Here is a 50854-nt window from a genome sequence, read left to right as displayed (position 1 = left end):
GGGGTTAGGGGTTGTGGCTCCGCAACGCTGGCGCACGGAGGGTTAAATTTGCAGCCTTTGCTGCATTAAGCTTTGCAGTTTAAACTTTGGCTCAGCCATTCTGTTCGCTCAACACTTTTCTCATGTATCAACTCCTGATTGAGCAGGCGGAGTCCGTGCTGGGAGAATTTCAGCTCGCCAGGTCGGACTTGACGGCTGGCGCGGTCGGCTGTGCGTTGAGTACCGCCACCGGCCAGGTTTACACAGGCATCTGCCTGGATTTGGCGTGCGGCATTGGGTTTTGTGCAGAACACGCGGCGATCGCCGAAATGCTAAAAGCTCGCGAAACCGTTATCGACTCGATCGTTGCGGTGAGCGCTAAGGGAATTCTGATGCCCTGCGGCCGGTGTAGAGAATTGATGGTGCAGGTCGGCAGCGCAAACCTGAACACGAAGGTCGTCGTGGATCGGATGAATCACATCCGGTTGAGTGAACTCTTGCCCCGACACTGGATGTAAACCCCAGATAAGCCATCTAAAATCGCCAATCTAAAATCCAAAATCCAAAATCTCACGTCGCATAGCCAATCACCCGATAGACCTCCACAAGTTGCTGTTTGCCGCTGAGCGCTAATGGGCCCCAGGATTCCACCTGAAACTTGCCTTTGACATGCATTAGGGTTTCCTCGGCAATCAGCACGCGGCAGAGATCCACCTGGCGATCCTTGAGGCAGCTTTCCAGCCGCGATGCCGTGTTCACGCTGTCGCCAATCACGCCGTATTCCATTCGCTCCTTGCCGCCGAGGCTGCCCACCACCACGGGCCCGGTGAAAATGCCCACCCGCATTTGAATCGGCGGAAGACCGCGCTGTTGCCAGATCTGGTTCAGTTGCTCCAGCCGTTTGCCCATCGACAACGCACAGGCGATCGCCTGATAGGCATCCTCATCCACCTCGCGCTCCTCCAGGCGGGGCATGGGTACGCCAAAAATCGCCAGCAGCCCGTCGCCCGTAAACTTGTTGATAATGCCGTGGTGCTGCTGAATTTCGTGGGTCATGGCTTCCAGGTATTCGTTGAGCCATTCCAGCAGCGCCTCCGGCGGCATTTGCTCAGAAATGGTGCTGAACCCTTTGATATCGGTAAACAGCATCGTGGCGACGAGCCGCTGACCCGGCAGCTTGCCTGAGGCCAGCAGGCGATCGCGCGCATTCCACAGCGCGTCGGCAATTTCGGGCGAGGTGTTTTGCCCCAACAGCGTCATCACCATCTGCTGCTGGCGGTGCGACTGTTGCGCTCGGTAGGCGACGACCGTCCCCAGTGACATCATCGAGGCGATCGCCGGAGCCACCGTTGGAACCCAGCCCTGCTGCAAAAACAGCCCAAAGCCCGCGCCGCCAATCAAGCCCAGCAGTCCTACGCTGCTTAGCCCCAGCGCAATCGGATGGCGCACCGCCCAGGCCACTGCCCCGCTGACCGTTGCCCAGCCCCAGATCCACAGCGACTCCTGCCACTCTTGCCAAAACCAGAAGGGCGATCGCGCTCCGGTGGCAGCATCGAGAAACTGGCTTACCATCTGGGCATGAATCACCACACCGGGCATCTGGTGCGACACCTGCTCGCCCGCGCTAAAGGGCGTGTAGAACAGATCCTTGCCGCTGGGAGCCGTCATCCCAATCAGCACAATTTTGTCCTGCACCCACTCTGGCGAAATGTTTTGCGCCAAGACCTGACTCAAGCTGACGCGGCGAGCCGGATTTTGGCGGGCGCGATAGTTCAGCAGGGTTTGGTAGCCGCTGCTGTCGAGGCGCTGATAGGCTCCGGAGTTGGCTTGTAGCGGCACAAAGGCGGACGCGCCAAGCTGCAAATCGTCGGGATTGGCGGCGCTGGGGCGCGGGCGGATATCGTCTGGCTTGAGATATGCCAGCGCCAGCCGCAGCGACAGGGACGTGTGGGTTTCGGTGTCGGTGTGGGCATACAGCAGGCTGCGGCGAATTACGCCGTCCCGGTCAATTACAAAATCGTTGAAGCCCACTCGCTCTGGAGGGAATCCTGGCGGCGGCGGAATGCGATTGCCCGCCGATTCGCCCAGCTTGGCGATGGCAATTAGATTATCGGCTTGAAGCTGGGCCTGGAGTTGAGCATGACCCGGCTCTTGGGGTACGTCGCGGTGCAGGTCTAGCCCGATGACGCGGGGCTGGTATTGCTGAAGCTGGGCGATCGCCCTGGCCAGGGTTTCATCCGACGGTGTAGCCCGCTGGAGTGTTTGAATATCTGCTTCGGTGATTTCCACCACCAGCAGGCGTGGGTCGGGCGAATCGGGCGAATCGCCCAGCAATCCGTCCCGGAATCGCAGGCGCACCATCCGGTCATAAATCCGCAGTTCCAGCGGCTCCAGCCCGCCCACTTGCCGCAGCCCCAGCACTAGCCCAGTGATAGCAAGTCCGGTCACGGTTGCTGCTTTTAGCCCCGCCAGCAGGTTTGGCTGAAGCGTTTGCCAGGTTTTTGCAAAGGCGGAGAAGGGTGGAGTATTCACGGGTGGTTTAGGGCAAGACGGCTGAATCAACGTCAGGCTGAGTAAGCCTGGAGAATACCTAGGCCGCCGTGATGCTGCTTTAACTGACCCTCAGGTTATGTAGAGTCTTGCTGCCTAGCTAATCGACTGGCTTCCTAGCTTCCTAATTGTTGCAATTGTTGCACCCGTATCTGCTGCTGCCTGTTCAAGCGTCGTGATGGCGATTCATGATGGCGATTCATGATGGCTATTTTAGTCATCTTCAGTCATCGAGCTTGTTCAGTCATCGAGCTTGAGTGGTTGGGCAAAGCCTGCCTGCTCAAAAGGCGGGTCAGTGATCAAGGCTTCTGGAATGCCCAATCGCTGCATGATGACGCAGGATGACAAAAGACGTGCAAGCTACTTGCAGGCTACTTGCAGGCTACTTGCAGTCCCTTTGCAGTTGACTCGTGCCCCTTCATGACCACGCCTGATCAGGTCTATCTATTACAGAGTTCCCAGGCGATCGCATCTGTAATCGCGTCACGGTAAACTTCAACAAATGGGGTTGAACATGGGGCTGTCTAGTCGGACAGCGGTGTTAGGACTCGTCTGGGGCGATCGCCGCTCTGACCAAAATCACGGTGCAATCGCTGCTGCGGGCGATCGCCTCAGGGATGTTGCCTGTGAGCGCCTGTTGCAGCAGGCTTTCGCGGCTTGCCCCCAGCACAATCACGTCGCAGGGTTCCTGCCAGGCCAGCCGCAGGATCGCCCCCGGCACGGAATGTCCGCGGATTGGGCGCGTGGTAATGGAGCAGTTGACCCGCTGGCGCAGTTCGTCCATCGCCGCCGCCATCACAGACAAATCTGCCATCGGTTCCTCGACGGGCAACACCTGACAGAGCTTGATGCTGGGTTCGGGGCTGAGGCGGGTCAGCGCAGGCAGCAGCGTCAGGGCATATTGCGCGTTGGGCCCGCCCGACAGCGGCAGCAGCCAGTGATTGAATCGAGTCTCTTCGCCCAGCTTGACCAGCACCACGTCGCAGGGGGCCTGGCGAATCAGGGTGTCTACCGTTGTGCCAAATACGCGCCCTGGCGTGCTGGTGCTGCCTTTCCAGCCCATCAGCACCAGGTTAATATGCCGCGCCTTGATGGCCTCTAGCATGGCCTGGGCTGCGTCGTGGGCCACCCGAATCTGCGTATGCACAGGAACCTGCCAGTCTTGCCCCAAATGCTCAATCTGCCGCAGCAAGCGCCGCGCCTGGGTGGTGCGGACGGCGGTTTCTGAGGGTGGATGGGCCCGCGACACCAGGATGACGTGCAGCACCTCTAGCTCATAGCCCCGCTCCTGGGCGATCGCCCCCGCCAGTTTCACCAAAATCGGAGCCGTCTGGGGATTGCTGACGGGCAGCAGCAGCCGACCCCGACCCGTGGCGGGCGATCGCGTCCGATAAACTTCATAGGAGGGCGCGGGACGGGGCCCCAGTTGCAGCGACTCGCCCGTGAGCTGATCCGACTCGGCGCGAATAATGTCGGCGCGGGTGATAATGCCTACTAGCTTTGGTCCATCCGTGACGGGTAAGCGGCTGACCTTAAACCGATTCAGCAAAAACAGCACATGGGTCAGCGAGTCGGACGGGCGGACGGTTACGGGCTGGGCCGTCATCACGTCCGACAGGGTGGCAGCCGCAGGGTTGGACGGTTGCCGCTCTGGAGCCGACAGATCGCTCTGGGTGACGATGCCCACCAGCCGTCCGTTGTCTACAACCGGAAACCCGCGATGGTGCGATCGCGCAAAGGCCTGCTTCGCCTCATCCAGCGACAAACTGCTCGACAGCGTTTCCACCCGCCGCTGCATCACCGCTGCCGCCGTTAGCTTTTGCCAAGGCGCGGGCTGGGTTCCTGGCGACTGAATCTGGATGCCGTTCCACTCCAGCAGTCGAGTATAAAACGAACTGCCCACCAGCCGCTGCGCCACCAGATAGGCAATGCCTGAGCCAATCATCAGCGGCAGCACCAGGTTGAAATTGGCTGTAATCTCAAACACGATGACGATCGCTGTTACCGGGCCCCGCGTCACCGCGCTGAAAAATGCGCCCATCCCCGCCAGCGCATAGGTACTGGCCGGACTGACATGCGGCGCAAGCCCCAGCAGCGACTCCAGCCCGCTGCCCGTAATGCCCACCAGCGCTCCCAGCGCCGACCCCAAAATCAGCGACGGCGCAAAAATTCCCCCCGGCGCACCCGACCCGTAGGCCACCAGCGTCAGCAAAAACTTTGCGCCAAAGGCCAGCAGCAGCAAGTACCAGGCAGCATTGCCGCCGCTGAGCAGATCTTGCAGACCCGTGTTGTCCCGAAAGCTGTCGGGCAGTTGCGACACCACCAGCCCAGACAACAGCCCCGCCAGCCCAATCCGCCCCGGCAGCCCCAGCGGAAGCCGACGGTTGAGGGCCAGGCTGACGAAAATGCCCCGGCTAAACAGCGACCCCAGCAGCCCCGCCAGTAGCCCCAAAATCAGGAAGAGCGGCACATCGTAGAGCGAAAACGTGGCCTCGTAGGCGGTCATGCCCAGATCTAGGCTGAGGCTGCGGCCGCCCAGCACCCGCGACACGACTGCGCCTATGAAGGAAGCCAGAATCGCTGTGCCCAGCGTGATGCCAGAGAAATCTTGCAAAAACTCTTCCACCACGAACAAAACGCCCGCGATGGGGGCATTGAAGCCGGCCGCCAGTCCTGCCGCTGCGCCTGAAGCGATGAGCTGGCGACGATATTCTGGCGAGGTGGGAATCCACTGGCTGAGTTGGGCGGCCAAAGCCGCGCCAATTTGCACCGTCGGCCCCTGACGACCCAGGTTCAGGCCTGCGCCCAGAGTGAGAATAACGCTGACCAGTTTTACCAGGGCAACCCGCATATTGAGGGCGATCGCCACATTGGCCAGCGCCGCCTTCACCTGGGGAATGCCGCTGCCTGCCGCCTCCGGAGCCAGCCGCTCCACCAGGAACCCAGCCAGTCTGTAAACTGGTGCGACCATTGCACCCGCCACCCGCCCAGCCAGCCCACGCTCTGTTTGAGCATGACCGCTGCCAGCCCCGAAACCAGACCAATGACGCAGGCTTCCGCGATCGCAAACTGTTTGGAGCCATTGATCCAGCGCACATTGATCCAGTGCATTTGAAGAATTGGGAATGAGGGAGAGCGCAGAATAGCGGTGATAGCCGCCGGGCTACCCGTCCAACTGCTTCACCAAAAGCTGATTCGTCAGCTTCGGGTCGGCGCGGCCACCTGTTTGCTTCATAACCTGACCCACAAAAAAGCCCAGCATGTTCTTCTTGCCGCTGCGATATTTTTCCAGTTCGGCGGGATGAGCTTCCAGCACTTTGGCGATCGCCGCTTCGATTGCAGCCGGGTCGGAAATCTGAATCAGCCCCTTCTTTTCGACCAGTTCCTTGGCGGAGCCGCCTTGGGTCAGCAGCTCTGGCAGAATATCTTTGGCAATTTTGGTGCTGATGGTGTTGGACTCGATCAGCCTGATCATTTCCGCCAGGGTTTCGGGAGTCAGGGGCAGGTCAGCCAGGGTTTTCTTTTCGGTGTTGAGATAGCCGCTGATGTCGCCCATTAGCCAGTTGGCGGCCTGTTTGGCGGGTGCGCCTGCGGCCAGGGTCGCCTCAAAGTATTCCGCCATCGCGCGATCGTCCGTCAGCACGCGGGCATCGTAGGACGACAGCCCCAGGTCTTCTTCGTAGCGATGGCGCTTGGCAGCGGGCAGTTCCGGCAGTTCACGTTTCCATGCAGCAAGCTGTTCGGCAGAGACTTCGATGGGGCCGAGGTCGGGTTCGGGGAAATAGCGATAGTCGCTGGAGCCTTCCTTGACCCGCATACTGATGGTGCGCTGGCTGCCTTCTTCCCAGAGGCGCGTTTCTTGAACGAGGCGATCGCCCGCCTCCAGCACCTCAATCTGCCGCTCAATTTCGTAGTTAATTGCCCGCTCGATGGCATTGAAGGAATTCATGTTTTTGATTTCCACCTTCGTGCCAAATTTTTCTGATCCCACAGGACGGACAGAAATGTTCACATCGCAGCGCAGAGAACCCTCCTGCATGTTGCCATCCGACACCCCCAGATAGCGCATGATCCGGCGCAGTTCGCGGGCATATTCCGCTGCCTCTGCCCCAGAGCGCAGATCGGGTTCCGACACGATTTCAATCAGCGGCACGCCCGCCCGGTTATAGTCCACCAGCGAAAAGGTAGACCCAGAGAGGCGATCGCTCCCGCCATGCACCAGCTTGCCTGCATCTTCTTCCATGTGCAGCCGCGTAATGCCAATGCGCTTGCGAACGGGTTGCCCGTCTTCTTCTAGCTCGATTTCTAGCCAGCCATGCTCGGCGATTGGCAGGTCATACTGCGAAATTTGGTAGTTTTTCGGCAAATCAGGGTAGAAATACTGCTTGCGGTCAAACTTGCTGTAGGGTGCAATTTGACAGTTCAGCGCCAGCCCCGCCTTCACTGCGTATTCCAGCACCTTTTGATTCAGCACAGGCAGCGTCCCCGGCAGCCCCATACACACCGGGTCAATATTCGTGTTGGGGTCAGCGCCAAAAGCCGTCGAACTGCTGGAAAAAATCTTGGTTTCGGTGCTGAGCTGACAGTGTGTTTCCAGCCCGATGACGGCTTCGTATTGGGTCTTGGTGGCGGTGGTGGTCATAGAAAACTCTGGAAAGTCCAGTTCCAATCCTCTGATGCTTTATTGTATCGCTGCGCCTCGCGCTCTCAAGCCATTTCAGAAATCGGCACTCTGCGTGTACCGGGAAATCGTCCAACTGCGTGAATCCTAACTTCATCAGGCTTGAGGTTTGAGCCAAGGTCTGGTTGTATCCCTTGCAAAAGCCAGGAAAGGCGGGGCAGAATGCGGAATAGGAGGTGGGGGAGGCTATAAGGATGGTATATATTGTTGTCCAAGCTGATTTTGTCCGGGCTGATTTTATCCAAGCTGACTAGGCAAGGGGCTGGTCGTCTAAGCTGATTGTCCGAGCTTCAGCATTGTCCAAGCTTCAGGTTCAAGCTTCAGGTTCAAGCTTCAGGTTCAGGCTTCAGCGGCAAGTTAAATGGTCTTGGCAAATGGTTTTGGGTTTGTGGCGTGTGTTTGGAGAGGGGCGTGAGTACTGAATCGTCATCATTGGAATCGCTGGTGCGGGAAATTGGAGAAGCCGTCCTGGCAACGACGGAAACGGTTGATCAGCTAACGGGACACATGGATGCGTTGTCCAAGCAGGTGCAGCAGCAGGGCTACCAAATTTTCGCCCTGAGCGACACCGTACAGACTTTGGCAGAAAATCAGGATGCTACGCTAGAGCGCCTCGCTCAGTTGACGGACACGCTGCAACGGCTGGTGGCGGCGATTGAAGCCGATCCCGAATCTGCTTAAGAAGCTTTGCAGAATTGCGCTTTGCAGAATTGCGCTGGAACGCCAAAGGCATGTCAGGGATATGTCATAGGGATGTCAAAAACTTGGCAGAGATCCTGGAGGGCGATCGCCTAGGGTGAGTCCGGAGTACCTAGTTGGGTGATGACACTGACCCGACAAATATGAAATGGTTGCGAAAAGGTTGAATCGTCACACACCCGGTCGGCGGAGCCGATCGAACTACCCGGCAATCAGCGAGGGAGCGCAAGATATATGGTCAAAGCTAGTAGCATGGAAGCCAGCACCGAAGCTTGCACGAGAGCCAGCACTGAGGACTACATCGCTATGACGAGGGCTGAGTCGAGGTCGGAGGAACTAAAACGCGAGTGGCAGGCGCGGCTCCAGCAAGACCATCCCGGCCAGCCCGCAATGCTCCAGGAGGCAATCTTGCGCTGGCTGTTGGGCGACGAGCCGCAGCGCTTCGATGAGATGACCCCAGTGCAAGTTATGGTGGCGCAGCAGGCGATGGACTATCGCTATCGCATTTTGCAGCAGCGCTATTTAGGAGTCCGACCAGACCAAGCTTACAAAAACCTGCTACAGCGTCTCAGCAGTCTGTTCCTGATTCGCAGCAAAGTCCGAACCTGGGTGGCGCTATCGCGCGATCGCCATCGCAGCGTCATGGATGTGCTGCAAGAAGTGATTCAGGAACTCATTCAAAACGACTCCTATATTCGCCAGCAGGTGCAGTGGATCGCCTGCTGCACCAATCAGCCCCGCCTGCGGGACGGGCTAATGCTGGCCAGCATTGAGGAATACTGCCTGCGCCCCATCCGCAATCAGCCGCTGCTGGTCTATCGGTTTGTCAACTATCTGCGGCGCACCCAGCGCGGCGGCATGACTCAGGTTCCGACGGGCGAACTGATTCGGCTGGTATCGGAAGAAATTTCTCCTGACGATAGCGACAGCGCCATGAGCCTGCTCGATTCTCAGGCGCTGAGTCAGTACGAGCAGCAGCGCGATTGGGAGGAACAGCAGGCCCTGCGCGACGAGGTAAAGCAAACGTTTCTGGACTATCTCGCTCAGGAAGTAGACCCGCTGGCGGCGCAATGGCTCCGGCTGCATCTCCAAGGCAAGTCGCAGGAGGCGATCGCTACGGCGCTGGGGGTTCCGGTCAAGCAGGTTTATCGACTGCGGGAAAAAATTAGCTATCACGCCCTGCGTGTGTTTGCCATTAAGGCCGAGTCCGAATTGGTCATGACCTGGCTGGGCACCTCAGTAGACAATAACTTGGGGCTTGCGCCTGATCAGTGGGATGAGTTCTATAACGCCCTCAGTCCAGAACAGCAGCAGTTAGTGCAGGATTTCAAAACCTGGAAAACCGCCGAGGCGATCGCCCAGCATCGCAATGTCAAGGTGAATCAAATTACTGGAGAATGGGTCAAGGTCTACCTGTCTGCCCATAGCCTGCGAAACTCGTCCCAGTCTGACGACTCCGACAACTCAGAATCGGCCTGAGCCATCCGCCGCAAACGCAGGCAGGGCAGGCTGGCGGCTTGCGGATGGCGATTTGCAGCAAGACTGGGTATGCTTGAGTGAACAAACCGCCAAGGGTGCTGGAAGCGGCTTGCTTTCATCATGGTCAATCATGGTCAAACCCAAAGATTGAGAACGGTGCGATTTTATGACCTCCCCGCTCAACAAAAAAGTCGGGGCAACATCTGCCGACGCTCAGTATCGGTCGGTTTTGTCTCATTTTCCAGGCAGCCTCGCGCAGTCGCTAGACCTCCAGCAGATGTTTGTCTTGATTGACGGCATCTTGCCCTTTGAAGCGTGTTTGTATTATCAAGTGCTGCCGCTAAAGCTGGAAGACAACTGCCTGCTGCTGGGCATGGTCAACCCCGAAGACAGCCCGGCCGCAGACTATGTGCGCCGCATTATCGCCTACCACAACTACTATCCCAAGCCCCAGCCGATTTCGTCTGATGCGCTCCAGGCATCCCTTTCTGCCTATTTGCACTACACGGGCAGCCGCACCGCCCAGCCCAGCCCACCCGCTGGCGTAGAAGAGACAGACCGTTCGGGCGATCGCGCCAACACCAGGGATGAGGCCGAAGCCGATCGTCGTCCACGAGTTGCCCCCCGCATCCGTACCGAGCAAAAGCTAGACCGCAATACCCAGCCAACGCTGGTGGTTGATAGCCCAGAAGATTTGAGCCAGGAGCTTGCGCCGCCCCGGTTTCGTCCGATTTATGCGCCCTCGGACACGCCACCCGCCGCACCAGAGCCAGCGCCGGAACCTGCTCAGCCGGAACCCATTCAGCCGGAACCTGTTCAGCCTGCTCTGATGGCAGAGCCAGAGGGGCGATTGCCCGAAAATCCCTTTGAGCCATTTCCAGATCTGGACTCGCTTTCCGATGTAGCCAGTGCATCACGGGCTGACGCAAGACCAGAGCCAATTCACGGTGAACCCAAGGTGGCGCTGAGCCGCGATTCTGCCGAAGAGAATCCGGTTTCGTCCCCACCCACGGCAAAGCGGAGTGCCGAAGCCCCACCCTCGGAGGCAGTGTTTTTGGATGAAGACGAGCTAGCAGAATCCATCTCTGCGATTCAAAGGCAGGAAGAGCCGTTGCCCACCCCGGCGATTGCCCCGGATATTCCCCTGGAAACCCTGCAAGACTACCTCGCGACCTTCATCAACGTCGAGCAGCCGCCCCAAGTGCCGACGCAGTTAATGACACCGATTCCGCCGCTCGTCGTGCAGCTAAACCATCTCAGCCGTCCAGCAGAAACCCTGGCCACCCTGCCCCCCCCAGAATTGCTGCAAGAACTGCTGGGACGAGTCCTGATCGGCGGCATTGGGCGGCTCTATTTCGAGCATCAGCCCCGCTATGGGCGCATTCTCTGGAGCCAAAACGGGGTGCTGCAATCCGTCATCGATCGCCTGGATTTGCGCCATTTTCGAGGCATCATCGCCGAACTGAAGCAGCTTGCTGGGCTGCCGCTGGTGCCAGTCGAACAGCCCCGCCAGGTTGAAATCGAGCGATTGCACGAGCGGACAAGACTCCTCCTGCGCTTCCGCTTTATCCCCACCGAACAGGGCGAAGAGGCGACGCTACAAATTTTACGCGGAGCCGCGCTGAAGTTTTATCAGCAGCAGCAAATCGCTACGTTAGAGCGAGATGCCCTGCGAATTGCCCGACAACTCCAGACCAAGCTAAACGAAATCCGCGATCGCGCTCGTCTAGAGTCGGGCATGGTCGCCGCGAAGCTGGAGGTGTTGCCCGCCCTCAGCCAAATTATCAAAACCATTGAGGAACAGGTAGACAGCCTGAAACCGGAACCTGTTGATTCGCCAGAAGATGCACCCCCTTGAGTGGACGCAGGCATCAGCGAATGAAGCTAGGGCGTGCTTTAAAACCCTCTGATCTCCCCTTAGCCGCCCTTAAAAAGGGGGGAACCGAGCCAAACTGCCCCGGAAGTCCCCCTTAATACCCTTAATAAGGGGGATTTAAGGGGGATCGACTCAAGACAATTAACGATCTAGAGAGTTTTAAGACACTGCCTAGGGCGTAGATGCAGCAGAGCAAGAGGGCAAACGTTTGTGTTCTTTTTTCTCCTGTGCCCTTTTCTTCTACGCCCTCTTCTTCAAAGAGTCGCGATTACATCGCAATTATCCAGAAAGCAAATACAAGAAAGCAAAATGGGGCGAGTTGCTTCAACTCACCCCACTTTTTGACGGGCCAGGAGGGATTCGAACCCCCGACACCGTGGTCCGTAGCCACGTGCTCTAGTCCACTGAGCTACAGGCCCCTGTCAGAAACTCTATACTATCACACGACATCAACACAATTAGGCGCATGAACCAAAATTCTGCTGAAAAATCTCTGCCCAACCTGACCCATCTGGACGCAACCGGGCAGGCACACATGGTGGATGTGTCGGCTAAGGCGGCCACTGTGCGGACGGCGATCGCCCTGGGGCAAATTCAGATGCAGCCCGAAACCCTGGCGGCCATTGAAGCGGGCAATGCACCCAAGGGCGACGTGCTGGGCACGGCCAGGTTGGCGGGCATCATGGCAGCCAAGCAAACCGCTAACCTGATTCCCCTCTGTCACCCGCTCCCCCTGCAAAAAGTAGACGTTCAGATTACGCCAAATCCAGACCTGCCCGGTTACGACATCCGCGCTGAGGTGCGCCTCAAAGCCGAAACAGGGGTGGAAATGGAAGCGCTAACTGCCATTTCGGTCGCAGCACTGACGCTCTACGACATGGCCAAAGCCCTGGAAAAATCGATGAAAATTACGAACATTCGCCTGCTCAGCAAAACGGGCGGCAAGTCGGGCGATTATCTGGCCGCGCAATAGCGAATCCTGTGAAAAGTCAGCATGTTCTTGTGCTTGCTTCTTGTTCTCGCAGGGTGTGTACGCTGTGCTGAAAAGACAAGAATTTCGCCCCCCTCGCCTTGCTCACTTGCTTCAACAGACGGACACACTGTACGGTCGCGCTGTGCGGTTATTGGGCGGACACGCTGTGGAGTTACGCTGTGCGGTCACGGTGTACAGCCACACTGTGCGGTCACGTTGTGGAGTCATGGTGTATAACCGCACTGTGGGGTCACGCTGTGAGGCCACGCTGTACGATGTCACTCACACCGTACAATGAAAGCTGAATGGTCATCCCGACAGTTCATCCTGACAGTTCATCCCGGATAATAGTATGCCTCCCCGCTGGCCCCGCGAACCCGACCGCAACGACCCCGCCTTTCGCAAGCTAGACGACCGCATGACCTTTGCCACCCACGTTGCAGCGTTCATTGCGGTCAACTCTGGCGTGTGGTTCTTTCGACTTGTGCAAGCGCAGACCTGGCCCTGGACCGTGTGGTTTAGCGGGCTATGGCTGGCGGCCTTGGTGGCGCATGGGGTGTATATCTTTGCGATCGCCGACTATTCTGGCCCGGTTACCAAGCCCAACGCAAAATCCCCTTGAGGTGCGTCCTGAAACGGCAATTCTCGATAGATTGCAGCCCTACCTGACTGTTCATTCCACCCATTAATACGGCTTATTAACACGGCGTAACTATGGCATATTCCAATTCTTCCGAAGCCATCGAGGCCCTGGCCGCAGAACTGGGCAAAGAGGTGTATATCGACGTAGCCAAGTGGCATCTGTATCTCCGCGATGCTCACCTCAACACCCCCCTGGCAGAGCAGATCTATCCCTTGCTTGAAAAAGGCGTGCCGACCGAGGACGAGGTGCTGGGGATTCTGCGCGGCATTCCCGTCAAGCTAGGTGGCGGCAAGCACGAAGTCTCTCTGCTGGATCTACTGCCCGTGCAGTCCCAAATCCAATTGATGGACATTGTGGAAGCGTTTCAGCAAAAGCTCTGAATCATCTGAATAAACAGGCTGTAGGCTCTGCACCTTGCCCGTCCAGCACCTTACTTATTTATTTTTATTACCTGTCTACCTGTCTAAAGGTCTTGTCTAACAAGTCTTGTCCCGGTTCTATATCCGCCCGACTCGTAGAAAAATATCCCAGCAGACGGTCTTGGGCAGGGTCGGGTCGCCCCAGGCAGCCGAAAGGCGATCGCCCCACTCTTTCAATCCCTCCCAGCCCTCTGCGTCGGCATAGCGCTGTACCGCAGACCAGGTAGAAATGCAGCCCAAAATGATCTCCGGAGTCCACTGCACGGTCTGGCGAAAGGTGGGTGCAGGCAGTTCCTCAAACGGAAATGGAGCAGTCTGATAGTGGTCATGCACCAGTTGCACTTCGGGCGGCTGCATCGGCAGGATGAGCGAATAGAGTTCGTCGATCAGCGCGGCCACGGCGGGCGTGGCCTCGGCGACCCGGAATAAATCGCTGCACCAGGCCGCAATCACGCCGCCTGGCCGGCCCACGCGATTCACCTCGGCATAGAACCCGTCTAGCGGCAGCCAGTGCAGCGCCAGCCCGACCGTAATCAGGTCTACGCAGTGGTCGGGCAGACCGCTGGCCTCTGCGGGCGCAACCGAATACTGAATTCGCTCGTGGGGAAAGGCGTTGGCGATTTGGCTGGCGCTGGCATCCGTCGCGTAGATGGTTTCAAAATGGGGCACTAGCCCGATCGCAACTTGCCCGTTGCCTGTGGCGCAATCCCAGGCTGCGTCGTGTCTTGTTGCCGTTTTGACTAGGTAGGCGTACAGCTCGTCGGGATAGCCCGGACGATACTTGGCATAGCGGCTTGCCTGACGCGAGAAATAGTCTTTGAAAATAAGAGCCACGGAATAGGAGCCACGGGTAAATGGCAAAGGACCAGGAATTAGACCGACGGCGTTCAGCGAAGATCTAGAAGATCTGGTGGACGGGCGATCGCCCTAAGCCACGAACCAGCCCAATCTTAACCCCAAACCCCGGCTAGCGACGACGCAGTAGCGGGTTGCAGCGCTGACGGCTCACACCATCTCGCAACCCTTCGACCACGCTCTCAGCCCGACAGGCCTCCCAGGCGATTTGGTTGGCGTGGCGTTGGGGAAGCTGGTCTTCTTTTTCCAGCGCCCGCTGAAAGAACGCTAGGCTTTCATGATACTTCTCCTGGCGTACTAGAATCTGTGCCTTGAGATAGTAAAGATCGGGATTGTCAGGCGTTTCTGCGAGAGCCTGGTCAACCGCCGCCATCGCGGGTTCAAACTGTTCCAGATCCCGATAGCCGATGGCGATTCCCCGCTGTGCTAGGTATTCGGGCCCGGCGAAATTTTGCAGCTTTTCCAAAGCCTGTTCTGGGCTGCTGAAGGGCAGGTTTGTAGCCAGGAACAGTTCGATGTATCCCTTCACCAAATTTAGCTCTGGGTCGTCGGGGGCAATGCGTTCGGCCTCGCCCAAGGCGCTGAAGGCTCGCTGAAGTTCGCGGAGGACGGTGGGCATGGCGGCAACGGTGCTTTGGGTGGAGACGGCATACCCGCCTTCCAGGAAGTGTCCCACTGCTCGGTAAATGTTGCCCCGCAGCGGATCGCTTTGCATCAGCCGTTCTGCCGATCGCCGAGTTTGGGTAGCGCGATCGCGCAGGGTATCCCAATCCCGGTTCAGGTAGGCCAGCGACGCGGCCAGGGCGTGGGCCAGCGGCTCATTGCGCGAGGCGTTCTCTAAAAAGGCTGCCGCTTGAGCGTAGTTGCCTTCGGCAAACATGGCGGTGAAGGCGGCTTCGGTGGTGCGGTCGATGTTGCGGGGGTTGGCGCTGCGAAACGGATCGGCTAGGGCGGGCAGTGCCAGACTGTGAAGCGCGATCGCCAGTCCTCCAGCCACCGAACCGAGCGATCGCCAGAGTTGCTGGGCGGGCGATCGCCCCGTTTGGCGACCAGGCTGGGAATTGCGGACACCGCCACTCCGGCGCGAGACGAGAACCGCTGCAATCGACATAGCTCACCTATCTCCAGAAATTGTGAAAACCACGTGAAAACCACTAAGTGCAAAAGCTACTAGCGAAGATTACTTGCGAAAATTACTAGAGTGTTAAAACCACTACAGTCGAACCCTGCTCTAGTGTACGAACTGTTTTGGGTAGATGCCAGAGCGTTCCCTACTGCCCTACTCGCATGTCCTGAAAATAGAGGCTTGGATCTTGCGCGACCCAGCCCAGGTCAGAATTTGAGCGGACTTCAAACCGCAGCAGGGGTTCCTGATCAGGGGCGCTGCGACCAACCGTGCCGAGGCGATCGCCCGCCTGCACCCGCTGCCCCACCTGAACCTGAATCGTCCCCAACTGGGCGTATCGCGTTTGCAACCCTTCGGGATGATTGACGACGACTAGGTTGCCGTAGTTTCCCTGATTGGCCGCAAAGGCGACTGTGCCTTCGCCCGCTGACACCACCGGGTTTCCTTCGCTGGCTGCCAGGTCTACGCCGCTGTTAAACACGACCTGCCCCGATCGCGGATCGATTTGCCAGCCATAGCCCTTGATCACCAGCGCCGCCGTTGGGCTACCCAGGGGATGGGTTCTCAGAATCGCCGCCGCCCGATCGGGGCTGGTAATTCTGGGGCGAGCATTGGGGGCTGCGGCCGCCCCCAACGCTGTACCTCCGGCCGCTGGGTTTGTCGAAGATAGCGTTGCACCGGGGATGAACGCAACCCGACCCGGCGGGCGACAGCCGTTTGCCTCAAACAGCACATCTGCCCGCACGCGATATTGCTGCGCTAGGTCGCGCCAGGTGCGTCCGGCCGGAACCTCTACCCGCAGCCCGTTGATCGGCGGAATCAGCAGACTGGTTCCCACGGGCAGATTGCCCTGCCGCAGCACGGGGTTCATGCCGATCAGGGTTTCTGCCGTCAGGTTGTGGCGCTGGGCTAGGCTGGCGATCGTGTCTCCGGCGCGGGTCTGGTAGCGGGTCATCCGGGACAGCACGGGCGCAGGGCAGAGCGAGTCGGTGGGTGCATCGGCGGCCTGGGCAATCGATAGGGCACGGGCTGGGGACGGATCGGGCAGGCTGGCTTGGGCGATCGCCCCTTGACTTATACCTACGACCCCCAATCCCAGCAAAACCATCCCACCCAAATTAGCGCCCCGGCGCTTGCGATATGCCTGAAATTTCTCGCTCATGGATAACCCTTCTCTAACCAACGTTTCACCAAGATTTGCTCAAAAACTTGCTCAAATGTCTCCATCCTAGCCAGCCAAAAACCGCTCTTGTGAGAGATTTCCTGGATTCTTCCCTGCAAAAAAATCCAAGAAAGATTACGCTGGAAGCGATCGCCCTAATGAGCAAGACCGAAGCGCCTGTCTGACGGCTACTTTAGAATCGCTCTGTATCGTTAAATCTTTACGCAGTCACCCCACAGCATTCCGCCTAAATCTCTGCCCGCCCGATCCCCTCGTCACTGCTTCTCAACTCCGTCTCATGGTCAAATCTTTGAAATCTTGGGGCATGTATGCCGCCGTGCTGATGATGGGTGTGGGTCTGGGCATGGCCGGACACGCGACTTGGCAGTCGTTCAGCCCCGTCCGCACCCCTCAGTCTTTGCCCAATCGCAGCCCTGCCAACATGCCACCGTCCCTAGCCCCCGTGGCGAACGAATCGCCGCCTGCGCCGCCGAGTGTTCCCAATGCCCAACCCTATAACTTCATTGCGGCTGCCGCAGAGCGCGTTGGCCCGGCCGTGGTGCGGATTGATGCATCCCGCACCGTGAGCCGGGTTCCGCCAGGAGCCAGCCCCTTCTTTCGTCGATTTTTTGGCGAGGAGGGCCCGAGCGCCCCGGAGCGGCTGCGGCGGGGCACGGGGTCTGGCTTTGTGATTTCACCCAATGGGCAGATCATCACCAATGCCCATGTGGTGGAAGGAGCCGACACGGTGCGTGTAACGCTGAGGGACGGGCGCGAGTTTGAGGGCCGGGTGGTGGGTGCAGATGAGGTGACGGATGTGGCGGCGATCGCCATCGATGCGACCGATTTGCCAACTGTGACGCTGGGCGGCTCGACCAACTTGGTTCCGGGACAATGGGCGATCGCCATCGGCAATCCTTTGGGACTGGACAACACGGTGACGGCGGGCATCATCAGCGCTACGGGACGCTCCAGTTCCGAAGTCGGTAGCCCCGATCGGCGAGTTCGTTTCATCCAAACCGACGCAGCGATTAATCCCGGCAATTCCGGCGGCCCGCTGCTCAACGACCAAGGCGAGGTCATTGGCATGAACACGGCCATTCGCGCCAACGCGCAGGGGCTGGGTTTCGCCATCCCCATCGAAACCGCCAAGCGAATTGCCGACCAGCTTTTTGCCACGGGACAGGTCGCGCATCCGTTTTTGGGCATTCAAATGACCAACCTTACCCCGGCGCTCAAGGAAGAATTGCAGCAAAACGTCGAAGATCCGCCCTTCGATCCGTCAAAACTCGCGGTCGATCGGGGCGTTCTCATTCTCCAGGTATTGGAAAATACCCCCGCTGCCACGGCCGGACTTCAGCCCGGAGACGTGATTCTGAAGGTGGGTGGCGTTCCTGTTAACACTGCATCCGACGTGCAGGAGCAGGTGGATAGTAGCAAAATCGGCGATCTGCTGGCGCTAGAAATTAACCGGGAGGGTGAGGTTTTGGAAATTGGCGTGCGGCCCACAACCCTGCCGCGATCGCAGAATTAACCGCAGAATCGGCAGAATTAACCCCCAGAATCAACCCCCAGAATCAACCTACTGAGCAACATCACATGCTAGCTGCCAGACGACTCATCGCCGCTATCGCGAAACGAGCCAAACGCATCAGCCACGCTGACTTCTAGCTCCATGCGCTGCTCCATGCGCCGCAGGAAATAGCCCGTCATCATGGCAGAGGCGAGCAGCCCCGCCAGATTGTCGCGATCGGTTGTGATTTGCATCGTGAAGGCTTCTGAGGGCAGCATTCCCACTAAACCCTGCACGTTTTGCGAAATGATGTCTTTGATTTCTGGGCTGACAGACCGAGCTACTCGCGCCAGCACCTCTGGCGACTGGTGCTGGAGATACTTCAACAGTTCGTTGGCTTGCATCTCTTCGGCGCTACTGCCAAACAGTTCGGTGCTGTCGGGGTCAAAGTTCATAGGAACCCAGGAAGTCACGATAAGATTGAATCCTATTGTTACATTTATATTTGCGCCTGTGACAACGCTCCTTAAGGGAAATTACGGAACTTGATTAAACCATGACTCAGTATGACGCGCAGCCAAGTCGGGAATGGTGGGCCCAGCGCTGGGTTGATGTGCTGGAGTCGTTTGGCTGGGTGCGTCGTCTGGCCCGCGCCCGCAACTATGCCCGCGAAGGCAATGTGCTGTCGATCGAATTTCGCGGCGCGAAGGTTCATGCGCGGGTTCAGGGTACTGCGCCAGAGCCATACAAGGTCACGCTGTCCCTCGATCCGTTTGATGATGAGCAGTGGCAGTATGTGATTGAATCTCTGTCTCAGCAGGCGATTTTTTCTGCCAAACTGCTGGCGGGCGAGATGCCGCAGAATATTGAAGAAGTTTTCACGGCTAACGGACTGAGCCTGTTCCCGTTTACCAAGTTTGATATCCACAGCCGCTGTTCTTGCCCAGACCCAGCGAATCCCTGCAAGCACATTGGGGCGGTGTATTACGTGCTGGGCGATCGCTTTAGTGAAGATCCCTTCGTCCTGTTTCAGTTGCGGGGGCGCACCAAGGAGCAGATTATCAGCGAACTGCGTCGGCTCCGCAGCGCCAGTCCCGATGCGCCGCCGCCAGAAGAAACACCCAATCCGCTGACCGCTCCGCCAGTTTCCGCGTCTTCGGCGATCGCCCTGCAAACCTTCTGGCAGTATGACCAGCAGCTAGAGCCGTCGCTTGTGGTTATTGCGCCGCCGCCCAGTTCAGAAACTGTCCTCGATTTGCTGGGGCAGATGCCGCTGCGTTCCGAGGGCAGTACGTCGGGGTCGGTTTCTGCCCATGCGGTGAATGAGTATCTCCGCAGCCTCTACAGTCAGGTGGCGCAGCAGGCCGTGCTGTCTGCGATGACGGCCGGAACCCAGCCAGAAGAAAGCTGAGTCGGCAAGCTGAGTGAATGCTGGAGTATACGCTAAGTAAATGCTAGGTTAACGCTAGGCAACGGGTTCGGGGGTCTGGTTCAGGAACGCCTCGATGGTTTCCATGTAAGTTTCTGCGTCTTCCAGCATGGGGAAGTGTCCTGTCTCGGCGATGACGCGGTGGGTGATGCAATCGCTCAGGCTGGCGGCCTGCTGCCCCATCGAGGCAGGGATAATCTGGTCGTATTCGCCGGAAATGAGCAGTGTGGGAACCGTGAGGCGGGCAAATTCCTGCGGCATCACGTCCACGGCCTTTTTGCTGACGGCAGTGTAAATTGTGCCCAGGGCCGCCTCGTAGTCGGCATCGAGATAGTCGGCCAGAAACGCGCGGCGATCGCCCGCCGGAATCGAACGACGCAGGAACCGCGCCATAAACAGTTGGTCTACCAGCGGGATATGCCGCAGCCAGCCGGGGCGAAAATCCACCACGTACTTGCCAAAGCGGTAGAAGGCTTCAAACGCCTGCTGGTTATATTCAAAAATGCCGCTGCACGTCAGGATGGCGCGATCGACCCGCTCAGCGTATTGGTTCAAGAAAAAAACGGCGATCGACGCTCCGGTGGAATGGGCATTCAGCGTCACCCGCTCCAGTCCGAACTCGTCGAGCAGCAGCGCTAGGTCGTCTGCATAGGTTTCTAGCTCATAGCCGATGGCGGCTACGGTTTCTGGAATGGGGCGGGGCAAGTGCGATCGCCCAAATCCCCGCAGGTCGTACAGCAAACAGTCGTATTGCGACATCAGCCGCCGAGCCGTCGATTCCCAATAGCGGGCCGACCCCGCCCAACCGTGCAAAAACACTAGTACGGGCCGGCTTCCAGACGGCGCTGAGCCGGATTCACAAATCCATTCGTAATAGTGATCAACGCCGCGAATCGAGCAGTAAGGCATCGAGTAAACCCTGACCTCGCAAACCCTCAGGCAGACTCCGGCTTCGGCAGAGAAGATGGGTGCATCAGCAACTCCGCAGTCGAGCGCATTTCCACCATCTCGCGAGTGATGGCGCAGCGCGTCACGTCCTTGCGCGACGGCAACTCGTACATCACATCCAGCATCAGTTCTTCCACAATGCTGCGGAGGGCGCGGGCCCCGGTCTTGCGGCGGTAGGCTTCCTTGGCGATCGCCCGAATCGCGTCCGGCTTAAACTCAAGCTGCACGTTATCCATCTTCATCAGCTTTTGGTACTGCTTGACCAGTGCGCTGCGGGGTTCCGTCAAGATTGCAGCCAGCGCATCCTCGTCCAGCGGGTTGACCACCGCCATCACCGGAACGCGCCCGATAAACTCCGGAATCAGCCCAAACTTAACCAGATCATCCGGCTCCAGATGCTTCAGCACATCTGCCGTGCGCTTGTCTTTGGACTGCTGCGCCTCTCCCGGCTGCACAAAGCCCATCGACTTCTTCCCGATCCGCTGCTCCACAGCCTTTTCCAGACCCACAAACGCGCCGCCGCAGATAAAGAGAATATTACTCGTGTCTATCTGGATGCAATCCTGATAGGGATGCTTCCGCCCGCCCTGGGGAGGAACATTGGCAACCGTCCCCTCCAGCATCTTCAGCAACGCTTGCTGCACGCCCTCACCCGACACATCCCGCGTAATCGAGGGATTTTCGCTCTTGCGAGCAATTTTGTCTATCTCGTCGATGTAGATAATTCCACGCTGCGCCTCTTCTACGTCCAGATCCGCAACCTGCAACAGCCGCAGCAGAATATTCTCCACGTCTTCGCCGACATATCCTGCTTCAGTTAACGTTGTCGCATCAGCCACCGCAAAGGGCACGTCTAGCATCTCTGCCAGGGTTTGAGCCAGCAGCGTCTTGCCGCAGCCCGTCGGGCCAATCAACAAGATATTGGACTTTTGCAGCTCAACGGCATCGTCTGCCTTCCCACCGTTAGCAGCCTTACTCTGCACAAAGCTAAGGCGCTTGTAGTGGTTATACACCGCGACCGAGAGGATCTTCTTGGCTTCGTCCTGCCCGATGACATGCTCATCTAGGTGTTTCTTAATCTCGCGGGGCTTGGGAATCTGGTTTAGAGAGAGGCGTGGCGCACGGGTCGCCCGCTTTTCAGGCTGCTGCTCTCGGCGGGGCGAGGGTTGGGGCACGGTGGAACTAGAGTCAAATAGCTCCTCATCCAAGATTTCGTTGCACAAATCCACACACTCATCGCAAATGTAGACCCCTGGGCCGGCGATGAGCTTGCGAACCTGCTCCTGCGACTTACCACAAAACGAACATTTCAGATGAGAGTCGTATTTTGACATGGTCGCCTCTTAATTCACTGCGGAGAGGGTCTCTCTGGCATCGGATATGCCCGGCCGAGAAACAACCTGATCAATTAACCCGTAGGCCTTCGCTTCTTCAGCAGACATAAAGAAGTCGCGCTCTGTGTCCGCTTCTATGCGTTCAAGAGGCTGCCCCGTATGCTGTGCCAATAGCTCGTTCAGCGTTCGCTTATGATACAAAATTTCTCTCGCCTGGATCTCAATATCCACAGCTTGCCCCTGGGCACCTCCCAGCGGCTGGTGAATCATAATCCGGGAACTGGGCAGGGATAGACGCTTGCCCTTAGTGCCCCCCGACAGCAAAAACGCGCCCATGCTAGCGGCCAAACCGTAGCAAATCGTAACAACATCGGGGCGAATCTGCTTCATCGTGTCGTAGATGGCCATTCCTGCTGTGACGGAGCCACCCGGCGAGTTGATGTAAATTTGCACATCTTTTTCGGGATCTTCGGCATCTAGAAAAAGAAGCTGGGCAACTAGCAAATCTGCAACGTTGTCATCAATAGGAGTGCCCAAAAAAATGATTCGCTCTCGAAGCAACCGGGAATAGAGGTCAAAAGCTCGTTCACCCCGACCAGACTGCTCAACCACCATCGGAATGGTGTTCACCACGTCAAGGGGGTGTGGGGACAGAGACGAAACAGCCCCAACGAGATTGCTGCTAGCGTCGGATCTAGAAAAATGAGGCAGGACCATACAAAACCATTCAGCGACTTAAAAGAACTTTTGAATTCCAGAAGGGTAGGAAAGAATGAGCGTCTGAGGAGGCTTCTGCAAAGGAGATTGGGCTAGAACGGGCGGCTATGCGGTACAGGGTAGAGGTGAGAGGCTTATGAGTTCTGATTCAGCGTAGCCACCGAAGACAGTTATTGGAAGACAGTTATTGGCTGCTATTAGCTACTATTGGCTGCATAAAGCTGCTCGATAGAGTTGTCTCCAAATCAAACCGTGCATCGTCGCCTTGTAGAGCAATTACAGGAACTAAAGCAACTTCTCCCGTTGTCTCTGCTGAGCGTTCCGTTTAGGTTTTAGTGATCAGAGGAGGGTTGCTGGGGAGCGCCTGCCTTGAAACGCTATTTAAGAGTCAAATCAAGAGTCAAATTCATCCAAGCTTGTGAGGAATTGAACCTACCAGATCTCAACTACATCTCAGCTAGATTTCAGCGGCATAGCCCTCGCTAAACTCGACAAAAACACGCTAAGCCCGGTATTGCCTGAATTAGGAGTACCATACCCGTCATTATGCCCTAAGTCGCAGGAGACGGGTAGGCAATCTCCAGAGGATTTATAGATTTGGCAGCGCCACGAACGGAAACTGTTACTTTCTGTAAAAGTGCTGAAATCCTCAAAAACGAATAAAGATGAAACTCAATGGCAGCTAGAGCAAGAAAACAACGTACTGCTTAGTATTGCTCAATCAACCTTCATCTTTTTTGGACTTAGGAGTGCTGCGCTTGCGGGCAGCAGGCTTGGCGGCTGCTTCCTCTGGCGCTTCCACCTCGGCGATCGCCTCTGATTCAGCACCTTCTGGGGATTCTGCTGCCGACTTGGCTGATTTTGAGCGGGTCGATTTGGATGTCTTCTCGGCGGGTGTAGCGGGAGCATCAGCTTCTGCCACGACTTCTGCCACGACTTCTACTGCTGCTTCTGGACTAGTGGGTTCTTCTGCCAGGGCAGGTTCGGGTTCAGCGCCAACCTCTACGGCATCCTCCGTGCTAGATGGCGTGCTGGATAGAGTGGCTGTGTCGGCCGCGTCGTCCTGGGTGGGTTCCATTTCCACTGGCTCTTCTTTCACCAGCGTTCCTTCAGGAACCAGTTCCACGGTGCTATTGGCTTCCAGGAACTCAAAGATTTTGTCGCGGATTAGGTCTTCCTCAATCACCTCCCGCAGGCGATCGCGATCGACAGACCGCCCCTCCAGATCGTCTAAGACCTCTTCAACTTTTGCTTCAACTTCAGCAGCATCCACTGTAATGGACTCCTGCTTGGCTACCTCACCCAGAGCCATCGTGCGCCGGAGGCGGGCGATCGCCTCAGGGCGGGACCGCTCTCGCATCATGTTTACCATCTCCGGTGTAAACATTTGCTTAATGTCCATACCCTGCTCAGCAAAGCGCATTGCCGTCTGGGTAATCATGTGATCCACCTCGCGGCGAATCAGGGTTTCGGGCAACTCAACTTCCAGATTGGCAACTAGCGCTTCGAGCAATGCTTCCTGCTTGTTTGCCTTGGTCTTGTCGTTGGCCTCGTCTTGGAAGCGTTTTTCCAGCGACTCGCGCAATTCTGCCAGGGTTTCAAACTCGCTGATGTCCTGAGCGAAATCGTCGTCCAGTTCCGGCAGTTCCTTTTCTTTGAGATCCTTCAGCGTCACCGTGAACACAGCGGGCTGACCGGCCAGATCTGCCTGCGAGTAATCTTCGGGGAATGTCGCCTCGATTTCCTTCGTCTCTCCGACCGACATGCCGATGATGCCTTCCACAAACCCAGGAATGAAGCGCCCTTCAGATAGTTCTACCTCGAAGTCCGTGGCGCTGCCGCCCGGAATTTCCTTCGGTTCATCGCCCGTGATCTGTCCCGAAAAGTCTATGACGGCGATGTCCTGCTCTTTTGCCGGGCGACCCTCGACGGGCACGCGCGTTGCCGATCGCTCTCGATAGCTTTCGAGGACTTCATCAACTCTTTCCGGTTTATAGAGGATTTCCTCTGCTTGAGCGGTTAGCCCTTTGTAATTAACCAGCTTGGCAGTTGGCGCAACGTCGATCGACAGCGAAACCGTCAGCGGTTTGCCTGGTTCGTATTGCTCCACCAGTTCCTCTAGGGACGAGCGCAGTTCTGCATTGCCCAGGGCATCGATCTTTTCTTGCTCAAGTACCTGACGGAGCGAGTCCTCGATCAACTCTTCGATAGCGGTAGCCTTGATGCTGCGGATGCCATAGCGCTGCAAAACAACCTGGCGTGGCACTTTTCCCTTGCGGAACCCAGGAATATTGGCTTGGCGGATAAGCTGTTGCAGGGTCTTTTCGTAGGCCTGCGAAGTAGACTCGGAGGGAATTTCAATCTCTAGCCCAAGCCGACTGGCCGGGAGTTTTTCCTGGGTAACTTTCATTCGATAATTTCTCGCAGCGTTGTTCAGAACAGCCCGTTCGGCATCGTCGCAATTAGCTATCGTAGCGGATTCTGTCTCAATCTGCATCTTGCTGTTGACACCGTTGCCACCTTTGAAACTAGCGCGAACCTCCCAGATCCTGCCTGAGTGCTTTGCCCTGAGCAAACCGGAAAAACAGATGAGTTAGAATACTGGCTTTGGAGTTGCCTCAAAATTCTATAAGCGTCTATCGCTAGGGTATTGGCTTAAGGCATACTCAACAGTACATCTTCCACTTGCGACTTGTACTTGCTAGTCGCGCTGTTTGAACTGTTTCATTTGAACTGTTTCACATGACCGAAGACTGGAGGAAATGAGTTTGTCGCAATCCTATCGAGTTGCCATTTTGGGGGCGACAGGAGCCGTTGGAACGGAACTGCTGAGCCTGCTAGAGGAGCGCCGCTTTCCGCTGGCTGATTTGAAGCTGCTGGCATCTCCCCGCTCGGCTGGGCAGACGCTCACGTTCCAGGGAGAGGCTCTGACTGTAGAAGCGGTGGGCGATCGCGCGTTCGACAATATCGACATCGTGCTGGCCTCGGCAGGCGGCTCTACTTCCAAAGCTTGGGCAGATCGGATTGTGGCTGCTGGCGCAGTGATGATCGACAACTCCAGCGCCTTTCGGATGCACCCAACGGTTCCTCTGGTGGTGCCAGAAGTCAACCCTGGCGCAGCGGCCGAGCATTCTGGCATCATTGCGAATCCCAACTGCACGACCATTTTGATGAACGTGGCGGTCTACCCACTGCATCGCGTGCAACCTGTCCAGCGCATCATAGCAGCGACCTACCAGTCTGCCAGTGGAGCTGGGGCACGAGCGATGGAAGAGGTGCGGCTCCAAAGCCAGGCCATTTTGGACGGCAAAGCGCCTGTGCCAGAAGTTTTGCCCTATCCGCTGGCGTTCAACCTGTTTCCTCACAACTCGCCTATGACTGAAACGGGGTATTGCGAGGAAGAAATGAAAATGGTGAACGAAACCCGCAAGATTTTTTCAGAGCCAAGTTTGCGGATTTCTGCGACCTGTGTTCGCGTCCCAGTCTTGCGGGCCCATTCCGAGGCCATCAACCTAGAGTTTGCCGCGCCCTTCAGCCCTGACCAGGCGAGAGAGATCTTGTCTCAGGCTCCTGGGGTCAAGCTTGTGGAAGACTGGCAGGCAAATTATTTTCCGATGCCGATGGATGCGACTGGACGGGATGAGGTGCTGGTCGGGCGGATTCGTCAGGATATTTCCCATCCTAACGGGCTAGAACTTTGGATCTGTGGCGACCAGATCCGCAAAGGAGCGGCGCTCAATGCGGTTCAAATTGCTGAGTTGCTGATTGAGAAAGACTGGCTGCGTCCGGCTGAGCGGGCGATCGCCACGCCACAGAGCTAGCGTTTCCGAATCCTGGAGCTAGAGACCTGATTATGACCATGTTTGGACGAGTCATTACGGCAATGGTGACCCCCTTTACCTCGGATGACGAGGTAGACTATGCCGCTGCCGAAGCTCTGACTGATTACCTCGTTACCCACGGCAGCGATGGGTTAGTGGTATGCGGCACCACGGGCGAATCGCCAACATTAAGCTGGGATGAAGAGTATCAACTGTTTCAAGTTGTGCAGAAAGCGGCGGCTGGACGCGCTAAGATATTAGCGGGAACTGGATCGAACTCTACTAAAGAGGCGATCGCCGCGACTCAGAAAGCTGAAAAGCTCGGTTTGGATGGATCGCTTCAGGTCGTCCCGTACTACAACAAGCCGCCCCAGGAAGGGTTATACCAACACTTTCGGGCGATCGCTGAGGCCTGCCCTGACCTAGCGATTATGTTGTACAACATTCCGGGACGGACAGGGCAGAATCTCACCGCTGAGACCATTGTTCGGCTTTCCGAACTGCCTAATGTGGTCGCAGTTAAGGAAGCAAGTGGTAATCTTGACCAAGTGAGCCAGATTCGACGTTCTACGCCGATGTCCTTCGGTATTTACGCTGGCGATGATTCTTTAACGTTGCCTATGCTGTCAATAGGGGGGCAGGGCGTGGTGAGCGTCGCTAGCCATCTAGTGGGTCTGAGTCTTCAAGAGATGATTCAGTCCTACGAGCAGGGTCAGGTTCAGCGTGCGGTTCAGATTCATCTCGAACTCTTTCCGCTGTTTAAGGCGCTGTTTGTGACTACGAATCCAATTCCGATCAAAGCTGCACTCAGGCTCCAGGGTTGGAAAGTTGGCGATGCTCGGTTACCATTGGCAGATGATCTTGCAGCAACGGAATCTTTGCTAAGCCGGGTGATGGCAGATTTGCATCTAGTTCCAGGAGCATAGTTAGCGCAAGAAGTTGGCAGCCGCCGATTAACATCAAGAAGGTTGGTCGCAAAGAACCCGTATCGCCTTGGCTAGGTACAGAGTTGGCATAGGGCAGTGGTGCGGCAAAGGGGTTAAGGGCACATTTAGATTTGGATGGATTTGGACAAAGGCGCTTAGATGCAGAACTGGGGCAGAACTCGCAGCAAGATTGTGAAATTGATAATCCGATGACTCTTGCCACTGCACTCAGCCGACCCTGACTTTCGAGCGATCGCCCGAAGCATCTTCCTCAGATTTCTTGAAAACTGAATATTGATTGGTAAAAGCTTTACAGTCTCGCAGGTTGAGGATTCTCAGCATCCTCTAGCATTAGACCGTATCTGCTAAGTATTAATTTCGCCAAGAAAGAGATCTTTCTGTTTATTAGCTTATAGACTTCTTCAGTGACTTATCTAACGCCTTCTGCTACCTCACATCACGTTTACTTCCTTGGGTTGTTCAAGTTAAAGATCGAGTTAAAAAACTGCATTAGAACTGTCATTAAAGTTACTTTGATGAAAGTCCTGGCCTCAACAGGAAACGCCCCCTTACTTTGAACTCCTTCAGTCTTTTCGTCACTTTTGAAAGAGGTGAAAGCGCCTGCCTATTCATCCTATTTGTTTGTATAGAGGCGATCGCCTAGAGACAGCTTCTCTTCAATTTTTAAGGAATCTCAGGTTTTTGGTAAATCTGAGGGAGGCTTCCAAGCCACGCTCGACTGCCGCTACCTTTTTGTCAATCCTTCTAATTCTTTTTTGTCAATTCTCTAAAGTTTCAAATCCAAACCTAGATCAAGGATCTACATGAGTCAAAACGACCAAAACTCCGCCCTCAAAATTATCCCTTTGGGAGGGCTGCATGAAATTGGTAAAAACACCTGCGTGTTTGAATATGCTGATGAAATCGTGTTGCTAGATGCAGGTCTGGCCTTTCCCACCGATGGAATGCACGGCGTAAATATCGTGCTGCCTGACACCACTTACCTGCGCGAAAATCGCCAGAAAATCAAGGGCATGATTGTCACGCATGGACACGAGGATCACATCGGCGGCATTCCCTTTCATCTCAAGCAGTTCGACATTCCGGTAATGTACGGGCCACGTCTGGCAATGGCGCTGCTAGAAGACAAACTGGAAGAAGCAGGGGTTGCCGATCGCACGGAACTACGCACCGTTCGCCCCCGTGAAATGGTGCGGATTGGCAAATATTTCCTGGTAGAGTATATCCGCAATACCCACTCCATTGCGGATAGTTTCAGCGTGGCAATTCACACCCCCTTGGGCGTTGTGATTCACACCGGAGACTTCAAATTTGACCATACGCCTGTGGATGGCGAATACTTCGATATTCAGCGTCTTGCAGAGCATGGCGAGAAGGGTGTCCTGTGTCTAATTAGCGACTCGACCAACTCAGAAGTGCCCGGACACACTCCATCTGAGCGCTCCGTTTTTCCCAATCTCGATCGCCACTTTAGTCAGGCAAAGGGACGGCTGATTGTCACCACCTTTGCTTCGTCGGTGCATCGGGTCAACATGATTTTGGAACTGGCGAAAAAACACGGGCGCGTCGTGTCGGTGCTGGGACGCTCGATGCTCAACGTCATTGCCCACGCCCGAAAACTGGGCTACATCAAGTGCGAGGACGATTTGTTCGTGCCGCTCAATATGGCCAACAAAATGCCCGATGAGAACGTGCTGATTTTGAGTACGGGGTCTCAAGGTGAGCCGATGGCTGCGATGACCCGGATTGCCAATCGAGAACACAAGCAGATCCAGATCCGTAAAGGGGATACGGTGATCTTTTCGGCGAACCCGATTCCTGGCAATACCATTGCTGTCGTCAACACGATTGACAAGCTGATGATGCAGGGGGCAAACGTGATTTATGGCCGTGACAAGGGCATTCACGTTTCGGGACACGGCGCACAGGAAGACCAGAAGCTCATGCTGGCGCTGACGCGACCGAAATTCTTCCTGCCCGTTCATGGCGAACATCGAATGCTCGTTAAGCACGCGGAAACCGCCCAGAGTATGGGCATTCCCGCCGAGAATATGGTGATTATTGACAATGGGGATGTGGTGGAACTGACCCAGGACAGCATTCGAGTAGCGGGTAAAGTGCCGTCGGGAATCGAACTGGTGGATTCTTCACGCTCTGGCGTGGTGCATCAGCGTGTGCTGAAAGAGCGGCAGCAGCTTGCCGAAGATGGCGTGGTGACGATCGCCGCGACGATTGGCTGGAATGGTGAGTTGGTGTCTGTCCCTGCAATCCACCTGCGGGGGGTCGTGACCTCCGTAGAGAAATCTCGGCTGGAGCGCTCTGTGATGCAAACCTTAGAAACCGTGCTGAGCGATCGCTGGAAAGAGGTGACTCACAATTTTGGCGACGGAGAAATTGACGTGGATTGGACGAAGCTACAGGCGACGCTGGAAGCCGAACTGCGCCGACAGTTGCGCCGCGAGTTTCAACGGAGTCCGCTACTGGTGTTTTTAATGCAAACGCCAATTAAGCCCGTTTCAGTGTCCAACGGCACTCGTCGGCTAGAGGCAGAAAAGGTGGCTTCTTAGTGTAGAGGCAGAAAAGGTGGCTTCTCAGGGGCTTCTTATCTTAGTGTCTTCTTAGACGACAAGCGACTAGACGGCGGATAAGTTCATAGATCAAGCAAGACAAAGAGGGACACAGCCTATCAACTGCGTCCCTCTTTTGCTTGACAGAGATTAACCCTAGCAGACTGGGCAGATGCACTCAACTCAAAAATCTTGAGCGCTCTATCCAGCGGGCTTAACCACGATCCAGCGACCCGTCTGTGGATCGCGATAGGTTGTGAATGGGTTGGTTTTCAGGCTTTTTGGGCGATCGCCCGACGACTCGATCAGCGTAGCAGGCTGTGCAAACGGTGGGTTCTGGTTCTCCATAACGACGCACCCCAGAAGGCTTATTTAGGCGGGACTCTTAACCTAGATGAACGCCATTATAGGCAGCCCATTTTGCAGGTGGAAGCAGGGGAAAACCCCATATTTTCAAAATTCCAGACAATAGCTTCAAAGTGAAAACCGAGACTATCCCTTCGCTGCCTTTGCCTCCAAACTTTCCAGACGGCTCTTGAGCGTTTGATTGTCCTTCTTGAGCTGATCCAGCTCTTGTTGAAGTTTCTTTACAGCCTGATCCTGACCCGCATTTTTCATCACCCGCTGCACCGCTTCTTCGGCAATACGGCGAACGCGACCATCGGGGGTGCGGTCTGCAAGCGATTGCAGCACTGTGGCGGCGCGAGTGGTTTGCATCTGTCCCAAGGCCATCACCACAGACACCTGGGTCAAAAAGAACGACTCATCCGACAACTCCCGCAGCCGATCGAGAATGCGCTCGACCTGGGGTTTTTCTTGCCCAAGGGACACCGCCCCTAGCGCCCGAATTGCGGCCAGTCGAAGTGCCTGCGGTATGCCCATCGCCGTGTAGTCCAAAATTAGCTCCAGCGCCGCTGCCGATTCTTTCAGCTTGCTCAAGCCGCCGATGGCCCCACTGCGAACCGTTTCGTTCCACCCGGCGCGGGTGTCCAGCACCTCTCGAAACAGCTTGATTACCTTTTCTTCTTTGGACTTGCCGTTGAGCGGGCTGGCAGCCACCGTGCCGAGCGATCGCAGCGCTGCGGCCTCTACGTAGTAGCTGGGGTCGCCCTTTTCGGCTACGGTTTTAATTGCCTTATAGCTCTCCTGGGTTTTGATCTGGGCTAGCGCTTCGACGACCGACCGTCGCACTCGCGCATCGGCATCCTTTAACCCTTCTAGCAGTGCTTCTAGCGATTGATCCAGCTTGATTGAAGCCAGTTCTGCGGCCACCTCTGCCCGCACGCCCCAAAACGGATCGTGCGCCAAGGCATGACCCAGGGCTTTCACGGCTTCCAGGTTGCCTTTTTTGGCAAGGGCGATCGCCGCATAGATCCGAGAAACCGGGTCAGGATCATGCTTCAACTGCGCCTTTAGCTCTGCCACGCCATAGTCCAGCGTCACCTCTTTCAAAACGTGGTTGCCGACATCAAAGCTGACGAACTGCGGCTTTTCATCGAGCGGAAAATAGAAGGACTGTTCTCGCTCATGAATCCGCACGGTGAAGGTTTTGAGCGTCGCCAAGGGCTTGGCCGCCTTGTCTTTACCTTTGCCCTCTTCCTCTTTGGCATAGCCAAAGCCAATGGGAATTTTCAGGTCAAACAAGTCACTTCTAAGATCGGTATCGCCATCGGTTGCCTGAGTTTGCACCACCGTCACCTTTGCCAGCTTGCTGTCGCCATCCCAGCTATAGGACACTTTGTAGTCGGGATGTCCGCCGCGATAGACATATTGATCAAACAGAAATTGCAAATTCCGCCCGGTCGCCTTTTCGATCGCCCGCAGCAGGTCAACCGTTTCCACCGTTTTGTGGGCATTGTCGTTGACAAAGGTGTGAACCGCATCGAAGAATTCTTCATCGCCCAACTCCCGGCGGATCATGTGATACACGCAGGAGCCTTTTTCGTACAGGTGGCGATCGTATAGCTCGATCGCCTCCCGATAAACGTGGGTCACAATCGGGCGACGATAGCGGCTACTGTCTTCAGAAATATAGCTGCGGGCCTCATTCAGCCGATAGTAGGCGGCATCGTCGGCGGTGTATTCATGCTCCGTCCACAGCACTTCGGAATAGGAGGCCATGCCCTCTTTGATCCAAGCGTGGCTCCAGTGCTTAATGACCACCACATCTCCAAACCACTGGTGGGCCAGTTCGTGCGCCACAAGCGCCTCGGTGCTGCGGTTGTCTAGGGCGGCGCGTTCGTCGATCAGGCAGCGATCGGTCAGCAGCGTGGTGGATGTATTTTCCATCCCGCCAAAGATGAAGTCATCGACGCAGACCTGGGCGTATTTGGGAAAGGGGTAGGTATAGCCGAAGGTCTGGCTAAAGAACTCGATCATTTGGGGCGTTTTGCCCATGCTGCGGCGGGCATCGTCCTCCCGTCCTTTTTCTACGTAATAGGTGACGGGTTTGCCGTGCCACTCGTCGCGCAATTCGGCAAAGTCACCCACCGCCAGCGTCATCAGGTACGTGGGATGCACCTCTTTTTGGAACCAGTGGTAGATCTTGCTGTCTCCATCTTCGATGGTCTCCAGCAGTTCGCCGTTGGAAATTGCCAACAGGTGTTTTGGTACACGCACGCGGATTTCGCTAGTGGCGAGTTGCCCCGGATAGTCGAAACAGGGAAACCAGAAGCGCGAGTCTTCGTCTTCGCCCTGAGTCCACACCTGCACGGGCTTTTGGGGGTAGTGCTGGTCGGGTGCGATGAAGTAGAGTCCGCGCTGGGGGTGGTCGTTGCTGTAGGTGATTTCTAGCGTGATGGGTTTGCCAGAGCGGGTGGGGTCTTTGAGAGAAACCTGGAGTTGTTCACCGTCGTAGTCAAAGTGCAGCTTGTGCTTGCCTGCTTTGACGGAATGAATGTCTAGCTTGACCGCATCCAGCGTCAGCCGCTCAATGCCGTTTCGCACCGGGTTGAGCCGAATAGCGCAGGTGCCGCTGTAGCGCTGGTGGGCGAGGTCGAGATCCAGATCTAGGGCAATATGCTCGACCTGACCGGGGCGATCGGGGTTGTAGTGGGGGCGGGCACCGGGCAACTCGAAAGATCGGTAGCCATTATTATCTAGAGCGGTGGCGTAGACAGATTGGTAGACAGACTGATGGATCGTGCGGCGAGAGGACTGAGACATGCAATCAACCTGGAAAATGCAACGACGAGGGTGTGAGGGAATCGGGACTGGATAAGGACGGGGCAAATTTGAGGCAAATTCAATTCGAGACAGACTATCAGGATGGCATCTGACGTGGCAATGGGAGGAAGCAGTGGGAGGAGGTAAATGGGAAGAGCAGAAGCGCTTGCAATCGGGCGCATCCCAGTTCTGCAAGTTTGCCTTCATCCCCCAGCCCCTGCTCCCAAAGCGGGAGCAGGGGAGCCGGATTAGATGTCCCTCTGCCGCTTTGGGATAGGACTTTAGGGTGAGGGCTACAAAAGTGGGATGCACCCCTTGCGATCGCCCCACCTGGCATCCCCCTGCTGACGCTCTGCTGAGGCTCTGCATCCCTTCTGCTGACGCTCTGCCAGACCTTTTGCCAACAAGACGAGCGATCGCAGCTTGGAAGGCAAGTCTAGAAGCACGAATCTGAAAACAGAATCTCTGTTTTCAGAGGGGAAACCCATTGGCTAGGCAGATTGGGGAGGCAAATCCCGCAAGGCAGCCCTACGCACAGATGAAGTCTGTATGGGTTGATATCCGTATGGGTTGATACGGAGGTCAGCGAAAGCCATTGGCACAGATTGGCGGCAGGCAGTGTCCGTAGTTTCCACGCCCTTGCCTGACCCGAAATGTCTTCAGGCTCGTCCAGTCTATTGCTTAGATTAGCGCGGGAAACCAGTGATGAGATCGTTTCGCAGCAAAGGAGTATAGCTGTTGATTCGTCAAGGGGGCGATCGCCCTTCATTCCTCCTTCACATTTTTCTGCAAATGCTGACAAATTTTTTACCAAAATTCTGGCGATTTCCAGGGGATCGCAGGGCACTTTAAAGTCTGAAATGGTGCATCCCCCGCAATCAGCCTGCATTCTGCCCCATCTGCTGATCTAAGTGCAATGTTGCTGCGTCAAGCAAACCGTCTGAAGTCAAAATCGTTGTCTAACCTCCAGCCGGGCAGCCATCGGCTGTGGCGAGAGCGGCGTATCTGGCTGACGGCGATCGTCGTGGCAGGTGGCGTATTGGGGCTGCGCTGGCTGGGTGGGCTGCAATTTTTGGAACTGGCAGCACTGGATCGCGCCTTTCGCCTGCGTCCAGCCGATCCCGTGGATGAACGCATCGTCATCGTCGGCATTAATGACATCGACATTCAAAACCTGCGCGACTGGCCCATTTCCGATCGGGTGATGGCGGATTTGCTCCAAAAAATTAAATCCTACCAACCCCGCGCCATTGGGCTGGACATCTACCGCGAATTTTCGGTGGGCGAGGGCGGCGACGAACTCAAGGCGGTGTTTCGCACCACGCCAAATCTCATCGGCATCGAGAAAATCGCTGACTCGACGAGTCCGGGTGTAGAGCCGCCCAAACTGCTGAAGCAAGCAGGGCAAGTGGGGTTTAACAATGTCGTGACCGATAGCGACAACCGGGTGCGGCGGGTGATTTTGTATTGGGGCGTAAACGGCGAACTGCGCCGCAGTTTTGCGCTGAAGCTGGCGCTTTTGTACCTGCAAGACTGGGGCATCAATACCCAACCCGCGCCCGACAATCCTGGCGAGGTAAAGCTTGGGAGATCGGTGCTGCGGCGGCTGGGCAGCAATGACGGTGGCTATGTGCGGGCAGATGACGGCGGCTATCAAATTCTGGCGAACACGCGCAGTTCTCGCTATCGCACAGTATCGCTGACGGAAGTGCTAAACGGCGAGGTTGATCCGGCGCTGATGCGCGATCGCATCGTTTTGATTGGCTCCACCGCCGAAAGCCTGAATGATTTCTTTTTCAACTCCTACAGCCGGGAAATGAACGGCACCGTGCAGCGTATTCCTGGAGTAGCGCTCCACGCCAACTTCATCAGCCAACTGCTGGATGCGGCGCTGTATGGGCGATCGCCCTTGCAGGTTTGGCTCTCTCCGGTGGAATGGATCTGGATTTTGGGCTGGTCGCTGGTGGGTGCAGTTGTAAGCTGGCAATTTCGCCACCCGGCAAAGCTAGCCATTGCATTACTGGGAACCAGCAGCCTTCTGTTAGGGATCTGCTACCTGGCATTTCTTCAGGGGTGGTGGATTCCGCTGGTGCCGCCGCTGCTGGCGCTGGTTGGGTCTAGCGGCGTGATTACGAGCTACATTGCTTACCTCAAAGAGGAACTCAAAAAATCCAAAGAGTTTCTCAGTTCGGTCATCCACACGATTCCCGATCCGGTGTTTGTCAAAGATCGGCAGGGACGGTGGATTGTGCTAAACGAAGCCTTCTGCCGCTTTGTGGGCTATCCGCTCGAAACACTGCTCGACAAAACCGACCACGACATTTTCCCGCCCCATCAGGCCAATTTCCTGCGGCAGCACGATGAGAGCGTGTTTGAAACAGGGTTGGACAGCGAGAGCGAGGAAGAATTTACCAGCGCCGATGGAGCGCATTATCTAACGGCAACCAAGCGATCGCTCCACAAAGACGCTGCGGGTAATACCTTCCTGGTGGGCGTGATTCGCGACATCACCCAGCGCAAGCAGATGGAAGAGGAACTGCGCCGCACCGCTGCGGAATTGGTGCGCTCCAACGCTGAGCTAAAACAGGCGCAATACCACCTGCAACACCTGGCCTATCACGACAGCCTGACAGGATTGCCCAATCGCCAGCTATTGTGCGATCGCCTCTTGCAATCGCTCCTCTGGGCGCAAGAACACGACCAGCTTGTTGCGGTGCTGTTCCTAGATCTGGACGGCTTTAAGCACATCAACGACACCTACGGCCACGCAATGGGCAATCTGCTGCTCAAAGCCGTAGCCCAGCGCCTCTCTCGCTGCCTGCGGAATAGCGACACCGTAGCCCGCTTTGGCGGCGACGAATTTGTGGTGCTGCTGCCGGCCATTCCCCATGTGCAAGACGTGACCCGCGTTGCCGAAAAGATTCTCGATACGCTATCCCAAAGCTTTGCGCTAGAAGGTGAGTCAATTCCTGTTACCACGAGCATTGGCATCAGCCTCTATCCCACCCACGGCGACGACCCCGAAACCCTGCTCAAGCAAGCAGACCTGGCCATGTATCAGGCTAAGCAGGCTGGCAAGCGGCAGTATGCGCTGCCTGTGGAGGTGGAGAAGAGAGCGTCGTAAGGTTGTGAGAAATCAAAACGTAAGGTTGTGAGAAATCAAATACCGCCGACAAACCGCCCCGGACTCAGCAGCCTGTCTGGATCGAACTGCTGCTTAATGCCGCGCATCAGCCCAAGGGCGTTGCCGGGATAGCCCCACCCGTCGATCTGCTGTTTCAGGTCAACAGGGGCGGCCAGGAGGGAGAGGAAGCCACCCTGGGCTTCGCAGAGACGGCGTAGATCCAGCAGGTGGCCGGTGCTAGGCGGATCAGCGAACCGGAGCAGCCCCAAGCCGCTGCCTGCGTGAATCGTGCCGTAGGCCAGCGAGGGAAACTGGTCGGCAATTTTTTCCAGGGTTGCGGCGGCCTGATTGGGCAAGACTCCGATTTTGCAGGTGAGGGAAGGAGCGGTTTCCCACAGGGCTTGCAATGTTTGCCACAAGGATGCCTCAGCAGCGTCGGTGTAGGTGGACTCGACGAGAGCGGCGGCCTGGGCAAACTGGCGGAACTGGGCGGCCTGGGCATCTAGGGAAACGGCAAGACCCTGAAACTGCACCACTAGCCCCAGCCCTGCATGACCGAGGTGCTGCATGGCGGCTGGGGCAACCAGTTCCACTGCAACTGGGGCAAGCGCTGAGGAGAGGAGTGCCTGGGTGACGCGGGCGATCGCCTCTCGTTCTCCTGCCAGCACCAGCGTTTTCGAGGCTTCGGGCAAGGGATAGACGCGAAAGGTGACTTCTGTAAGGATGCCCAGCGTGCCCCAGGAGCCTGTGAACAGCTTCATCAGGTCATAGCCTGCCACGTTTTTCACCACGCGCCCACCGGCCCTGGCGATTTCGCCATCCGCCCGCACAAAGGTCACGCCGATTAGCAAATCTCGCACGCCGCCGTAGCGATGGCGCAGGGAGCCGCTATCGGCTGTGGCAATGATGCCGCCGAGGGTGGCTGCGTCGCCGTAGGACGGGTTGAGCGGCAAAAACTGGTTTTGTCGAGCTAGGTGTGCCTGCAAGTCGGCCAGCCGCATTCCGGCCTGCGCGGTGACCGTGAGATCCCCGGCTGCATGGTCGATCAGCTGGTTCATCCGGGCCGTGCTGATGCCGACCTGTATGCTGTCTGATACGCCGCCCCAGTGCAGCTTGGTGCCTGTGCCAAAGGGGAGCGATCGCCCTTTTTGCGCGTGCAATGCTTTCACCACAGCGGCAAGCTGGGCGGGCGAATCTGGCTCCACAATGCATTCGGGTATGCCACCAGGGGCGATCGCCTGGGACAGTTGCGCCTTCAGTGCTGGTGCGACCGTTTCCCAAACCGAGAGTTGCTCAGCGCCGACCAGAGATTGGAGACTGGGGACAAATTTGCTCATAAAATCCAGGTAACAGATCCAGGAAATGCTTCATGATCAGGCCATGCAAACGACCCGCTGACCATCCTCCCATAAGGGGTCGTTTTTGCAGCGTCGGTTTTTTTTCAGGGCAAGTCTAACCCCGCTCCTTTTCTCATGAATTGCGTCTACAGGTTTGCCATCCAGGACTGAGAGCGTAATTCTGACTATGACTCGTGCCATGACTCGTGATGTTGCCAGCCCAGTGACTCAGCCGCCCCTGCTCAAAGATGAGATTCAGCAAGCTTTTATTATTGCGTATCGGGAAGAGACTGAGCCGCTAGAGCAAGCGCTGGCCAATGAAGGCTGGCAGGTCAAGCTATTTCGCAATGAGCGATCGCCCGACTCCTCCTGTGCCGCCATCTATTGCTGCATGATGAACCACCGTCGAGCTTGGGTGCAGGCGGCGGCAGAACCCCGGCCAACCCTAATCGTCGAAGCGGATTTTGTGCCCGTGGTTGGGATGTCGTCTCTGCCGCTGCCGATGGATTTGTCTCAGCCCTCCACCGGACTCTGCTGGCTTTACACCTGCGCGGCACAGATCTATAGCCTCAGTCCTGACGGCTTTGCGGAGGGATTTTCAACCTCGCTAGTCGCCTACGTCGTCACGCCTGCCGCCGCCCGCTGCCTTTGTGGCCTGGCTGACTGGGTGCATGAGCATCACGGCACGGGCTATTTCAATTTCGACTCCGAGGTGGATAAATACCTGCGATCGCACGGCTTCAAAAACTACATCAGCTTTCGCAACTATGGCGAACACGGCGGCATCCCCAACCCAGAGCATCGTCAGCATGGTATCAGCGGCATCCACCGCGCCGACGTGCTGGCCGGGCCACTAGCCTTTCGCCCCCTCTACGCCGGAACCGGACACCAGTGGCGATCGCGCTATCTCTGGATTCGCCTCAACGCCCGCCTCAAAGGGATCGGGCGGCTTCTGCTGGGGCGTTTCCTCCGACCCAAGATCCTCCGCAAAGCCAGCGCCCCAAGACGAATGCTGCAATGGGCGATCGCCCGTCAACTCATCCGGCGGCTTTGAGGGAAGCGTGGCGCAGTAGCGAGTCTTTTAGAAGGAGCGCAGGGGAGAGTGGAATTGGCACGAGCGTTCTAAAAACTCGCTTCTAATCCTCTCTAATCCTCTGTCGCTCTTTCGTCATCACTCTTCTGTGGATTCCGGCGGCCGATATCCCCGCTCATAGGCATAGCGGATTAGCTGCGAGCGGTTTTCTAGCTCCAGCTTGCTGAGAATATTGCTGAGATGGGTCTGCACCGTGCGCGGGCTGACGAAGAGACGCTCGCCAATTTGCTTGTTGGTATAGCCCTGGATCACTTCAGCAAACACCTTTTCCTCCGCTGGCGTGAGCGGAAGCGGGGTCGGCGTAGCAGGGCGATCGCCCGCCGCAGCACTGACGCTGACCGACTGCTGCATCAGCCGCACAATTTCGGAGTGAATCCGGCGCGATCGCTCCAGTTGGGCCTCGATCTTGGCGACTAGCTCCTTCGGCTCGAAGGGCTTTGCCAGATAGTCGTCTGCGCCCATCTGGTGGCCCTGCACCCGGTCGTCCACTTCCTTGCGGCTAGAGAGAAAGATAAAAGGCACGAGTTGCCCCGTGCGGCTGGCCCGCAGGCGGCGGCAAAACTCCAGCCCGTCCATCTCTGGCATTAGCACATCCGAAACCACTAGATCGGGCGGATGCTGCTCAAACAAGGTCAACCCTTCCAGCCCAGACCGGGCTTCTTGCACCAAGTAGCCCTGATTTTGCAAGTATCGGGTGAGCGCTGTCCGCAAGGTGGTGTCGTCATCTACGATCAAAATGCGTTTCATATCAGCTACCCAGTTCCAACCCTGCCAACAGCATCACAGGTTCCTTTTGCATACATCGAGATCTTCTATCGAGCCATCATAGCGGCTGAGACTTGAATTGAGACAGGGTGCGATCGCACTCCCTAGCTCCCGAACTAACCTGCTAATTCTTCCAGAACTGACGCACTTGCGATAAGCTCTTTGGATTTTGGACAATTTCTCGCGGGCTGTGCCTCGAGAAATTGTCCAACTGCGTAAGTCCTATCTTCTTAAGCAATCCCGTTCAACGGAATAAACTTTTAAGGACGAGTTAAGGATGAGTTTTGGGGACGGTCAAGCTTCCTAAGTTTTCCAAATCATTTTTCAAATCAGCGGACATTCTGCAAAATTATCAGATAAATCTGACAAAACAGTGACATCACCCAAAGACATCTTCATCTTTAGGATTTTTTCGCCTTTTTTGTGGTTGCCCCACCGTTGATTGTCTTAGATGAACAGTTCCTCCGATTCATCTTTGAGAAATTGAGCAATTGCAAGTTTGAGATATCATGCCCCTGGCTCAAAAAACTGGCACGTTGCCTCAAGGAAGCACTCTTGTCGAGAAACTTTGGAGAAACTGATCCGAAAGCTGCTCACTCTTGAGCATTCTGGCTCTTCTCTCCGCCACTAAACTAGCCAAGAATCGTTGATTTATCACTTAGGAGTCGGCAACGCTCTATGTATGAAAAGATTATTCCCCCGACCGAGGGTTCACGCATCACGTTTGAGAACGGTGAGCCACAGGTTCCTGACAACCCTATCATTCCCTTTATTCGAGGCGACGGCACAGGCGTAGACATTTGGCCTGCGGCTCAGAAGGTGTTTGATGCGGCCGTGGCAAAAGCCTATGGCGGGCAGCGCCAGATTGTCTGGTTCAAGGTGTATGCAGGCGATGAAGCTTGCGAACTCTACGGCACCTATCAATACCTGCCAGAAGATACGCTGGCGGCAATTCGAGAATATGGCGTGGCGATCAAGGGGCCGCTGACTACGCCCGTCGGCGGCGGCATTCGTTCGCTAAACGTCGCCCTGCGACAAATTTTTGACCTGTACGCCTGCATTCGCCCGTGTAAATACTATGCAGGCACGCCCTCACCCCACAAAACGCCTGAAAAGCTGGATGTGATTATCTATCGGGAAAACACCGAAGATATCTACCTGGGCATTGAATGGAAGCAGGGCAGTGAAGTGGGCGATCGCCTCATCAAGATCCTCAATGAAGACCTGATTCCCGCCACCCCCGAACACGGCAAAAAACGCATCCCCTTGGATTCGGGCATTGGCATCAAGCCCATCAGCAAAACGGGTTCCCAGCGACTCGTGCGCCGCGCCATTCGCCACGCCCTGCGCCTGCCCAAAAATAAGCAGATGGTGACGCTGGTTCACAAGGGCAACATCATGAAATACACCGAAGGCGCATTCCGCGATTGGGGCTATGAACTGGCCACCAGCGAGTTTCGCGCTGAGTGCATCACAGAACGGGAATCCTGGATTTTGGGCAACAAGGAGAAAAACCCCGACCTCAGCATCGAAGACAATGCCCGCATGATCGATCCGGGCTATGACGCGCTGACGGCGGAGAAAAAGGCGCAAATCTGCGACGAGGTACAATCCGTCCTCGATGCCATTTGGGACACCCACGGCAGCGGCCAGTGGAAAGACAAAATTATGGTCAACGACCGCATCGCCGACAGCATCTTTCAGCAAATCCAGACGCGCCCCGATGAATATTCCATCCTGGCGACGATGAACCTAAACGGCGACTATCTCTCTGACGCGGCAGCGGCTGTCGTTGGCGGGCTGGGCATGGGCCCCGGCGCGAACATTGGCGACTCTGCTGCCATCTTCGAGGCGACCCACGGCACCGCGCCCAAGCACGCAGGACTAGACCGCATCAACCCCGGCTCCGTCATCCTCTCTGGGGTGATGATGCTGGAGTATATGGGCTGGCAGGAAGCGGCCGACCTGATTAAGAAAGGCATCGGCGGCGCGATCTCGGCCGGCGAAGTCACCTACGACTTGGCCCGACTGATGGAGCCACCCGTGGAGCCGCTGAAATGTTCTGAGTTTGCCGATGCCATCATCCGCCATTTCTAACAGCGTCCATGAGCGTGTTTTCATGAATGCGTTTTCATGAATGCTTTGTTAGGGACGGCCGACTGATGCAACGAAACTAATGCAACGAAACTAATGCAACGAAATGGTGTGTAGCTGCCTGTTTGCCACACACCATTTCCGATCGGTTTGATGCAGATTAAACAGCGCCGAGGGTTTGGAAGACTTGCAAATCGCTGCCAGAACGGGCGCTTATGGATTCGAGAACGTGTTGAACTCGCCATTGCGAGGCCGGGACGGAGCCGAAAACGGAGCCGCTTCAACCGTAGGGGACTGAGCAGGCTGCGTGGGAGCTGTGTAGAAGTCGCGCCCGTCAAACTGGGGTTGCGGCGGAACTGCGGAGTTGCCGCTTGGGAAGCCCGCTGCGCCCGCCCCTGAAATCCCTGAGCCTGAAATGGAGGAATCAGGCACGGGCAAACCGGACGGAAGGGACGCAGGCGCGCCGATCGGCTGACCCAGTGTGCCCGTCGGCAGGGGCTGAACCCCTAATGGCGGCAAGTAGCCCGTGCTGCCCGGTGGTGGCGAGGTGCGGGGCAGATAGGGGCCCGGTAGCGTGGGCGTAGAAAAGGCTGGGGTGAGGGAGGGTTGGCTCAGAGGTTGGGCGGGTTCTCCAGGAATAGGTTGCAGGACGGAACCGCTGGGAACGGTGGCGGGGATTCTGGGGAGAGTGCCAGATGAGCCTACTGGAGAAGGCTCGACTGTAGAAGGTGGGCTGCTGGAGCCTGCCTGACGCTGGAGCGCTGATTCCAGTGGACTAACGGGGAGAACTGGTTGAGATGGCGTAGAGCCGGGAACAGGGCTGCTCACTGTACCCACTGTACCCACTGTGCCAGCAGGGGCGATCGCCGGACTCGGCAATATGGGACTGGCTGTAATAGGACTGGTCGTGTGCGCAACGGTGATTGTGTTCAGGATTGGGTCTGGCTTGGCTGAACTGCTGGACGAGCGGCTGGCTGTGGGGGCAGGGTTCAGCGACAGAAGGTCTGTGGGGGCGATCGCCGACGATGCAGGCAGACTAGAGGTGGAACCTGCTTGGCTCGGCGATTTGAGCGCATCGGGCAGGCTGCTAGGAGAAACGAGCGGCTCCTCTAGCGCCAGAGGTGTTCCCGTTGGAAATCGACGCGCTCCCAGCACGGGCAGGTTGTCAATGTCGATTTGAGCGCGATCGCCCAGGGATCGACCTTGCCCCGTTGGGTTTGACTCAAAGAGACCCGGCGGCAGGGCACGATCGCTAGATGAGTCAGCGCCGAATTCTAGGGGGCGATCGCCTAACCAACCGGACAGCAAAGCAGGACGCTGCCAATAGGCCCAGGCCAACGCCAGCGCCAGCACAGGCACCGCCGCCGACAGCCAGACTCTAGGGCGCAGGAGCAAGCGCGCTCGGCTACGAGAGTAGCGATGGGTTCGAGAAAACCGAATGGGCGAAGGCATAACCCAAAAGACAATAAAAACGGCAAAGGGAAATGACTCAATTTAACGGGGCTTGAACGGGGGCTGATGCGCCTACAAGTTGAAAGCTTAAGAATTCTGAAGATAAAAGTACGCCAGTAGTGCGCCAGTAGATTGTCTGATCGGTTTGATATTGCACCAGCTTGAAACGTTACGCCAGCTAGAGAACCGAGCAAGGCAAACCATAAAAAGACCCCTCGATTCTATCAGCGACCCCCAAAACCGCCATAAACTTAACCAGAGCTTTGTAGTTCCTTCACACAAGGCTTCCTGAAAATCATTTCATTAAAAAAATTACGGGTTTTGCAAAGAATCGGTGAATTGTGGCCCGCGCCCAATCATTCCAGAATGCCTGCGGGAAGAAGGCAGCACTTTCTGGAAGCGCTATTCTTAAAAGGCGTGAACATATATCCTTAGTATCTGTAGGAAGTATTCGTAGGATCTGTGGACATTGCGGCAGTCTCTAAAGTCAGACGAAAAAGTCAGACGAAAATCAAGTGTTTGAAGCCGTCTGATTACTGCCATGCAAAGGCGCAACGTGGCTATCTACAGGCTGTCTACCTACAGGCTGTCTACAGGCTATCTAAGGCATCCAGCGCTGACCGACAGGAGAAACGGCTGTGAACATCTTTGGGATTGGTCTGCCAGAAATGGCGGTGATTATGATTCTGGCGCTGCTGATCTTTGGCCCGAAAAAACTGCCAGAGATTGGGCGCAGCCTGGGCAAGGCGATCAAGGGCTTCCAGGATGCATCTCGCGAATTCCAGGAAGAGTTTAAGAAGGAAGCAGAGCAAATCGAGAAAACCATCAGCCAACCGATGGAAGCCAAGCTAGAGCCGCCCGCGCAAAAGGTTCTCTCGGCAACGGAGACGGCTGAGCCGACGGATGCTGAAGTGATCGCGCCCGTCGAAGAAGATGCCGCCAGCCCTTCCCAACCCGGCTAGACGATGGGCGAGTCTCGTGATGTGGCGATCGCCCCTACGCCTCAGCTCATTGTGGGTCTGGGCAATCCGGGCGCTAAGTACGACCGCACCCGGCACAATGTCGGATTTATGCTGGTGGACGAGCTAGCCCGCTCCTGGCAGATCAACCTGGCAGACCACAAAAAATTTCAGGGCATTTTTGGGGAAGGCACTGGCCCGCACCGCGACAAAATTCGACTGCTCAAGCCCCAGACCTACATGAACCTGTCGGGTCAGTCGATTCGTGCGGTGGTGGATTGGTACAAGCTCTCGCCGGAGTCCGTGCTGGTGGTTTACGACGACATGGATTTGCCGCTGGGTCGGCTGCGGCTGCGGCTATCGGGTTCCGCAGGCGGACACAACGGCATGAAGTCCATCATTTCGCACCTGGGCACGCAAAATTTTCCGCGCCTCCGCATCGGCATCGGCAAGCCCAAAACCGCCGCCCTCGAAGACAAAGACACGGTTTCTCATGTGTTAGGGCAGTTTTCCAAGGCGGAAACAGAGGTTTTGACCGAAGTGCTGCGGCTGTGCGAAGCGGCGATCGCCCTCAGTCTCAAGCAAAGCACCGAAAAAGCCATGAGCCTTTATAACAACCGGATTGCGGGCAGCTAGCGGCGAGGGGCAGCAGAGATCAGAGGATGGGACTAAAATGCCAGACGCTCATGCAAGACGCTCATGCCAGACGCTCACGCAAGATGCTCACGCAAGATGCTCACGCAAGACGCTCACGCAAGACGCTCACGCAAGACGCGCTATGTCCCGAAACCTGACCTCTGCATTCCGCTATGAGTAGGCGCGATGGGCCAACCATTCTTCAACGTCAGCCTGAGACTCTAGGGAACTTGCTTCGCCAGAAATCGGGTCATAGACATGCCACTGCACCTTTTGGGTGGTGCGATCGCAGTCTTGCCAGATGCGGGGTTGGAGCGAGGCGAGGGATTCAGCGCTGGGCGCAGTCCATTTAATGTTCATGAAACAGCAGTCCTTCGGAAATCAAAAACGGATCACGAAACCAAGAAGCAGCGTGGGTGAAGGGGCAGCATTGCGTCTGGACTGGCGCAGGTTGCCCGCGCGGTGGGCAAAGAACCCAACCAAAGCAAAAACTAACCCGTTGGCAAATAACCCTTGGGGAAGAGGCGATCGCCCCACAGGTGCTAGCCAACTAGTTTCACTGAGAAAATAATACTGTGTCCTTAGATACAAAACAATGCTTTTGGGGAAAATCGCCCAGGGAGGTTCACCCAGTCGGATAGACGAGCGTGGGAACAACGAATGTCGTGATGACAAATAGGGATTGCGAACAGGGATTGCAAATGGCTTTACCAGATTTTGCCGAATCATGCTGAATCCTGCCGGATTATGCCGGACTATGCGGATGCGCGGTGGTTTGATTGGCCGATTCAGCTTGCATCTGTAAACAATGCTCATGAAACAATGCTCATGAAACAATGCTCGTTAAACAATGCTCGTTATCCGCGCCGTTCAACGACTCGCACGGGGGGTCTAATATAGAGAAAGATAAACTTATGTCGATGCTGCCTCGTCATTCTCTGCCATGCCTTCTCAAACCACCTCGTCTATTTTTGTCGAAAAGAAAAAGCTGTCGAAGCCGCCGCTGGAGCTACACTACCTGGGCGATCGCGTGCTGAGGCAGCCTGCTAAGCGCATTACCAAAGTGGACGACGAGGTGCGCCAACTGGCGCGGCAAATGCTGCAAACCATGTACAGCGAAGACGGCATTGGGCTAGCGGCTCCCCAGGTCGGGGTTCACAAGCAGCTCATCGTGATTGACATTCATCTGGATGAACCCAAGACCCAGCCGCTGGTGCTGATCAACCCCAGCATCACGCGCCAGAGCAGCAAAACCTGCGTGATTCAGGAGGGCTGTCTGAGCATTCCGGGCGTATTTCTGGACGTGACTCGCCCAGAAGAGGTTGAGGTGTCCTACAAAGACGAGATGGGCCGCCCGCAAAAGCTGGTGGCAAATGATCTGCTGGCGCGGGTCATTTTGCATGAAATGGATCACCTAAACGGCGTGATGTTTGTAGACCGGGTGGACAACGCCTTGGCGCTGAACCAAGAGCTAAGCAAGAATGGCTTTTCGGTGCAGGCTGTGAAGCCCGTTGCCTGAGATCCGTCTCGATTGACCGCTGCCATCGTCCGCCCATCCCTCTGTCCTATGATGACTCCCAAAAGCGGCCTGTTTCTTGCAGGCTCCTGCATTGCGGCGATCGCCGCCATTGGTTCCATCTTCGAGCTGACCTCCAAAACGCCCCAACTGGGGACAGCGCCCACGGGCATTATTCTGGCGCTTAGCATTCCTCTAACGGTGCTGCTGTTTTTGGCGGCCGTCCGCGATGCCCGAGCAAACCAGTGACGGACTTTGTGCCCCAGGTCGCCTATCTGCGGCTATGTGCCCCGACGGGCGCAGCCCAGGCAGATGTGGTGTATCCCCTACCGCTGACGCGAGAGGTGCGGCTGGGGCGCGATCCAGACTGCCAAATTGTGGTGGATTCGGCGGCCTACAGCGGGGTTTCCCGATTTCATGCCTGCATCGAAGCCACGCCTGACCGAGTGGGCTGGCAACTCCGCGACCTGGAAAGCACGAACGGGACTTACCTGAATGGGCGACTCCTGCATCAGGCAGAGCGGCTGCGGGCGGGCGATCGCCTCTCCTTGGGCCAGCGCGGGCCGCAGTTTGTGTTTGAGCTGCGCCCGGTTCAGCCGGCGGATGATGCTTCGATCCCCGATGCCCGCCTGATTCCCACTGTGTCGAGCGACTTGCAGGCAGAGGCCGATTTGCTAGACCCGCCGGAAGAGGCAGGGTTTGCTGATGAAGGCATCACCGTCAGTCAGTTGTTTCCCATTCTTTCTACTGGAACCGATTTGCTCCAGCGGGCTTACTTGGTGCCAGGAATCATCACCGTCAGCTTTGTGGTGCTGCTGTTTATTGCGGTAGGCAATCCGCCCGTGTTTAATGTCACGCTGGCGACCTATCTGGCGATCGCCGCCTATTACGTGGTCTACCAGCTTTGTGGCAAACCCAAACCCTTATGGTGGCTGCTGGGGGCGGCGCTGATGATGGTGGTGCTGCTGCTCAGCCCGGTGCTGAACCTGTTTATCTATGTGTTCCAAGACCTGCTGCCCGGAGACATTCCCACCCAGTTTTCTGGCAATTTGCTGGTTTTGCTGGGGCAGATGTTCATTGGGGCAGGGCTGATGGAGGAACTGCTGAAGGCGATTCCGGTGCTGGTGGCCTGCGCGGTGGGTCTGGCGCTGCGACCGCCCTGGCGAGAGCGGTTGGGGGTCTGGGAACCGCTGGATGGTATCTTGCTGGGCACTGCTTCGGCTGTCGGTTTCACGCTGCTGGAAACGCTCGGACAATACGTGCCCAGCGTCATTCAGAACGTAAACATGCAGGGAGGCATCGGGTTGGGAGAAGTGTCGGGGCTACAAATTTTGATTGCCCGCGTGCTGGGGTCAATCGCCGGACACATCGCCTATAGCGGTTATTTGGGCTATTTCATCGGCCTCAGCATGTTAAAGCCGGCCCACCGCTGGCGGACTCTGGGAACGGGCTATCTGACGGCCTCTGTGCTGCACGCGCTATGGAACGTCTGCGGCATTTTGAACCTGTCGGCGCTGGCCATCGTCGGCAGCGTGTCCTATGCGTTTCTGATGGCAGCCATTCTCAAGGCCCGCAAACTCTCGCCCACGCGCCGTGAGAACTTTGCTACGCAACTGAGGCGGCAAGGGTAGGAGGGGTTGGCGTATTGGGGCGCTGGAGCGGGCTACCCTGTCGCTCTGCTTCGGTCGCACCCTACGCCTTGGATGGGTCAAACCTTGGATGGGGCAAGCCTTGAATGGGTCAAACCTTGAATGGGTCAAACCTTGGATTGGTCAATAATATGGCGGGCGATCGCCAGACTGAGGCGGGCTTGCTCAATGCTAGAGAGGTCTTCCCAGGCTTCGGAGCGCACCGAGCGCAGCGCTCCCTCTAGCAGGTCGTTTTCGTCCTTGTCGCGCATGGCATAGGCGAAAGGACGCGCCAGCACGTACAGATCATCATCGCCCCAATCGGGCAGCACGTCGCGGACGCTGGCAACCAGTTGATCGGCCAGAGAGCTAGAAGAGCCGATCGCCATCTGCGCCTGCTGCACCAGCCGCTCCAGCAGTCCTTGCGGCATCCGGTCGGCAAACCGCTGAAACAGTCCGCTGAAAGAAGCGGTCGTCAGCACGGGTTGAGCCGCATTTTGAGCCGCATTTTGAGCCGCATCCACCGTGGCCCACAGTTGGTCAAGTTGCGTGGAAAGGGACTGGGCATAGGAATCGAGCATGTCAGTCGGCCAACCCGCTGCCACTTCCTGCTCAAGCTGTTCAAAATAGCTAGATGCGGCAGGGTCTGCCGGATTCCAGGGGTAGGATGCATCCGCATTATCTAATACGACCTGGAGGAGTTCTAGCTCAGCCTGAGACCGAAAGGCAGAAAAGCAGGGACGGGTTGAATCACTTGCCATGGTTCTTGCTCCTGAATGCGCCGGACGAGTGTTGTCTATGGTTACTTGTATTAAGTGTGGATATCGAATGGGTTCGATAGGACTAGCTACAGACTCGGATGGGTCAGTTCCGTAATTGGCTGATAAGGAATTTGAAAATTTTGGCAGCGGGCTAAAGTGGAAATTTTGAAAGAGTATTATCCAGACAACTATAAGCACAATAAACCCAGAAAGCCGTACCTGCTCTGGCCAAAGCGCAGCCAAGAGCCAAGCGTCATAGGGGCGGCGTGAGGTCATTGGGCACAAACTCTAGCTGAAATGTGCCAAATCGGAGGCGACTGTGGGGCTTGAGGGCGACCTCTTCCTGATGCACTTTTCGCCACTGGCCCTGCGGTTCCAGCAGAAACGTGCCAAAGCGAGAAAAGTCGCGCAGGACGTAAATCGGCTCTGCGCTGGCCGCCCCGACCGACCCGCGATAGAAAATCTCAGCGTGGCGACGAGAAACGCCGGGAGATTTGATCACCAGGTCATTGCCTTCCAAAAAGCCAACCCGCACCATGCCGCCGTAGATGGGCCAGGTCTGGTGGGGCGGCTCGACAGCGCGGAGGCAAGCAGAGGGAAACGGCACCTCACCCCAGCTAGAGGGATTTTCGGGAATTTCCGTAACCCCTTCTGTCAGCGGTTTGACCAATTCGCCGTCAAATTCTGGATGCATGTAGAGGACGGGCAAGGTCCAGGCGATCTGGTTGAAGCGGTAGAGGGTCAGCAAGTGCTGGCGGGCGATCGCCACGGCCTCGTCGATGGGCGATCGCTCGGCCAGGGCCCGGGCAAATCGCTGGATAAAGCTGTGGGCTTCGTGTTCGGCAATGCGATCGCGCATCCCCAGCACCGCAGGTACGCCGTGATGAATTAGCACTTCGGCCAGGCTGCTGCGGGGAATGGGGCGATTGCCCTGCATTTCAGGCTGTGCGCCCCAGCAGGCGTTGAACACGGCCAGCTTGATGCGGCAACGGGTTAGCACCTGCGCCAGCTCCGTCCCGTTCATCGTTGCATCGGGACGCAAGAAGAGCATTCCGCCGTCTGGGCCGGGCATCCCGTGGCCAGAGTAAAACAGCACGTTGTACTGCTTGGTTTCTAGGTGAGACGTGAGTTCGGCGGCAGTCGGCTGCACCAGCGTTGTCACTTCGCAGGGCACGGGCGGCACAAAGCGATGAAACGCTTCTCCCTGAGTGACATCCTGAAGCAGCGCCGTCAGCGCGTCGGCCTCTTGCTGCAACTGGAGGCGAAAGTCGCTGGTGGAGAGGCTGCGGTCGGGTTCAGCGTCCTGTCCCTGCACCAGCAAGATCCGCAGCGAGTTTTCCTCGCGCAGGGCCGGCAGCGGATCGACTTCGTTGGTGGTGCGGCTAAACAAAAGCTGCTGGCTGAGGGCGATCGCCTGTCGTCCGGGCTGGGGCTGCATGATTTCCCAGGGCAGCGCCATTAGCTCAGGGTCACGAATCTCCAGCCGCAGCCGCAGCGATCGCCCCTGTCCCTGAGCAATGCCCTGGCTCTGGGCCAGGCTATTTTGGATGGAACCGTCAAACAACCACTGCCAGAGACTCACGCCCAAATGCTGCATTAGGCGACCTGCGTAGCCCGGTGTTGGGTCGTCGGGCTGGGGCGGCGGCAACACCACCGCCGGAATCCGGGGAACGGCGGGCAAATCTCGCAGACAAAACATGGACTGCCAGGCCTGCCAAATCTCGGTTAGCTCCGCTGACCAGGCTCGGTCGTGATGCACGTAACCTGCCTGCGATGGGGCTTGTAGCACCCAAATCGCATAGTGGTCTGCGTCAGCAGCAGTAAGGCGGCGAATCGCAAGCCGCAGGCAGGGGTGATCAGACGAAAGCATGAAACCGAAAGTCTAAATGGCTAATTCAACAAAATCCATGACTGAAACCGAAATGCACCCAACGTTGTGTTGCGGAAGGCAAAGCTGTAAACGGGCGGTCAACGGGTTGAAGTTTGAATCCAAGCCCAACCTTCAAACAAACACACTGAATCAATACGCTGAATCAAACAAGAATCAAACAAACACACTGGAATACAAACACACTGGATATAGTATTCCCAAACCTTTTCCAGGCTTCTGCGCCCCTCAATCGTGCGATCGCCCACCCAGTCAATGCCATCCTACAAGGTCGATCATGTAAGGTCGATCGTGACACTGCTGACGCTTATCCAGTGTATCGAGTAATTCACCGGGTTTTTCCTCTTTGTCCCCAGAAGACTAGATCTCCAGAAGACCAGATCTTTGGAGGTTAACCGACAGGAGGCGAGGCGGGTGGGGCGCTGGGGGGCGTGGTAGGCTCAGCAGGCGGCGCAACAGGCGGCGGACTGGGGGGTGGAGCAGGCAAATCGGGGGTTGGGGACGAAGAGACGCAAACGCCGCGCTGGGCATCGGTCGGCATGGGGTTGGGCATCATCAGCGGACGGAGATCGCTCAGCGCCACCCAGCCATCTGCTCCAGGCGGGGCGATCGCGCTTCGTTCAGGCAGTGGGGTATCGGGCGTATCCGCTGCGGGTGGGGCTGGCACCTCGCGAAGGGGCGAGCTAATGGGCGATGCCGGGAGCGTCGGGTTGGCGCT

The 50854-nt window shown here is 56.7% G+C and carries 38 protein-coding genes, 1 tRNA gene and 2 pseudogenes; 20 read left to right on the top strand and 21 right to left on the bottom strand.

All coding sequences use genetic code 11. From position 1 onward, the window contains the following. Positions 1 to 122: 122 nt before the first annotated feature. Positions 123 to 497 (top strand): hypothetical protein, encoded by a 375-nt coding sequence (locus IGS51_RS08185; protein ID WP_297077908.1) that lies wholly within the window; start codon positions 123 to 125, stop codon positions 495 to 497. Positions 498 to 549: 52 nt separating this feature from the next. Here IGS51_RS08185 and IGS51_RS08180 read toward each other — a convergent pair whose 3' ends face one another. From IGS51_RS08180 to gatB, 3 genes and pseudogenes are all read right to left on the bottom strand, one after another. Next, positions 550 to 2511 carry an adenylate/guanylate cyclase domain-containing protein gene (locus tag IGS51_RS08180; protein ID WP_297077906.1) on the bottom strand — a complete coding sequence of 654 codons (1962 nt, stop codon included), beginning with the start codon at positions 2509 to 2511 and terminating at the stop codon, positions 550 to 552. Between the two features lie 559 nt (positions 2512 to 3070). Continuing rightward, positions 3071 to 5640 (bottom strand): annotated as a pseudogene (locus IGS51_RS08175) (chloride channel protein). 52 nt (positions 5641 to 5692) lie between these two features. Next, positions 5693 to 7171, bottom strand: coding sequence for an Asp-tRNA(Asn)/Glu-tRNA(Gln) amidotransferase subunit GatB (gatB, locus tag IGS51_RS08165; protein ID WP_297077901.1), 1479 nt, complete (start codon positions 7169 to 7171; stop codon positions 5693 to 5695). 450 nt (positions 7172 to 7621) lie between these two features. Here gatB and IGS51_RS08160 point away from each other — a divergent pair, with 450 nt between their 5' ends. The 3 genes from IGS51_RS08160 (at position 7622) to IGS51_RS08150 (ending at position 11246) form a co-directional block, all read left to right on the top strand. After that, the gene (locus IGS51_RS08160) at positions 7622 to 7891 is read left to right on the top strand and encodes a hypothetical protein (protein WP_205370696.1); all 270 of its coding nucleotides are present in this window, start codon (positions 7622 to 7624) and stop codon (positions 7889 to 7891) included. 252 nt (positions 7892 to 8143) lie between these two features. Next, positions 8144 to 9388 (top strand): HetZ-related protein 2, encoded by a 1245-nt coding sequence (locus IGS51_RS08155; RefSeq protein ID WP_297077898.1) that lies wholly within the window; start codon positions 8144 to 8146, stop codon positions 9386 to 9388. Positions 9389 to 9554: 166 nt separating this feature from the next. Further along, entirely contained in the window at positions 9555 to 11246 is a 1692-nt protein-coding gene (locus IGS51_RS08150; RefSeq protein ID WP_297077896.1) for a hypothetical protein, read from the top strand. A gap of 363 nt (positions 11247 to 11609) precedes the next feature. Here IGS51_RS08150 and IGS51_RS08145 read toward each other — a convergent pair. Then, positions 11610 to 11683: transfer RNA gene (locus tag IGS51_RS08145), tRNA-Arg, on the bottom strand. A gap of 47 nt (positions 11684 to 11730) precedes the next feature. On the opposite strand from IGS51_RS08145, the gene moaC reads away from it, so the two are divergent. The 3 genes from moaC to IGS51_RS08130 all read left to right on the top strand — a co-directional run bounded on the left by moaC (position 11731) and on the right by IGS51_RS08130 (position 13260). Then, positions 11731 to 12237, top strand: coding sequence for a cyclic pyranopterin monophosphate synthase MoaC (gene moaC, locus IGS51_RS08140; protein ID WP_297077894.1), 507 nt, complete (start codon positions 11731 to 11733; stop codon positions 12235 to 12237). Positions 12238 to 12589: 352 nt separating this feature from the next. Beyond that, positions 12590 to 12859 carry a 2TM domain-containing protein gene (locus IGS51_RS08135; RefSeq protein ID WP_172358844.1) on the top strand — a complete coding sequence of 90 codons (270 nt, stop codon included), beginning with the start codon at positions 12590 to 12592 and terminating at the stop codon, positions 12857 to 12859. Positions 12860 to 12951: 92 nt separating this feature from the next. Then, positions 12952 to 13260 (top strand): DUF3181 family protein, encoded by a 309-nt coding sequence (locus IGS51_RS08130; RefSeq protein WP_172354768.1) that lies wholly within the window; start codon positions 12952 to 12954, stop codon positions 13258 to 13260. 117 nt (positions 13261 to 13377) lie between these two features. Here the strand turns inward: IGS51_RS08130 and IGS51_RS08125 are convergent, their stop codons facing one another. The 3 genes from IGS51_RS08125 to IGS51_RS08115 all read right to left on the bottom strand — a co-directional run bounded on the left by IGS51_RS08125 (position 13378) and on the right by IGS51_RS08115 (position 16442). Next, a complete protein-coding gene (locus tag IGS51_RS08125) occupies positions 13378 to 14133 on the bottom strand; it encodes a class I SAM-dependent methyltransferase (RefSeq protein WP_297077892.1) in 756 nt (251 codons plus the stop codon). Between the two features lie 133 nt (positions 14134 to 14266). After that, positions 14267 to 15265: a Sll0314/Alr1548 family TPR repeat-containing protein gene (locus IGS51_RS08120; RefSeq protein WP_297077890.1), complete on the bottom strand. Its 999-nt coding sequence runs from the start codon at positions 15263 to 15265 to the stop codon at positions 14267 to 14269. 160 nt (positions 15266 to 15425) lie between these two features. Next, positions 15426 to 16442, bottom strand: coding sequence for a M23 family metallopeptidase (locus tag IGS51_RS08115; protein WP_297077888.1), 1017 nt, complete (start codon positions 16440 to 16442; stop codon positions 15426 to 15428). A gap of 298 nt (positions 16443 to 16740) precedes the next feature. Here IGS51_RS08115 and IGS51_RS08110 point away from each other — a divergent pair, with 298 nt between their 5' ends. Next, on the top strand, positions 16741 to 17976 hold the full coding sequence (locus IGS51_RS08110) for an HhoA/HhoB/HtrA family serine endopeptidase (RefSeq protein ID WP_297077886.1): 1236 nt from the start codon (positions 16741 to 16743) through the stop codon (positions 17974 to 17976). Positions 17977 to 18044: 68 nt separating this feature from the next. Here IGS51_RS08110 and IGS51_RS08105 read toward each other — a convergent pair whose 3' ends face one another. Next, positions 18045 to 18410 carry a DUF760 domain-containing protein gene (locus tag IGS51_RS08105; RefSeq protein WP_172358841.1) on the bottom strand — a complete coding sequence of 122 codons (366 nt, stop codon included), beginning with the start codon at positions 18408 to 18410 and terminating at the stop codon, positions 18045 to 18047. Positions 18411 to 18511: 101 nt separating this feature from the next. Between IGS51_RS08105 and IGS51_RS08100 the strand changes: the two genes are divergently transcribed. Next, positions 18512 to 19366: an SWIM zinc finger family protein gene (locus tag IGS51_RS08100; RefSeq protein WP_297077884.1), complete on the top strand. Its 855-nt coding sequence runs from the start codon at positions 18512 to 18514 to the stop codon at positions 19364 to 19366. 54 nt (positions 19367 to 19420) lie between these two features. Here IGS51_RS08100 and IGS51_RS08095 read toward each other — a convergent pair whose 3' ends face one another. The 4 genes from IGS51_RS08095 to tig form a co-directional block, all read right to left on the bottom strand. Continuing rightward, the gene (locus IGS51_RS08095; protein WP_297077882.1) at positions 19421 to 20293 is read right to left on the bottom strand and encodes an alpha/beta hydrolase; all 873 of its coding nucleotides are present in this window, start codon (positions 20291 to 20293) and stop codon (positions 19421 to 19423) included. Positions 20294 to 20319: 26 nt separating this feature from the next. Then, on the bottom strand, positions 20320 to 21666 hold the full coding sequence (clpX, locus tag IGS51_RS08090; protein ID WP_297077880.1) for an ATP-dependent protease ATP-binding subunit ClpX: 1347 nt from the start codon (positions 21664 to 21666) through the stop codon (positions 20320 to 20322). Positions 21667 to 21675: 9 nt separating this feature from the next. Beyond that, positions 21676 to 22383 (bottom strand): ATP-dependent Clp endopeptidase proteolytic subunit ClpP, encoded by a 708-nt coding sequence (gene clpP / locus IGS51_RS08085; protein WP_172354756.1) that lies wholly within the window; start codon positions 22381 to 22383, stop codon positions 21676 to 21678. Positions 22384 to 23104: 721 nt separating this feature from the next. Then, complete coding sequence (gene tig, locus IGS51_RS08080; RefSeq protein ID WP_297077876.1) at positions 23105 to 24793, bottom strand: trigger factor; 1689 nt, start codon at positions 24791 to 24793, stop codon at positions 23105 to 23107. A 358-nt stretch (positions 24794 to 25151) separates the two neighbouring features. Between tig and IGS51_RS08075 the strand changes: the two genes are divergently transcribed. The 3 genes from IGS51_RS08075 (at position 25152) to IGS51_RS08065 (ending at position 29718) form a co-directional block, all read left to right on the top strand. Then, positions 25152 to 26204, top strand: coding sequence for an aspartate-semialdehyde dehydrogenase (locus IGS51_RS08075; RefSeq protein ID WP_297077911.1), 1053 nt, complete (start codon positions 25152 to 25154; stop codon positions 26202 to 26204). Positions 26205 to 26236: 32 nt separating this feature from the next. Then, positions 26237 to 27130 carry a 4-hydroxy-tetrahydrodipicolinate synthase gene (dapA, locus tag IGS51_RS08070; RefSeq protein ID WP_297077874.1) on the top strand — a complete coding sequence of 298 codons (894 nt, stop codon included), beginning with the start codon at positions 26237 to 26239 and terminating at the stop codon, positions 27128 to 27130. A gap of 824 nt (positions 27131 to 27954) precedes the next feature. Further along, positions 27955 to 29718: a ribonuclease J gene (locus IGS51_RS08065; RefSeq protein WP_277772610.1), complete on the top strand. Its 1764-nt coding sequence runs from the start codon at positions 27955 to 27957 to the stop codon at positions 29716 to 29718. Between the two features lie 201 nt (positions 29719 to 29919). On the opposite strand, the gene IGS51_RS08060 is transcribed toward IGS51_RS08065, so the two are convergent. Further along, a complete protein-coding gene (locus tag IGS51_RS08060) occupies positions 29920 to 30066 on the bottom strand; it encodes a hypothetical protein (RefSeq protein ID WP_297077870.1) in 147 nt (48 codons plus the stop codon). A 144-nt stretch (positions 30067 to 30210) separates the two neighbouring features. After that, positions 30211 to 32883, bottom strand: a complete 2673-nt coding sequence (locus IGS51_RS08055; protein WP_297077867.1) for a M1 family metallopeptidase — start codon at positions 32881 to 32883, stop codon at positions 30211 to 30213. A gap of 916 nt (positions 32884 to 33799) precedes the next feature. On the opposite strand from IGS51_RS08055, the gene IGS51_RS08050 reads away from it, so the two are divergent. Beyond that, positions 33800 to 36007 carry a CHASE2 domain-containing protein gene (locus tag IGS51_RS08050; RefSeq protein WP_297077865.1) on the top strand — a complete coding sequence of 736 codons (2208 nt, stop codon included), beginning with the start codon at positions 33800 to 33802 and terminating at the stop codon, positions 36005 to 36007. A gap of 35 nt (positions 36008 to 36042) precedes the next feature. On the opposite strand, the gene IGS51_RS08045 is transcribed toward IGS51_RS08050, so the two are convergent. Then, the gene (locus IGS51_RS08045) at positions 36043 to 37344 is read right to left on the bottom strand and encodes an FAD-binding oxidoreductase (RefSeq protein ID WP_297077863.1); all 1302 of its coding nucleotides are present in this window, start codon (positions 37342 to 37344) and stop codon (positions 36043 to 36045) included. Positions 37345 to 37543: 199 nt separating this feature from the next. On the opposite strand from IGS51_RS08045, the gene IGS51_RS08040 reads away from it, so the two are divergent. Then, on the top strand, positions 37544 to 38398 hold the full coding sequence (locus IGS51_RS08040) for an LPS biosynthesis glycosyltransferase (protein WP_297077861.1): 855 nt from the start codon (positions 37544 to 37546) through the stop codon (positions 38396 to 38398). A 117-nt stretch (positions 38399 to 38515) separates the two neighbouring features. Here the strand turns inward: IGS51_RS08040 and IGS51_RS08035 are convergent, their stop codons facing one another. Continuing rightward, entirely contained in the window at positions 38516 to 39184 is a 669-nt protein-coding gene (locus IGS51_RS08035; RefSeq protein ID WP_297077857.1) for a response regulator transcription factor, read from the bottom strand. A 696-nt stretch (positions 39185 to 39880) separates the two neighbouring features. On the opposite strand from IGS51_RS08035, the gene IGS51_RS08030 reads away from it, so the two are divergent. Continuing rightward, positions 39881 to 41299, top strand: a complete 1419-nt coding sequence (locus IGS51_RS08030) for an NADP-dependent isocitrate dehydrogenase (protein WP_172354738.1) — start codon at positions 39881 to 39883, stop codon at positions 41297 to 41299. Positions 41300 to 41509: 210 nt separating this feature from the next. Here IGS51_RS08030 and IGS51_RS08025 read toward each other — a convergent pair whose 3' ends face one another. After that, complete coding sequence (locus IGS51_RS08025; RefSeq protein ID WP_297077853.1) at positions 41510 to 42748, bottom strand: hypothetical protein; 1239 nt, start codon at positions 42746 to 42748, stop codon at positions 41510 to 41512. A gap of 638 nt (positions 42749 to 43386) precedes the next feature. On the opposite strand from IGS51_RS08025, the gene IGS51_RS08020 reads away from it, so the two are divergent. Both IGS51_RS08020 and pth read left to right on the top strand, forming a co-directional pair. After that, positions 43387 to 43710: a TatA/E family twin arginine-targeting protein translocase gene (locus IGS51_RS08020; RefSeq protein WP_297077851.1), complete on the top strand. Its 324-nt coding sequence runs from the start codon at positions 43387 to 43389 to the stop codon at positions 43708 to 43710. A 3-nt stretch (positions 43711 to 43713) separates the two neighbouring features. Beyond that, a complete protein-coding gene (gene pth, locus IGS51_RS08015) occupies positions 43714 to 44343 on the top strand; it encodes an aminoacyl-tRNA hydrolase (RefSeq protein WP_297077849.1) in 630 nt (209 codons plus the stop codon). A gap of 171 nt (positions 44344 to 44514) precedes the next feature. Here pth and IGS51_RS08010 read toward each other — a convergent pair whose 3' ends face one another. After that, the gene (locus tag IGS51_RS08010; RefSeq protein WP_297077846.1) at positions 44515 to 44703 is read right to left on the bottom strand and encodes a hypothetical protein; all 189 of its coding nucleotides are present in this window, start codon (positions 44701 to 44703) and stop codon (positions 44515 to 44517) included. Positions 44704 to 45286: 583 nt separating this feature from the next. On the opposite strand from IGS51_RS08010, the gene def reads away from it, so the two are divergent. Genes def through IGS51_RS07995 form a run of 3 tightly spaced genes read left to right on the top strand, consistent with a single transcriptional unit; the run spans position 45287 to position 47490 of the window. Beyond that, positions 45287 to 45862 (top strand): peptide deformylase, encoded by a 576-nt coding sequence (def, locus tag IGS51_RS08005; protein WP_297077844.1) that lies wholly within the window; start codon positions 45287 to 45289, stop codon positions 45860 to 45862. Positions 45863 to 45913: 51 nt separating this feature from the next. Continuing rightward, positions 45914 to 46108 carry a hypothetical protein gene (locus IGS51_RS08000; protein WP_172358839.1) on the top strand — a complete coding sequence of 65 codons (195 nt, stop codon included), beginning with the start codon at positions 45914 to 45916 and terminating at the stop codon, positions 46106 to 46108. Next, entirely contained in the window at positions 46105 to 47490 is a 1386-nt protein-coding gene (locus tag IGS51_RS07995; protein ID WP_297077842.1) for a PrsW family glutamic-type intramembrane protease, read from the top strand. The genes IGS51_RS08000 and IGS51_RS07995 overlap by 4 nt, the downstream gene beginning before the upstream one ends. 125 nt (positions 47491 to 47615) lie before the next feature. Here the strand turns inward: IGS51_RS07995 and IGS51_RS07990 are convergent, their stop codons facing one another. The 3 genes and pseudogenes from IGS51_RS07990 to IGS51_RS07980 all read right to left on the bottom strand — a co-directional run. Further along, positions 47616 to 48248, bottom strand: coding sequence for a hypothetical protein (locus IGS51_RS07990; RefSeq protein ID WP_297077840.1), 633 nt, complete (start codon positions 48246 to 48248; stop codon positions 47616 to 47618). 253 nt (positions 48249 to 48501) lie between these two features. Further along, positions 48502 to 50118 (bottom strand): CHAT domain-containing protein, encoded by a 1617-nt coding sequence (locus IGS51_RS07985; protein ID WP_297077838.1) that lies wholly within the window; start codon positions 50116 to 50118, stop codon positions 48502 to 48504. Between the two features lie 409 nt (positions 50119 to 50527). Then, positions 50528 to 50854: pseudogene (locus IGS51_RS07980) on the bottom strand (hypothetical protein); the annotation flags it as partial.

The organism is Thermoleptolyngbya sp. M55_K2018_002 (assembly GCF_015295965.1).
Taxonomy (GTDB): Bacteria; Cyanobacteriota; Cyanobacteriia; order Elainellales; family Elainellaceae; genus Thermoleptolyngbya; species Thermoleptolyngbya sichuanensis.
Note: the sequence above shows the minus strand (reverse complement) of the source record. Positions and strands in the feature narration are given on the sequence as shown.

What these genes read in the sequence shown, in the direction of transcription:
- gatB (WP_297077901.1), bottom strand. Translation starts at nt 7,171, where the DNA reads ATGACCACCACCGCCACCAAGACCCAATACGAAGCCGTCATCGGGCTG.
- IGS51_RS08065 (WP_277772610.1), top strand. Translation starts at nt 27,955, where the DNA reads ATGAGTCAAAACGACCAAAACTCCGCCCTCAAAATTATCCCTTTGGGA.
- clpP (WP_172354756.1), bottom strand. Translation starts at nt 22,383, where the DNA reads ATGGTCCTGCCTCATTTTTCTAGATCCGACGCTAGCAGCAATCTCGTT.
- IGS51_RS08060 (WP_297077870.1), bottom strand. Translation starts at nt 30,066, where the DNA reads ATGGAGAACCAGAACCCACCGTTTGCACAGCCTGCTACGCTGATCGAG.
- IGS51_RS08010 (WP_297077846.1), bottom strand. Translation starts at nt 44,703, where the DNA reads ATGAACATTAAATGGACTGCGCCCAGCGCTGAATCCCTCGCCTCGCTC.
- IGS51_RS08030 (WP_172354738.1), top strand. Translation starts at nt 39,881, where the DNA reads ATGTATGAAAAGATTATTCCCCCGACCGAGGGTTCACGCATCACGTTT.
- IGS51_RS08055 (WP_297077867.1), bottom strand. Translation starts at nt 32,883, where the DNA reads ATGTCTCAGTCCTCTCGCCGCACGATCCATCAGTCTGTCTACCAATCT.
- IGS51_RS08035 (WP_297077857.1), bottom strand. Translation starts at nt 39,184, where the DNA reads ATGAAACGCATTTTGATCGTAGATGACGACACCACCTTGCGGACAGCG.
- moaC (WP_297077894.1), top strand. Translation starts at nt 11,731, where the DNA reads ATGAACCAAAATTCTGCTGAAAAATCTCTGCCCAACCTGACCCATCTG.
- tig (WP_297077876.1), bottom strand. Translation starts at nt 24,793, where the DNA reads ATGAAAGTTACCCAGGAAAAACTCCCGGCCAGTCGGCTTGGGCTAGAG.
- IGS51_RS08150 (WP_297077896.1), top strand. Translation starts at nt 9,555, where the DNA reads ATGACCTCCCCGCTCAACAAAAAAGTCGGGGCAACATCTGCCGACGCT.
- IGS51_RS08025 (WP_297077853.1), bottom strand. Translation starts at nt 42,748, where the DNA reads ATGCCTTCGCCCATTCGGTTTTCTCGAACCCATCGCTACTCTCGTAGC.
- IGS51_RS08045 (WP_297077863.1), bottom strand. Translation starts at nt 37,344, where the DNA reads ATGAGCAAATTTGTCCCCAGTCTCCAATCTCTGGTCGGCGCTGAGCAA.
- IGS51_RS08120 (WP_297077890.1), bottom strand. Translation starts at nt 15,265, where the DNA reads ATGTCGATTGCAGCGGTTCTCGTCTCGCGCCGGAGTGGCGGTGTCCGC.
- IGS51_RS08095 (WP_297077882.1), bottom strand. Translation starts at nt 20,293, where the DNA reads ATGCCTTACTGCTCGATTCGCGGCGTTGATCACTATTACGAATGGATT.
- dapA (WP_297077874.1), top strand. Translation starts at nt 26,237, where the DNA reads ATGACCATGTTTGGACGAGTCATTACGGCAATGGTGACCCCCTTTACC.
- IGS51_RS07990 (WP_297077840.1), bottom strand. Translation starts at nt 48,248, where the DNA reads ATGGCAAGTGATTCAACCCGTCCCTGCTTTTCTGCCTTTCGGTCTCAG.
- IGS51_RS07985 (WP_297077838.1), bottom strand. Translation starts at nt 50,118, where the DNA reads ATGCTTTCGTCTGATCACCCCTGCCTGCGGCTTGCGATTCGCCGCCTT.
- pth (WP_297077849.1), top strand. Translation starts at nt 43,714, where the DNA reads ATGGGCGAGTCTCGTGATGTGGCGATCGCCCCTACGCCTCAGCTCATT.
- def (WP_297077844.1), top strand. Translation starts at nt 45,287, where the DNA reads ATGCCTTCTCAAACCACCTCGTCTATTTTTGTCGAAAAGAAAAAGCTG.
- IGS51_RS08155 (WP_297077898.1), top strand. Translation starts at nt 8,144, where the DNA reads ATGGTCAAAGCTAGTAGCATGGAAGCCAGCACCGAAGCTTGCACGAGA.
- IGS51_RS08115 (WP_297077888.1), bottom strand. Translation starts at nt 16,442, where the DNA reads ATGAGCGAGAAATTTCAGGCATATCGCAAGCGCCGGGGCGCTAATTTG.
- IGS51_RS08050 (WP_297077865.1), top strand. Translation starts at nt 33,800, where the DNA reads ATGTTGCTGCGTCAAGCAAACCGTCTGAAGTCAAAATCGTTGTCTAAC.
- IGS51_RS08000 (WP_172358839.1), top strand. Translation starts at nt 45,914, where the DNA reads ATGACTCCCAAAAGCGGCCTGTTTCTTGCAGGCTCCTGCATTGCGGCG.
- IGS51_RS08100 (WP_297077884.1), top strand. Translation starts at nt 18,512, where the DNA reads ATGACTCAGTATGACGCGCAGCCAAGTCGGGAATGGTGGGCCCAGCGC.
- IGS51_RS08110 (WP_297077886.1), top strand. Translation starts at nt 16,741, where the DNA reads ATGGTCAAATCTTTGAAATCTTGGGGCATGTATGCCGCCGTGCTGATG.
- IGS51_RS08040 (WP_297077861.1), top strand. Translation starts at nt 37,544, where the DNA reads ATGACTCGTGATGTTGCCAGCCCAGTGACTCAGCCGCCCCTGCTCAAA.
- IGS51_RS08105 (WP_172358841.1), bottom strand. Translation starts at nt 18,410, where the DNA reads ATGAACTTTGACCCCGACAGCACCGAACTGTTTGGCAGTAGCGCCGAA.
- clpX (WP_297077880.1), bottom strand. Translation starts at nt 21,666, where the DNA reads ATGTCAAAATACGACTCTCATCTGAAATGTTCGTTTTGTGGTAAGTCG.
- IGS51_RS08185 (WP_297077908.1), top strand. Translation starts at nt 123, where the DNA reads ATGTATCAACTCCTGATTGAGCAGGCGGAGTCCGTGCTGGGAGAATTT.
- IGS51_RS08135 (WP_172358844.1), top strand. Translation starts at nt 12,590, where the DNA reads ATGCCTCCCCGCTGGCCCCGCGAACCCGACCGCAACGACCCCGCCTTT.
- IGS51_RS08130 (WP_172354768.1), top strand. Translation starts at nt 12,952, where the DNA reads ATGGCATATTCCAATTCTTCCGAAGCCATCGAGGCCCTGGCCGCAGAA.